At 67.6% G+C, this 55,789-nt stretch carries 53 protein-coding genes and 1 tRNA gene (1 of these 54 cut by a window edge); 25 read left to right on the forward strand and 29 right to left on the reverse strand.

All coding sequences use genetic code 11. The features are described from left to right. Nucleotides 1-551: 551 nt before the first annotated feature. The 5 genes from AUL33_RS18985 (at nt 552) to AUL33_RS19005 (ending at nt 3,874) form a co-directional block, all read left to right on the forward strand. Nucleotides 552-1,454 carry a zinc-binding alcohol dehydrogenase gene (locus AUL33_RS18985; RefSeq protein ID WP_244492351.1) on the forward strand — a complete coding sequence of 301 codons (903 nt, stop codon included), beginning with the start codon at nt 552-554 and terminating at the stop codon, nt 1,452-1,454. An 11-nt stretch (nt 1,455-1,465) separates the two neighbouring features. Next, nucleotides 1,466-1,864: a 6-carboxytetrahydropterin synthase gene (locus AUL33_RS18990; protein ID WP_062212097.1), complete on the forward strand. Its 399-nt coding sequence runs from the start codon at nt 1,466-1,468 to the stop codon at nt 1,862-1,864. Further along, nucleotides 1,861-2,907, forward strand: a complete 1,047-nt coding sequence (locus tag AUL33_RS18995) for a glycosyltransferase family 4 protein (protein ID WP_062212100.1) — start codon at nt 1,861-1,863, stop codon at nt 2,905-2,907. Before AUL33_RS18990 ends, AUL33_RS18995 begins: the two co-directional genes overlap by 4 nt. Continuing rightward, on the forward strand, nt 2,904-3,692 hold the full coding sequence (locus tag AUL33_RS19000; protein ID WP_062212104.1) for a hypothetical protein: 789 nt from the start codon (nt 2,904-2,906) through the stop codon (nt 3,690-3,692). Before AUL33_RS18995 ends, AUL33_RS19000 begins: the two co-directional genes overlap by 4 nt. A gap of 92 nt (nt 3,693-3,784) precedes the next feature. Then, nucleotides 3,785-3,874, forward strand: a tRNA-Ser gene (locus AUL33_RS19005). A 657-nt stretch (nt 3,875-4,531) separates the two neighbouring features. Here the strand turns inward: AUL33_RS19005 and AUL33_RS19010 are convergent. Continuing rightward, entirely contained in the window at nt 4,532-4,714 is a 183-nt protein-coding gene (locus AUL33_RS19010; RefSeq protein WP_062212106.1) for a DUF3606 domain-containing protein, read from the reverse strand. Between the two features lie 26 nt (nt 4,715-4,740). Next, nucleotides 4,741-4,905, reverse strand: coding sequence for a hypothetical protein (locus AUL33_RS22575; RefSeq protein WP_192843225.1), 165 nt, complete (start codon nt 4,903-4,905; stop codon nt 4,741-4,743). A 370-nt stretch (nt 4,906-5,275) separates the two neighbouring features. Between AUL33_RS22575 and AUL33_RS22955 the strand changes: the two genes are divergently transcribed. The 5 genes from AUL33_RS22955 to AUL33_RS19035 all read left to right on the forward strand — a co-directional run bounded on the left by AUL33_RS22955 (nt 5,276) and on the right by AUL33_RS19035 (nt 10,957). Then, the gene (locus tag AUL33_RS22955; RefSeq protein WP_062212110.1) at nt 5,276-6,694 is read left to right on the forward strand and encodes a LysM peptidoglycan-binding domain-containing protein; all 1,419 of its coding nucleotides are present in this window, start codon (nt 5,276-5,278) and stop codon (nt 6,692-6,694) included. 194 nt (nt 6,695-6,888) lie between these two features. Further along, nucleotides 6,889-8,739, forward strand: a complete 1,851-nt coding sequence (locus AUL33_RS19020) for an ABC transporter ATP-binding protein/permease (protein WP_062212355.1) — start codon at nt 6,889-6,891, stop codon at nt 8,737-8,739. A 97-nt stretch (nt 8,740-8,836) separates the two neighbouring features. After that, nucleotides 8,837-9,565, forward strand: coding sequence for a phosphatidylserine decarboxylase (locus AUL33_RS19025; RefSeq protein WP_280137837.1), 729 nt, complete (start codon nt 8,837-8,839; stop codon nt 9,563-9,565). Between the two features lie 5 nt (nt 9,566-9,570). Further along, nucleotides 9,571-10,383, forward strand: a complete 813-nt coding sequence (gene pssA / locus AUL33_RS19030) for a CDP-diacylglycerol--serine O-phosphatidyltransferase (RefSeq protein ID WP_062212117.1) — start codon at nt 9,571-9,573, stop codon at nt 10,381-10,383. A 19-nt stretch (nt 10,384-10,402) separates the two neighbouring features. Continuing rightward, nucleotides 10,403-10,957 carry a hypothetical protein gene (locus AUL33_RS19035; protein WP_062212121.1) on the forward strand — a complete coding sequence of 185 codons (555 nt, stop codon included), beginning with the start codon at nt 10,403-10,405 and terminating at the stop codon, nt 10,955-10,957. Nucleotides 10,958-10,978: 21 nt separating this feature from the next. Here the strand turns inward: AUL33_RS19035 and AUL33_RS19040 are convergent, their stop codons facing one another. The 11 genes from AUL33_RS19040 to AUL33_RS19090 form a co-directional block, all read right to left on the reverse strand. Continuing rightward, complete coding sequence (locus AUL33_RS19040; protein ID WP_062212124.1) at nt 10,979-11,719, reverse strand: SDR family NAD(P)-dependent oxidoreductase; 741 nt, start codon at nt 11,717-11,719, stop codon at nt 10,979-10,981. 70 nt (nt 11,720-11,789) lie between these two features. Next, entirely contained in the window at nt 11,790-13,283 is a 1,494-nt protein-coding gene (gene purF / locus AUL33_RS19045; protein WP_062212126.1) for an amidophosphoribosyltransferase, read from the reverse strand. 143 nt (nt 13,284-13,426) lie between these two features. After that, on the reverse strand, nt 13,427-14,056 hold the full coding sequence (locus AUL33_RS19050; RefSeq protein ID WP_062212128.1) for a CvpA family protein: 630 nt from the start codon (nt 14,054-14,056) through the stop codon (nt 13,427-13,429). A 79-nt stretch (nt 14,057-14,135) separates the two neighbouring features. Then, nucleotides 14,136-15,524 carry a DNA repair protein RadA gene (gene radA, locus AUL33_RS19055; protein ID WP_062212132.1) on the reverse strand — a complete coding sequence of 463 codons (1,389 nt, stop codon included), beginning with the start codon at nt 15,522-15,524 and terminating at the stop codon, nt 14,136-14,138. Between the two features lie 8 nt (nt 15,525-15,532). Continuing rightward, a complete protein-coding gene (gene alr / locus AUL33_RS19060; RefSeq protein ID WP_062212135.1) occupies nt 15,533-16,675 on the reverse strand; it encodes an alanine racemase in 1,143 nt (380 codons plus the stop codon). A gap of 17 nt (nt 16,676-16,692) precedes the next feature. Continuing rightward, on the reverse strand, nt 16,693-18,177 hold the full coding sequence (locus AUL33_RS19065; RefSeq protein ID WP_062212138.1) for a replicative DNA helicase: 1,485 nt from the start codon (nt 18,175-18,177) through the stop codon (nt 16,693-16,695). Between the two features lie 293 nt (nt 18,178-18,470). Continuing rightward, on the reverse strand, nt 18,471-19,046 hold the full coding sequence (gene rplI, locus AUL33_RS19070; RefSeq protein ID WP_062212141.1) for a 50S ribosomal protein L9: 576 nt from the start codon (nt 19,044-19,046) through the stop codon (nt 18,471-18,473). A gap of 35 nt (nt 19,047-19,081) precedes the next feature. Beyond that, on the reverse strand, nt 19,082-20,044 hold the full coding sequence (locus tag AUL33_RS19075) for a hypothetical protein (RefSeq protein ID WP_062212143.1): 963 nt from the start codon (nt 20,042-20,044) through the stop codon (nt 19,082-19,084). A gap of 162 nt (nt 20,045-20,206) precedes the next feature. Further along, the gene (gene rpsR / locus AUL33_RS19080; RefSeq protein WP_062212146.1) at nt 20,207-20,455 is read right to left on the reverse strand and encodes a 30S ribosomal protein S18; all 249 of its coding nucleotides are present in this window, start codon (nt 20,453-20,455) and stop codon (nt 20,207-20,209) included. Beyond that, the gene (gene rpsF / locus AUL33_RS19085) at nt 20,455-20,898 is read right to left on the reverse strand and encodes a 30S ribosomal protein S6 (protein ID WP_062212149.1); all 444 of its coding nucleotides are present in this window, start codon (nt 20,896-20,898) and stop codon (nt 20,455-20,457) included. Before rpsF ends, rpsR begins: the two co-directional genes overlap by 1 nt. 268 nt (nt 20,899-21,166) lie before the next feature. Beyond that, nucleotides 21,167-23,266: a bifunctional diguanylate cyclase/phosphodiesterase gene (locus tag AUL33_RS19090; protein ID WP_062212151.1), complete on the reverse strand. Its 2,100-nt coding sequence runs from the start codon at nt 23,264-23,266 to the stop codon at nt 21,167-21,169. 307 nt (nt 23,267-23,573) lie between these two features. On the opposite strand from AUL33_RS19090, the gene fabD reads away from it, so the two are divergent. From fabD to gmk, 7 genes are all read left to right on the forward strand, one after another. Next, entirely contained in the window at nt 23,574-24,515 is a 942-nt protein-coding gene (gene fabD, locus AUL33_RS19095; protein WP_062212155.1) for an ACP S-malonyltransferase, read from the forward strand. 65 nt (nt 24,516-24,580) lie between these two features. Further along, nucleotides 24,581-25,318, forward strand: a complete 738-nt coding sequence (fabG, locus tag AUL33_RS19100; protein WP_062212158.1) for a 3-oxoacyl-[acyl-carrier-protein] reductase — start codon at nt 24,581-24,583, stop codon at nt 25,316-25,318. Nucleotides 25,319-25,498: 180 nt separating this feature from the next. Beyond that, nucleotides 25,499-25,735 carry an acyl carrier protein gene (locus AUL33_RS19105; RefSeq protein ID WP_009209380.1) on the forward strand — a complete coding sequence of 79 codons (237 nt, stop codon included), beginning with the start codon at nt 25,499-25,501 and terminating at the stop codon, nt 25,733-25,735. 37 nt (nt 25,736-25,772) lie between these two features. Then, complete coding sequence (gene fabF, locus AUL33_RS19110) at nt 25,773-27,038, forward strand: beta-ketoacyl-ACP synthase II (RefSeq protein WP_062212161.1); 1,266 nt, start codon at nt 25,773-25,775, stop codon at nt 27,036-27,038. Between the two features lie 158 nt (nt 27,039-27,196). Then, on the forward strand, nt 27,197-28,333 hold the full coding sequence (gene mltG, locus AUL33_RS19115) for an endolytic transglycosylase MltG (RefSeq protein WP_374754450.1): 1,137 nt from the start codon (nt 27,197-27,199) through the stop codon (nt 28,331-28,333). A gap of 52 nt (nt 28,334-28,385) precedes the next feature. Beyond that, nucleotides 28,386-29,279, forward strand: coding sequence for a YicC/YloC family endoribonuclease (locus AUL33_RS19120; protein ID WP_062212164.1), 894 nt, complete (start codon nt 28,386-28,388; stop codon nt 29,277-29,279). 8 nt (nt 29,280-29,287) lie between these two features. After that, the gene (gene gmk, locus AUL33_RS19125; protein ID WP_156419499.1) at nt 29,288-29,953 is read left to right on the forward strand and encodes a guanylate kinase; all 666 of its coding nucleotides are present in this window, start codon (nt 29,288-29,290) and stop codon (nt 29,951-29,953) included. A gap of 3 nt (nt 29,954-29,956) precedes the next feature. Here gmk and rsmA read toward each other — a convergent pair whose 3' ends face one another. From rsmA to AUL33_RS19155, 6 genes are all read right to left on the reverse strand, one after another. Then, the gene (gene rsmA / locus AUL33_RS19130) at nt 29,957-30,784 is read right to left on the reverse strand and encodes a 16S rRNA (adenine(1518)-N(6)/adenine(1519)-N(6))-dimethyltransferase RsmA (RefSeq protein ID WP_062212171.1); all 828 of its coding nucleotides are present in this window, start codon (nt 30,782-30,784) and stop codon (nt 29,957-29,959) included. After that, the gene (gene pdxA / locus AUL33_RS19135) at nt 30,781-31,839 is read right to left on the reverse strand and encodes a 4-hydroxythreonine-4-phosphate dehydrogenase PdxA (RefSeq protein ID WP_244492352.1); all 1,059 of its coding nucleotides are present in this window, start codon (nt 31,837-31,839) and stop codon (nt 30,781-30,783) included. Before pdxA ends, rsmA begins: the two co-directional genes overlap by 4 nt. 4 nt (nt 31,840-31,843) lie before the next feature. Further along, nucleotides 31,844-32,782, reverse strand: coding sequence for a peptidylprolyl isomerase (locus AUL33_RS19140; RefSeq protein ID WP_062212174.1), 939 nt, complete (start codon nt 32,780-32,782; stop codon nt 31,844-31,846). 104 nt (nt 32,783-32,886) lie between these two features. Then, nucleotides 32,887-35,286, reverse strand: coding sequence for an LPS-assembly protein LptD (locus AUL33_RS19145; RefSeq protein ID WP_244492353.1), 2,400 nt, complete (start codon nt 35,284-35,286; stop codon nt 32,887-32,889). A gap of 55 nt (nt 35,287-35,341) precedes the next feature. Further along, nucleotides 35,342-36,424 (reverse strand): LPS export ABC transporter permease LptG, encoded by a 1,083-nt coding sequence (lptG, locus tag AUL33_RS19150; RefSeq protein WP_062212177.1) that lies wholly within the window; start codon nt 36,422-36,424, stop codon nt 35,342-35,344. After that, entirely contained in the window at nt 36,421-37,614 is a 1,194-nt protein-coding gene (locus AUL33_RS19155) for an LptF/LptG family permease (RefSeq protein ID WP_062212180.1), read from the reverse strand. The genes lptG and AUL33_RS19155 overlap by 4 nt, the downstream gene beginning before the upstream one ends. Before the next feature lie 269 nt (nt 37,615-37,883). Here AUL33_RS19155 and AUL33_RS19160 point away from each other — a divergent pair, with 269 nt between their 5' ends. After that, entirely contained in the window at nt 37,884-39,386 is a 1,503-nt protein-coding gene (locus tag AUL33_RS19160; RefSeq protein WP_062212183.1) for a leucyl aminopeptidase, read from the forward strand. Between the two features lie 14 nt (nt 39,387-39,400). Further along, nucleotides 39,401-39,853: a DNA polymerase III subunit chi gene (locus tag AUL33_RS19165; protein WP_062212186.1), complete on the forward strand. Its 453-nt coding sequence runs from the start codon at nt 39,401-39,403 to the stop codon at nt 39,851-39,853. Here the strand turns inward: AUL33_RS19165 and AUL33_RS19170 are convergent. Beyond that, nucleotides 39,804-40,547: an alpha/beta fold hydrolase gene (locus AUL33_RS19170; RefSeq protein ID WP_374754452.1), complete on the reverse strand. Its 744-nt coding sequence runs from the start codon at nt 40,545-40,547 to the stop codon at nt 39,804-39,806. The two genes, AUL33_RS19165 and AUL33_RS19170, sit on opposite strands and share 50 nt — an antisense overlap. Before the next feature lie 286 nt (nt 40,548-40,833). Next, nucleotides 40,834-42,738: an ABC-F family ATP-binding cassette domain-containing protein gene (locus tag AUL33_RS19175; protein ID WP_062212189.1), complete on the reverse strand. Its 1,905-nt coding sequence runs from the start codon at nt 42,736-42,738 to the stop codon at nt 40,834-40,836. Between the two features lie 205 nt (nt 42,739-42,943). Between AUL33_RS19175 and AUL33_RS19180 the strand changes: the two genes are divergently transcribed. The 3 genes from AUL33_RS19180 to AUL33_RS19190 all read left to right on the forward strand — a co-directional run bounded on the left by AUL33_RS19180 (nt 42,944) and on the right by AUL33_RS19190 (nt 45,187). Next, nucleotides 42,944-43,642 carry a glutathione S-transferase family protein gene (locus AUL33_RS19180; RefSeq protein ID WP_062212192.1) on the forward strand — a complete coding sequence of 233 codons (699 nt, stop codon included), beginning with the start codon at nt 42,944-42,946 and terminating at the stop codon, nt 43,640-43,642. 97 nt (nt 43,643-43,739) lie between these two features. Continuing rightward, a complete protein-coding gene (gene ndk, locus AUL33_RS19185) occupies nt 43,740-44,162 on the forward strand; it encodes a nucleoside-diphosphate kinase (protein WP_062212195.1) in 423 nt (140 codons plus the stop codon). A gap of 293 nt (nt 44,163-44,455) precedes the next feature. Continuing rightward, a complete protein-coding gene (locus AUL33_RS19190) occupies nt 44,456-45,187 on the forward strand; it encodes a ParA family protein (protein WP_062212198.1) in 732 nt (243 codons plus the stop codon). Between the two features lie 168 nt (nt 45,188-45,355). Here the strand turns inward: AUL33_RS19190 and AUL33_RS19195 are convergent, their stop codons facing one another. From AUL33_RS19195 to uvrC, 4 genes are all read right to left on the reverse strand, one after another. After that, nucleotides 45,356-45,814: a molybdenum cofactor biosynthesis protein MoaE gene (locus AUL33_RS19195; RefSeq protein ID WP_062212201.1), complete on the reverse strand. Its 459-nt coding sequence runs from the start codon at nt 45,812-45,814 to the stop codon at nt 45,356-45,358. 4 nt (nt 45,815-45,818) lie between these two features. After that, nucleotides 45,819-46,070: a molybdopterin converting factor subunit 1 gene (gene moaD / locus AUL33_RS19200; protein ID WP_062212204.1), complete on the reverse strand. Its 252-nt coding sequence runs from the start codon at nt 46,068-46,070 to the stop codon at nt 45,819-45,821. A 55-nt stretch (nt 46,071-46,125) separates the two neighbouring features. Further along, nucleotides 46,126-46,707 (reverse strand): CDP-diacylglycerol--glycerol-3-phosphate 3-phosphatidyltransferase, encoded by a 582-nt coding sequence (pgsA, locus tag AUL33_RS19205; RefSeq protein WP_062212207.1) that lies wholly within the window; start codon nt 46,705-46,707, stop codon nt 46,126-46,128. A gap of 146 nt (nt 46,708-46,853) precedes the next feature. Next, a complete protein-coding gene (uvrC, locus tag AUL33_RS19210) occupies nt 46,854-48,914 on the reverse strand; it encodes an excinuclease ABC subunit UvrC (RefSeq protein ID WP_082652744.1) in 2,061 nt (686 codons plus the stop codon). A gap of 415 nt (nt 48,915-49,329) precedes the next feature. On the opposite strand from uvrC, the gene AUL33_RS19215 reads away from it, so the two are divergent. Continuing rightward, nucleotides 49,330-49,977, forward strand: coding sequence for an outer membrane protein (locus tag AUL33_RS19215; protein WP_062212213.1), 648 nt, complete (start codon nt 49,330-49,332; stop codon nt 49,975-49,977). Nucleotides 49,978-50,170: 193 nt separating this feature from the next. Here the strand turns inward: AUL33_RS19215 and AUL33_RS19220 are convergent, their stop codons facing one another. The 3 genes from AUL33_RS19220 to AUL33_RS19230 form a co-directional block, all read right to left on the reverse strand. Next, on the reverse strand, nt 50,171-50,767 hold the full coding sequence (locus AUL33_RS19220; RefSeq protein ID WP_062212215.1) for a glutathione S-transferase: 597 nt from the start codon (nt 50,765-50,767) through the stop codon (nt 50,171-50,173). A gap of 44 nt (nt 50,768-50,811) precedes the next feature. Then, a complete protein-coding gene (locus tag AUL33_RS19225) occupies nt 50,812-51,267 on the reverse strand; it encodes a hypothetical protein (RefSeq protein WP_156419500.1) in 456 nt (151 codons plus the stop codon). Nucleotides 51,268-51,343: 76 nt separating this feature from the next. Further along, nucleotides 51,344-52,186 (reverse strand): 23S rRNA (adenine(2030)-N(6))-methyltransferase RlmJ, encoded by an 843-nt coding sequence (locus tag AUL33_RS19230; RefSeq protein WP_062212365.1) that lies wholly within the window; start codon nt 52,184-52,186, stop codon nt 51,344-51,346. 121 nt (nt 52,187-52,307) lie between these two features. On the opposite strand from AUL33_RS19230, the gene AUL33_RS19235 reads away from it, so the two are divergent. Continuing rightward, nucleotides 52,308-53,420 carry an alkene reductase gene (locus tag AUL33_RS19235; RefSeq protein WP_062212221.1) on the forward strand — a complete coding sequence of 371 codons (1,113 nt, stop codon included), beginning with the start codon at nt 52,308-52,310 and terminating at the stop codon, nt 53,418-53,420. Between the two features lie 118 nt (nt 53,421-53,538). Further along, entirely contained in the window at nt 53,539-55,644 is a 2,106-nt protein-coding gene (locus tag AUL33_RS19240; RefSeq protein ID WP_062212224.1) for a molybdopterin-dependent oxidoreductase, read from the forward strand. Between the two features lie 52 nt (nt 55,645-55,696). On the opposite strand, the gene purN is transcribed toward AUL33_RS19240, so the two are convergent. Then, on the reverse strand, nt 55,697-55,789 hold the final stretch of the coding sequence (gene purN / locus AUL33_RS19245) for a phosphoribosylglycinamide formyltransferase (protein WP_082652745.1). 615 nt of this gene lie beyond the right edge of the window; the window shows 93 of its 708 coding nt (coding positions 616-708); its start codon lies off the right edge, out of view; the stop codon is at nt 55,697-55,699.

Here is a 55,789-nt window from a genome sequence, read left to right on the forward strand (position 1 = left end):
GGTCTCGGGCGCCGCGGCATCGAGCGACAGGGCCGCCACCGCCGCGCCGTCGCCGCGCAGCAGGACGGGCCGCCCGAATCGCAACTCGGCGCTGGCGCGCTCGAACCGGGCGACGGACCGGTCGCCATCGCCCAAGAAGGGCGTCGGCTGCCGGTCGGCGGAAGAGGGGGAAGACATCGTGTCCATGACGTGACGCTACTCGCCGGTGCAGGAAGCGGCCGAACCGCTGGAAACAGAGATGGGGCGCAGGCTTAGCCAGCCAACGGTCTCGGGCCTGCGGCAAAAATGGGCGGTTTGCCCGTCTCCCACAAGGGCGGACCGCCGGGTCGTCGATGAGACGGACTGTCGCCTGACCGCGCATGCGCCGGCGCGTCGCGGATGCACCCCGCGCCATTTCGCACTAGTCTGGTCGCAACCATCCGCCGGAAGGAGCCGCCGTCATCGAATCGAATCCCGACCGGCGACCCTCGAAGGCCCGCGCGGCGAACGAGCCGGGCGCTGCCGCGCTGTGGCTGGAGGGGGCCGGGCGCACCGCCTTGCGCAGCGAAAGCTTGCGGCATCCCAGATCGGACGAGGTGCTCGTCCGCAGCCGGTTCGGCGCGGTCAGCCGCGGCACGGAGGCGCTCGTCTTCGCCGGTCGCGTGCCCGCTTCGGAGGGCGAGCGCATGCGCGCGCCGTTTCAGGGCGGCAGCTTCGCCTTCCCTCTCAAGTACGGCTACGCGGTGGTTGGCGAGGTGGCGGCCGGGCCGCCGCCGCTGCTCGGCCGCACCGTCTTCTGCCTGCACCCCCATCAAGACCGGTTCGTGGTACCGGCCGATGCTGTCCATCTCGTGCCGGACGGCGTGCCGGCGTCGCGCGCGGTGCTGGCCGCCAACATGGAGACCGCGCTCAACATCGTCTGGGATGCTGGCATCCTGCCGGGCGACCGCGTGGCGGTGGTCGGCGGGGGCACAGTGGGCCTTCTCGCCGCCTGGCTGGCCAGCGGCGTTCCCGGCACCGACACGGTGCTCGTCGACATCGACCCCGCCCGCCGCGCCGTCACCGAGCGGCTCGGCCTTGCCTTCGCGCTGCCCGGCGCGGCGGACGGCGAGCGCGACTGCTGCCTGCACGTGTCGGGCTCGCCGGACGGACTGGCGAGCGCGATCGAGCTCGCCGGCTTCGAGGCGCGGGTGGTGGAGGCGAGCTGGTACGGCACCGATCTCGTGCCACTGGCACTCGGCGCTGCGTTTCACGCTCGGCGGCTGACGATCGTCAGCTCGCAGGTCGGCCACGTGCCGGCCGGCCGCCGCGCGCGCTGGACGCCGTCGCGGCGCATGGCGAGCGCGCTCGCGCTGCTGGCCGATCCCCGCCTCGACGCCCTCGTCTTAGGCGAGACGGCGTTCGTCGACCTGCCGGGCGCCTATGCCGGGATCCTCGCCTCGCCGGCCACCCTTTGCCATCGCATCGTCTACTGAAAGGCTCGCCCATGTTCTGCGTCGAGGTCAGCGACCACATCATGATCGCCCATTCGCTGCCGCGCCCCGTGTTCGGTCCCGCGCAGGGGCTGCACGGCGCAACCTACGCGGTGGACGCCGCCTTCTTCGCGCGCGATCTCGACGCGGACGGACTGGCGGTGGATATCGGCCTGGCGCTGGAGATCCTGCGCGAGGTGCTGCAACCGCTGAACTATCAGAACCTCGACGAGCTCGAGGCCTTTCGTGGGGCGATCACCACCACCGAGTTCATCGCCCATCATCTTTTCGAGGCGATCCGCGCCGCGCTGCAGGCGGGACGGGCCGGCGAGGGCGGGCGCCGCATCGTCCGTCTGCGGGTGCGGCTGACCGAGACCCCGAATGCCAGCGCGGCCTACGAGGCCGATCTGTGAGCGACGTGCTCTACGTCGCCATTCCAGGCGACCCCGCGACCGTCACCGGCGGCTACGCCTACGATCGCCGGATGATCGAGGCGCTGCGCCGCGCCGGGCGGACCGTCGAACTGGTGTCGCTGCCGGGATCGTATCCCGTTCCGTCCGCCGCCGATCTCGACGCGACATGCGTCGCGTTCCGGGCCTTACCGGATGGTGCGCTCGTCCTCGTCGACGGCCTCGCCTTCGGCGCCATGCCCGAGATCGCGGCGGCGGAGCGCGACCGTCTGCGGCTCGTGGCGCTGGTGCACCATCCGCTGGCGCTGGAAACCGGCCTGTCTGCTGCGGATGCCGAGCGTCTGCGGGTGTCGGAAAGCGAAGCGCTGGCCCAGGCGCGGCTCGTCGTGACCACCAGCCCGGCGACGGCTCGCGCCCTTCGCGCCGGTTTCGGCGTACCGGCCGAACGGCTCGTCGCGGTTCTGCCCGGTGTCGATCGAGCCCGCCCGAGCGATCCACCGTCCGGCCCGCAGGTGATTCTCTGCGTCGCCACGATTACCCCGCGCAAGGGGCACGACGTGCTCGTGGAAGCCTTGGCCCTGCTGGCGGATCGCACTTGGACCTGCCGGCTCGTCGGCGATCCCACCCGCGCGCCGGAGACCGCGACGCGGCTGCGCCGGCAGATCGCATCCGTCGGGCTGGAGGCCCGTATCGCGCTGGCCGGCATCGTGCCCGACATCGCCGCCGAATATGCGGGCGCCTCGATCTTCGCGCTCGCCTCGCGGTTCGAGGGCTACGGCATGGTCTTCGCCGAAGCGCTGGCGCAGGGCCTGCCGATCGTCGCCTGCGCCGCCGGCGCGGTGCCGGACGTCGTGCCGCGGAACGCCGGCCTGCTCGTTCCGCCGGACGACCCCGTCGCCTTCGCCGCCGCGCTCGGACGCCTTCTCGACGATCCGCCACTGCGCCGCCGCTACGCCGAAGGCGCACGCATCGCGGGCGAAGCGCTGCCGGGCTGGGACGAGACCGCCGCCGCGTTGGCCCGCGCAATGGATGGGGTGGCGCCATGAGCGGCTTCGATACGAGCTGGCTCGACCTGCGAGAGCCCGCCGACAGGGCGGCGCGCGATGCCCGGCTACTGGCTGCCGCAGCGGCTGCGACGGGCAGCACCCCCGGCGCGCTGATCGTGGACCTCGGTTGCGGCACCGGATCCACCTTTCGCGCTCTCAACGGCAGTCTGCCCGCGCCAACGGCCTGGCGGTTCCTCGACAACGACCCGGCGCTCCTCGCGCAGGCCGGGGAGCGATGCGGAGCGGCGGTCGATCTGCGCCGGACGGATCTCGCCGCACTCGGCGCCGCCGATCTCGCGGGCGCACGTCTCGTGACGGCCTCGGCGCTGTTCGACCTCGTGTCGCGGCGCTTCGTCGAACACCTCGCCGGATTGCTGAGCCGGGACAAGCCCGCGCTCTACGCCGCCCTGAGCTATGACGGAACGGCCTCCTTCGACGAGCCGCATCCGCTGGACGGTGCGGTCGTCGAGGCCTTCAACCGGCACCAGCGAAGCGACAAGGGCTTCGGGCCCGCCCTCGGACCGGACGCCACCCAGACCCTCGCTGCCGTTCTGCAGGCCGAAGGCTACCGCGTCGAGACCGCAGACAGCCCCTGGGTGCTCGGCCCCGATCAGATGGCGCTGCAACAGGCGACGCTCGACGGGTTCGCGCAGGCCGTCGCCGAGACGCAGACGCTTGCCGCCGAAGAGGTCGCCCTCTGGCACGCGCATCGAAAGGCAGCGGCCGCGCGCGGTGTCGGCTGCCGCATCGGCCACAGCGACCTACTCGCCGTTCCCACACTCTGAGGGGCGGGCCTGCGCCAGACTTGCCGAACCGGCCGCAAATTGCCGCCAGCCCCTTGATCTAGCCGATCGCATCCGATACTCGCTGTCTTGTCGGAGAGGTGGCCGAGTGGTCGAAGGCGCTCCCCTGCTAAGGGAGTAAACGGGAAACCGTTTCGTGGGTTCGAATCCCATCTTCTCCGCCATCGCAGATGCTAGCGGCATCTCACGGGATCTGTTTCACAACGATCGGAGCTGCGAAGTTCACGGGAACACACGTGACAACGCGGGGCATCCTGGACGGTCAGTGCATGGCGCCGAGGTTCCAGCCTGACGCCAGCGTTCATCAAGCGGGATGAGGCGTTGTAAGCTTCGTGCAGAACGACCATTCCGCAGATTCCACGCATAGTAGTCTTCCAGCAGGCAAACGCCTTTCGTCCTCGTGCAGGATTGCGTATTTCGGAATGCCGGCAGATGTGCGGGATGCTCGCCGCAGGGCCGAGCTTTGCGGCTTCGACAGCCAGCACCAGCGCTTCGAATGGTGACCCGCCTTGAGCCGATCGGTCGGAAAATGCATTCGGTGACGATCGGAAGATAATGGGAAAAGCGGGCCCTCTCCATCCTCTCAGTTCCCGGATTGGGTGCGGCCCAAGACGGCGCGTGAGAAGTGGGATGAGGCTAAGGGCTTAAGGATGCGTGAGAGCCCCGACATAACGCATCGGTACGAATCCATGAGACCGACGTCCGTCACGAGCGGTTGAGTTTGACGCGCCGCGGCTGGGCTTTGCGTCGCGGCATATGCCGCAAGCGAACCGGGGGCCGAGGAGGCCCGCCGGGTCGATTCGTCGGTTGCGGTCCGGCCGTCAGGCCTGACGCGCGGCCATGTGCGAGTCGAGCTTCTTTCTCGACGGCCCGTAGCGCTTGATGATCGTCTTCGCCTCGCTCGGCGGAATACCGAACTTCTTGGCGAAGCTGTCCGCGTCGTAGGGCACTTCCGCCGCTGCACCGCGCTTGAGATCCGGCTTGGTCTTCGATGTCTCGGTCATGCCGGCGTGTCCTTTGGTTGTTCCGTTCAGCTCGTGGCGTCGCCCTGCGACGCCGGCCCTGCGTCCGTCATGTCGTCCGACTGGGTCTCGGCGTCGCGCTTGGCGGCCTTGGCATTGGCCTTCTCGGCCTTCTTGGCGGCCTTCGCCTTATCGCGTTCCTGACGCTCGAAATCGAAGTTCGGCTTTCTCATGTCGTTCCCTCTGAGTGACCCAGTCGTCTGCATATAGGCCTGGAACCGTTCAATGCGAAGCGGCGGAATGCCGGAAGTGCCGCACTTGGCGACGAAGGCGTCGCTTCATCCCCTCGGCGATCGCCTCTGCCGGTGTCTCCACGGTGGCTCCAGGTGGCCGAACCCGGCGGTCTACGGCGGTGCCATTGCATCCAGGCGGGACCTCCGTGATCTGCGCAACACTGCAGGCGGTCGTCTGAAAGCTGGACGCGTCCGCCGTTCATCCCGTTCAAAAGCTTGGCGATTTGGCGATTGTGGTGCGATCGCGCGACTTGTAGGATCGCCGGAGCCGCCACCGTGTCGCGGCGGTGTTGTCGAAAGTCTCTGCGTCATGGGTCGTCGGATCGCCCTTCCTCTCGTCGTGGTCGCGGCCGTGGCCCTCGTTCTGGCCTGGTGGGCGGGTCTGATGTCCGGGCCGGGCGCTTTCGATGGGAACCCGCGCACCGCCACCGCACCCGCGGCGCCGTTGGAAGCTTCTTCCTCGCTGGAGCCTGTCGCAAACCCTCCCGCAACCGCCACACCCGTGCCCGGAACCGCCGCACCGACCGCCGCCGCGCCGAGCTTCGCACCGGCAGAACCTTCGGATCAGGCCGTAATTCCCGCCGACTCCGACTCCGAACCCGATACGGCAACGGCCAAGCCGAGCTTCGACATCGTGCGCGTCGAGCCCGATGGATCGGCGGTGATCGCCGGGCGGGGTCGCCCGAATGCGACGATCGTTTTGCGCAACGGCGAGGCGGCGCTGACCGAGACCCGCAGCGACGCCAACGGCGACTTCGTTCTCGATTTCGCGCTGCCGGTCGGCGAACACCGCCTGCGGCTGGCCGAAGCCGGCGTGCCCGGCGAGGTCGCTTCGGACGACGCGGCGATCGTCAGCGTCCCGCCGCGCGGCCGGCCGGAGGATCTCCTCGTCATGATGCAGCGTCCGGGCGAGCCGTCCCGGATCCTCGTGAAGCCGCGCCCAAGCGAACCGGCGATGGCCGCACTCGCGCCGACGTCGCCTCCCGACGCCGCTGGGTCGCCGGCTGCCGTGCCGTCGACGCCCGAGCAGGCACCGGCTACGCCGTCAGCCGATGCCGCCGCCGTATCCGCTCCGACGACGCAGGCGCGAGTCAGCCCGCCATCCGCATCGGGCAAGCTAACGGTGGAGGCAGTCGAGATCGAGCGCGGCAGGCTCTTCGTCGCCGGCGCGGCTGATCCGCGCTCCACGATCCGCATCTATCTCGACGGACGCCTCGTCACCGAGACGCGCGGCGGGGAGGGCGACCGTTTCATCGGCTCGGCGCTCGCCGACGTCGCGGTGGGCGATCACGTCATCCGCGCCGACGAGATCGGGTCAGACGGCACGGTGATCGCGCGAGCCGAGGTCCCGTTCAACCGGCCCGATACCGGCGCCATGGCGGCCGTGGCCGCGGACGAACCGTCCGCGATTCCTGCGCTTGACGGTGCGGTGATCACCGCCGCGCCGGGCGCTGCCGACATCACACCGGCGACGGCGGACACGGCGACGGAGGCCGCCTCGTCTCGACCGACCTCGCTGCAGACCCGGCTCCAGCCGGTCGAGGCCCGCGTCATCATCCGCCGGGGCGATTCGCTCTGGCGGATCTCGCGCGGCACCTATGGGCGCGGCAACCGCTACAGCGAGATCTATCTCGCCAATGGCGACCAGATCCGCGATCCCAACCGGATCTATCCAGGCCAGGTGTTCCGCCTGCCTGAGGACAAGGAGAAGGCGGCCCCGAAGGGGTGAACGCGCCGTCGCTGCGACCCGATCGTCGCGGCGCACGACGGGGGATGGCCGAAGGCGGGCGGGAGGTCTAGAACCCTTCCAGTTTCGCGGTCCTCTTTGCCGCTCGCGCGCGTTGCCGGCCGGCCGCGCCCTTCACGGACAGTCTCAGCTTGCCCCCATCCGATACGACCACGGTGTCCGGCGACGGCAACGCCATGTGGAAGACGCTGAAGAACCTGTGGCCCTACATGTGGCCGCAGGACCGCCCGGACCTGCGCGCCCGCGTGCTCTGGGCGAGCTTCTACCTCGTTCTCGCCAAGCTCCTCACCGTCGGCATTCCCTATTTCTACAAATGGGCGACCGATGCGCTCGACGGCGCCAACTCGGCGCGCGAGGTCCTGCCGCTCGTCCTCACCGGCGCGATCACGCTCGTCGTCGCCTACAACGTGGCGCGGGTGGTCTCGGTGGCGCTCAACCAGCTCCGCGATGCGCTGTTCGCACGGGTCGGGCAGTATGCGGTTCGCGTGCTGGCCTACCGCACCTTCGTCCACATGCACGAACTGTCGTTGCGCTTCCATCTGGAGCGGCGCACCGGCGGCCTCAGCCGCATCATCGAGCGGGGCACCAAGGGCATCGAGACGATCGTGCGGTTCACGATCCTCAACACGCTGCCGACCATCCTCGAATTCGCGCTGACCGCGGCGATCTTCGGCTTCTCCTACGGCGTCTGGTATCTCGTCGTCATCGCCGCCACGGTGTTTCTCTATGGCTGGTTCACGATCAAGGCGAGCGACTGGCGCATCGCCATCCGCCGCGAGATGAACGACAGCGATGCCGACGCCAACACCAAGGCGATCGACTCGCTTCTGAACTTCGAGACCGTCAAGTATTTCGGCAACGAGACGATGGAGGCCGAGCGCTTCGACCGCTCGATGGCGCGCTACGAGAAGGCCGCGACGCAGACCTGGACCTCGCTCGGCTGGCTGAACTTCGGCCAGGGCGTCATCTTCTCGGTCGGCATGGGCACGGCGATGGTGATGTCGGCGCTGGAGGTCCGCGCAGGCACCCAGACGCTCGGCGACTTCGTGTTCATCAACGCGCTGCTGATGCAGCTGTCGATCCCGCTGAACTTCATCGGCTTCGTCTATCGCGAAATCCGGCAGGGCCTCACCGACATGGAGGAGATGTTCCGCCTTCTCGCCATCCGGCAGGAGGTGCGCGATCCCGTCGAGGCGCCCGATCTCGTGGTGCGCGAGGGCGCGATCCGCTTCGAGGACGTGCGCTTCTCCTACGATCCCGAGCGCCAGATCCTGAAGGGCGTGTCCTTCGAGGTGCCGGCCGGCAAGTCGGTGGCGATCGTCGGCCCCTCGGGCGCCGGCAAGTCGACGATCTCGCGGCTGATGTTCCGCTTCTACGACGTGGATTCGGGGCGCATCACCATCGACGGGCAGGATATCGCGTCTGTCCGGCAGGCCAGCGTCCGCGCGGCCATCGGCATCGTGCCGCAGGACACCGTGCTCTTCAACGATACGATCGCCTACAACATCCGCTACGGCCGGGTCGACGCCGCCGAGGACGAGGTGAAGCGCGCCGCCGATCTCGCGCAGATCTCCAGCTTCATCGAGATGCTGCCGGACGGGTTCGCGACCATGGTCGGCGAGCGCGGCCTGAAGCTCTCGGGCGGCGAGAAGCAACGCGTCGCGATCGCCCGCACGATCCTCAAGGCCCCGCCGATCCTCATCCTCGACGAGGCGACCTCGGCGCTCGATACGCACACCGAGCAGGAGATCCAGAGCGCGCTTCAACTCGTCTCGCGCCAGCGCACGACGCTGACGATCGCGCACCGGCTGTCCACCATCATCGACGCGGACGAGATCATCGTGCTGCGCGCCGGCGAGATCGTCGAGCGCGGCACGCATCGCGATCTTCTGGCCGCCGCCGGCCTCTATGCCGAAATGTGGACGATGCAGCGCGAGGAGAACGAGGCCGAGGAGGTGCTGCGCCGTGCCCGCGAGGCGGACGCGCTCGGCGTCCTCGAGCGCAAGCGGCAGCGCGAGACGATCTGAACCGATCGGCTCGCCGTGGGTTCATCGTTGAGCCCGGCCGCGAAGCCCCCTATGTGGTACACTTGGCGCGCGAAGCGGGCCCACGCCGGACTCCCGGCTGACGACACGTGAAAGGAACTCGCCCTCGATGGACATGATCGCATCGATCCGCAACGCTCTGGTGCCGATCCATCGTGCCGGCTATCCGTTCATCGCCGGTTTCTTCGTCGCATCCGTCCTGCTCGGACTGCTCTGGGAGCCGCTCTTCTGGGCCGGCCTCGTGCTGACGCTCTGGTGCGCCTACTTCTTCCGCGATCCCGCGCGCGTCACCCCGATCTCCGACCAACTCGTCGTCAGCCCGGCCGATGGCCGCGTCTCGCTCGTCGGCCACGTCGTGCCGCCCGCCGAGCTCGGCCTCGGTGACGAGCCGCTGCTGCGCATCTCGATCTTCATGAACGTCTTCGACTGCCACGTGAACCGCGCTCCGGTACGGGGCCGCATCGCGCGCATCGCCTACAAGGAAGGCCAGTTCAAGAATGCCGAGCTCGACAAGGCGAGCGAGGTGAACGAGCGATCCTCCTTGGTGATCGAAAGCCCGCGCGGCGAGGTCGGCGTCGTGCAGATCGCAGGCGCCATCGCGCGTCGCATCATCGTTTTCTCGCAGACCGGCGATCATCTGGAGGCGGGCGAGCGCTTCGGCCTCATCCGCTTCGGCTCGCGCCTGGACATCTACCTGCCCGATGGCGCCGTTTCGCGCGTCGCCGAAGGCCAGAAGGCCGTCGCGGGCGAGACCGTCATCGCCGATTTCTCGGAACGGCCGCACGGCTGGTCCTGGCGCAAGGATTGAGCGGGATGAACGAACCGATCCCACATTCGCCCGAAGCGTCCACCCGGCCGGTCGTGACGTCGTCGCGCATCCCGTTTCGGCAGGTCCTGCCGAACCTCGTCACCATCCTGTCGATCTGTGCGGGCGTCACGGGCATCCGCTTCGCCTTCGAGGGCCGGTTCGAGCTGGCGGTGGGGCTGGTTCTCGGCGCCGCCTTCCTCGACGGCATCGACGGGCGCATCGCACGTCTCGTCAACGGCCAGAGCCGCTTCGGCGCCGAGATGGACTCACTCGCCGACATCGTCAATTTCGGTGTCGCTCCGGCGCTTCTTCTCTACGCCTATACGCTGCACGACGTCGGCTCGATCGGCTGGATCGCGGCGCTGCTCTACATCAGCGGCTGCGCTTTACGCCTTGCCCGCTTCAACACGATGCTGGACGAACCGAATCGGCCGGCCTGGAAGAGTGCCTTCTTCGTCGGCGTTCCCGCGCCGGCCGGCGCGGGCCTGGCTCTGTTCCCGGTCTATCTCGGCTTCACCAGCAACGTGAACGTGCCCGATCTTACCGCCTTCTTCGCGGCGGTCTATCTCGTGGCGATCGGTCTCCTGATGGCAAGCCGCATCCCGACCTATTCGGGCAAGACGATCGGCATCCCCGTCCGCCGCGACCACGTGGTGCCGATGATCCTCTTCGTGGTTCTCTATATCGGCTTGCTCCTCAGCTTCTTCTGGGAGACGCTGACCGTCTCGGCACTGGCCTACTTCGCCTCGATCCCCTTCGCGGTGCGCTCCTACCGCAAGCAAGCGGCCAAGAACGCGGTGGCCGACACGCCGGTGTGATCGGAAGGACGCAAGACGCATGGCCAAGCAGTTCGCGGCGATCGACGAGAATCGGAGCGCCTTCATCTCGCGGCAGAAGATCTTCTTCGCGGGATCGGCGGCGAACGGAAGCCGCGTCAATATCTCGCCCCGCTCGACGGAGCATCTCCATGTGATCGGGCCGAACGAGGTCGCCTATCTCGACCTGACGGGAAGCGGCAGCGAGACGGCGGCGCATGCGCGCGCCGGCGGCACGATGACGATCATGCTCTGCGCCTTCGATGGCCCGCCGCTGATCCTGCGGCTCTACGGCAAGGCCGAAATCGCCTTCCGCGGCTCCCCGGCCTACCAGACGTTCCTCGATCGGCATTACCCCGACGGCGAGCCCCTCGGCGCGCGGCAGGTGGTCACGCTGACCGTCGACCTCGTGCAGACATCCTGCGGCTATGCCGTGCCGTTGTTCGACCACGCAGGCGAGCGCCCGATCCTCGACCGCTGGGCTGCGGCGAAGGGCGAGGACGGCTTGCGCGCCTATCGGCAGGAGAAGAACGTTGAGAGCATCGACGGGCTGCCGACCGGCTTCGTGGAAGCCTGACGAGAAGCCATTCGCCTCCGGCTATTCCGGATCGCGATAGCGCAGGAAGCGGTTCTTGCGCACGTCGAAGAGTTTGCCGGTCTCGGTCAGCGAGGGCAGGGCGAGCGGCAGGATCTTCGCTGCGACGTCGGCGGGCTTCGGCAGCGTGTCCGGGTCTTCACCAGGCATCGCGAGGGCGCGCATAGCGGTGCGCGTAGCGCCGGGGTTCACCGAGTTCACCCGCAGGGGCAGGTTGATGGTCTCGTTGGCCCAGGACCGCACCAGCGCCTCCTCGGCCGCCTTCGACGCGGCATAGAGGCTCCAGAACGCCTTACAGGAATGGGCGGCGCCCGACGACAGAACGATGGCGCGCCCTGCATCGGAGGCCCGCAGCAGCGGGTCTACCGAGCGGATCACCCGCCAGGTCGAGGTGACGTTGAGCGTCATCGTCTTGTCGAAGGTCTTGGCCTCGAGATGGCCGATGGGGCCGAGCACGCCGAGCGTCCCCGCATTGGCGACGAGAACGTCGAGCTTGCCCCAGCGCTCGTGGATGGCGCCGCCGAGCCGATCGATGCCGGCCATGTCGGTGAGGTCGAGCGGCACCAGCGTCGCCGAGCCCCCAGTGCCCTTGATCTCGTCGTCGAGTTCTTCGAGGCCGCCCACCGTGCGCGCCACGGCGACGACATGTGCCCCCTCGGCCGCCAGCAGCTTCGAGAGGTGGTAGCCGATGCCGCGCGAGGCGCCGGTGACGAGCGCCACGCGCCCTGCAAGGTGTCCGGTCATGCCCGCGACGTCTCCCGAAGTATCATCCTGCACGCGCGCCGTCGAGGCCGATGCCGCGCCCTCCTGGGTCTCAGCCGTTGCTTGCGATCACCGAGAACCGGCGGACATTGGTCGGCGGCGCTTCCTTGTCGAGAAGCCGGGTCGGATAGTCGCCCGTGAAATAGTGATCGGTGAACTGCGGCGCGGCCGGGTCGCGCGGTGCACCGCCGACCGCACGATAGAGGCCGTCGATCGACAGGAAGGCCAGCGAATCGACGCCGATGTGGCGGGCCATCTCTTCCAGCGAGGCGTGCTGGTTGGCGAGGAGGTTGTCGGCGTCGGGCGTATCGATGCCGTAGAAGTCGGGATAGTGGATCATCGGGCTGGCGACGCGAATGTGAACCTCGCGGGCGCCGGCGTCGCGGATCATCTGCACGATCTTCATCGACGTGGTACCGCGCACGATCGAATCGTCGACGAGGACGACGCGCTTGCCCTCGATGATCGCCCGGTTGGCCGAATGCTTCAGCTTCACGCCGAAGGCACGAATCTGTTGTGTCGGCTCGATGAAGGTGCGCCCGACATAGTGGTTGCGGATGATGCCGTATTCGAACGGGATACCGCTGGCCTGCGCGAAGCCCAGTGCCGCCGGCGTGCCGCCGTCCGGCACGGGCACGACGACGTCGGCCTCGACCGGCGATTCGGCTGCGAGGTTCACGCCCATGTTCTTGCGCGCGACGTAGACGCTGCGGCCGCCGACCACCGAGTCGGGACGGGCGAAATAGACGTATTCGAACAGGCAGAGGCGCTCGGGGGCGGGCCGATCGGCCTTTCGAGCGTCGATCGTGATCGAGCCGTCCGGCTGGATCTCGCAGATGACGACCTCGCCGTTTTCCACGTCGCGGATGTAGCGCGCACCGATGATGTCGAGGGCGCAGGTCTCCGAACAGAAGATCGGCTTGCCGTCGAGGTCGCCCATCACCAGGGGGCGGATGCCGATCGGGTCGCGCGCGGCGATCAGCTTGGTGCGCGTCATCGCCACCATCGAGTAGCCGCCTTCCATCTGGCGGATGGCGTCGATGAAGCGGTCGGAGGAGGAGGCCTGCTTCGACTTGGCGATGAGGTGCAGCACCACCTCGGTATCGGAGGTCGACTGGCAGATCGCGCCGTCCGCGATCAGCTGGCGCCGCAGCGTCAGGCCGTTGGTGAAGTTGCCGTTGTGGGCGATGGCGATGCCGCCGACTTCCAGCTCGGCGAAGAGCGGCTGGACGTTGCGCAGGATCGTCTCGCCGGTCGTCGAATAGCGGACGTGGCCGATCGCGCGGTCGCCGGGCAGGCGGGCGAGCGTAACCGGGTCGGTATAATGGTCTCCGACGAGGCCCATGCGACGTTCGGAGCGGAACTGGCTGCCGTCGAAGGAGACGATGCCGGCCGCCTCCTGACCGCGATGCTGCAGGGCGTGCAGCCCGAGCGCCGTCAGCGTCGCGGCATCGGGATGGCCCAGGATGCCGAAGACGCCGCACTCCTCGTGCAGCGTGTCGCCGTCCGCATCGTCGATCATAGGCTTGCCCGAAGATTGAGACATGGCTCTTGTCCGTTCCTACCCGTCGCTGTGCTGGTGCGCCCCAGATGGGGACACGGCGGACGCATTGCGAAACAAAAATGTCATCGGCGCGCCAGAGCGCGCCGATCTGGAATTCTTTTAACCCATCGCCCGCAAAAGAGCGATCAGTTCGCTGGCGCTTCCGCCGGCTGTTCGCCCTGCTGGATCGCGTCCTCGATCGACGAGGGCTGGTCCGCCGTCCCGTCGGGGGCGACGTTGCCGTCCGGCGCGGTGGGCGGTGCGCCGAAGCGCTCGCGGATCGTGGTTTCGGGATCGGACGGGAGAGCAGCGACGAGGCGCGTGCCGAGATCGTCGAGCATTGGCTTCGAGCGGGCCTGCGTCACCCATCCCGGCTGGTTGCCGGACTGAGGCGGCGTCAGCCAGTTGAAGAACACCATGGCGACGACGACGAGGAGCAGTCCGCGCGCGGCACCGAACAGGAAGCCGAGCGTCCTGTCGATCGCACCGATGCGGCTGTCGATGATGAAGTCGGCGATCTTCAGCGTGATGAAGGAGACGATCAGGAGCGTCAGAAAGAACAGGCCGGCGGCCGAGGCGGCCATCGCCACCTTCTCGTTCGAGATGTAGGTCGAGGCGAAGGGCGTCACGTCGGCGTAGAAGAGGAACGCCACCGCTGCGGCGGCGATCCAGGACAGGACGGAGAGAACCTCGCGCGAGAAGCCGCGCACCATGGCGAGCAGCGCCGACACGAGCATGATGCCCACGAGGATCGCGTCCAGAAGGGTGACTGTCATTCGGGGCCCCAGCCTCTCGCGGTCTCGGACATTTCCAGACGTGCGACCGTTGCTCTTACAATGCGTGCAACGCGAAAAATCAAGTGTCGGATTGCAGTTGCCGTCCCGCGACCCGCGCCACGAGATGCGGAAGCGTGTCGATCTCATGGGCCGCGACGTCGCGGCCGCGCGGCAGCTCGGCGCTGGCGGCGGGCAGCACGGCCTGCTTGAAGCCGAGCTTCTCGGCTTCCTTCACCCGCTGCCCGGCATGCGAGACCGGGCGCACCGAGCCCGACAGGCTGATCTCGCCGAAGTAGACGCAGTCCGACGGCAGCGGCTGGCCCGACAGCGACGAGACGAGCGCGGCGGCGACGGCGAGGTCGGCCGCCGGCTCCTTGATGCGGTAGCCGCCCGCGACGTTGAGATAGACGTCGTGCGTGCCGAGCCGGACGCCGCAATGGGCCTCCAGCACAGCCAGCACCATGGCAAGACGTGGCGCGTCCCAGCCGAGCACCGAGCGGCGCGGGGTGCCGAGCGTCGAGGGCGCCACCAGCGCCTGGATCTCGACGAGCACCGGCCGCGTGCCCTCCATGCCGGCGAAGACGGCGGCGCCCGGCGCCTTGCCGTTGCGCTCGCCGAGGAAGAGCTCGGACGGGTTCTGCACCTGACGCAGGCCGATATCGCTCATCTCGAACACGCCGATCTCGTCGGTCGGGCCGAAGCGGTTCTTCACGGTGCGCAGGATGCGGTAGTGGTGCCCGCCTTCGCCCTCGAAATAGAGCACGGCATCGACCATGTGCTCGATGACGCGCGGGCCTGCGATCTGGCCTTCCTTCGTGACGTGACCGACGAGGATCACCGCCGCGCCGCTCGACTTGGCGTAGCGGATGAGCGCCTGGCAGCCGGCGCGAACCTGCGTCACCGTTCCTGGCGCCGAGTCGGCCATGTCGGTCCAGACGGTCTGGATCGAATCGATGATCACGAGATCGGGGCGCTTGTCCTGCGTCAGCGTCGCCAGGATGTCCTCGATGTTGGTCTCGGCCATGAGCTGCACGCTCGTGTCCTCGACCTTCAGCCGCTGGGCGCGCAGGCGCACCTGCGCCACCGCCTCTTCGCCCGAGACGTAGATCACCTTGTGGCCACCGCGCGCCAGCGCGGCAGCCGCCTGCATCAGCAGGGTCGACTTGCCGATGCCGGGATCGCCGCCCACCAGCAGCGCCGAGCCGCGCACGAACCCGCCGCCCGTCACCCGGTCGAGCTCGTCGATCCCGGAGATGATGCGCGGGGCCTCTTCGAGTTCCCCGGATAGCGGCAGCAGCGCGGCGGGCCGCCCCTTTCGCTTGGAGCGCAGCGGGCCGCCGCCGATGCCGTTGGTGTCGCTCTCCTCGACGATCGTGTTCCACTCGCCGCAGGATTCGCACTTGCCCATCCAGCGCGCGAAGACCGCGCCGCAGTTCTGGCAGATGAAGCTCGCCTTGGACTTCGCCATCCGCCCGCTCAGACCGGAAACCGCGAGACGCGGGGTCCGAGCGAGGTCAGGAACTCGTAGGCGATGGTGCCGGCGCGGCGCGCCGTCTCGTCGAGCGAGATCGTCGGGCCGAAGATCTCGGCGACCTCGCCGGGCACGACGCTGTCGTCCGGCAGGTCGGTGACGTCGATCAGCGTCAGGTCCATCGAGACGCGGCCGAGCACCGGCGCCCGGCGTCCGCCGATCGCGACCTCGGGGGCGGGCTCGACGGCGCGGATCGGCGTCACGCCGGAGGAGGAGCGCAGGAACCCGTCGGCGTAGCCGATGCCGATCGTGGCGATCCGGGTGGCGCGCTCCAGCCGAGCCGAAGCGCCGTAGCCCGCAGCCTCACCGCGCGCGGCGGTGCGCACCTGCAGGATCTGCGCATGGAGGGTCGCGACGGGCCGCAGCGCCTCCTGCGGGTCGAGCGTCCGCTCGCCGCCGTAGAGCGCAATGCCCGGCCGGGTAAGATCGAAGTGAAAGGGCTTGCCGAGAAAGACGCCGGCCGAATTGGCGAGAGAGCGCGCCACGTGCGGAAAGAGCGCGGCGATCCGCTCGAAGCTGGCGCGCTGCCCTTCGCTCTGGCCCGACGTCGGATCGTCCGCCGAGGCGAGGTGGCTCATGACGAGCGTGATGTCGAAGCCGCCGCCGCGTGCGATCGCGAGCGCGCGGCGCGCATCGGCCTCGTCCATGCCGAGCCGGTTCATGCCGGTCTCGAACTGGAGCGCGGCGGGTGCCGGCAGCTTGCCGATGCCGGCCTCCTGCCAGATCCGCACGTCGTCGAGCGTCGAGAGAACGGGGATGAGCTTCTGCTCGCGGCAGATCGCGGCCGCGGCAGCATCGAGGCCCTGCAGCACGAAGATCCGGTAGTTCATGCCGGGCAGGGCGGCGCGCACCTCCGCGCCCTCCTCGGCCCAGGCGACGAAGAAGTCGCGGCAGCCGGCGGCGAACAGCGCCTTGGCGACGTAGGGCGCGCCGAGCCCGTAGCCGTTGGCCTTCACCGCTGCGCCGGTGCGGGCGCCCGGTGCTAGGTTGGCCATGTGGCGCCAGTTGGATTTCAGCGCCCAGCCGTCGATCGTCACGAAGGGACGGCGGCCGCTATGGGGAACGGCTGAGAGAACGGGGTGTGTCATGGAGCGGTTCTATAGAGCTATTCGTAGCGTTCCGGCAGGTGGCTTTCCTCGGCGAGATCGGTGAATCGCGTGAACTCGGCCTGGAAGGCGAGGGGCGCGCTGCCGGTGGGCCCGTGCCGCTGCTTGGCGATGATCACCTCGGCCTTGCCGCGCGCGTCGTTCATCTCCTGCTGCCACTTCATGTGCTCGTCGGTGCCGGGCTTGGGCTCCTTGTTCTGCAGGTAGTACTCGTCGCGGTATACGAACATCACGACGTCGGCGTCCTGCTCGATCGAGCCCGATTCTCTGAGGTCGGAGAGCTGAGGACGCTTGTCCTCCCGGTTTTCCACCTGTCGCGAGAGCTGCGACAGCGCCACGATCGGGACGGCCAGCTCCTTGGCCAGCGCCTTCAGGCCGGTGGTGATCTCGGTGATCTCCTGCACGCGGTTGCCGGCGTTCTTCGACGAACCCTGCATCAGCTGCACGTAGTCGATCACCATGACGTCGAGGCCGCGCTGGCGCTTCAGTCGCCGCGCGCGGGCGGCGAGCTGCGCGATTGAGATGCCGCCGGTCTGGTCGATGTAGAGCGGCGCCTTCTGCATCATCTCGGTGCAGGCGACGAGCTTGGAATATTCGGCGTCGGTGATGTTGCCGCGCCGGATCTTCGAGGAGGAGACCTCCGACTGCTCGGAGATGATGCGCGTCGCCAATTGCTCGGCCGACATTTCCAGCGAAAAGAAGGCGACGACGCCGCCGTTCTTGGCCTTGAACGTGCCGTCGGCCTGCTCGGCCGGCTCGTAGGCGGCGGCGATGTTGAAGGCGATGTTGGTGGCGAGCGAGGTCTTGCCCATGGCCGGGCGGCCGGCAAGGATGATGAGATCGGAGGCCTGCAGGCCGCCGAGCCGCCGGTCGAGCTCGCGGATGCCGGTGGAGGTGCCCGACAGGCCCCCGTCGCGGTCCTTGGCGGCGCCCGCCATCTCGATGGCCAGCGCCATCGCGTCCTCGAAGGACTGGAAGCCGCCGTCGTAGCGCCCGGTCTCGGCCAGCTCGAACAGCGAGCGCTCGGCCTCCTCGATCTGGCGCTTGGGCTCGGCATCCACCGGTGCGTCGAAGGCGATGTTCACCATGTCCTCGCCGATGCGGATCAGCGAGCGTCGGATGGCCAGATCGTAGATCGCGCGGCCGTAGTCGGCGGCGTTGATGATCGTGGTGGCTTCTGTGGCGAGGCGCGCGATGTACTGCGCCAGCGTCATGTCGCCGATGCGGTCGTTGGCGGCAAGGAAGGTCTTGATCGTAACGGGGTTGGCGATCTTGCCCATCTTGATCATCGTCGAGGCCTTCGCGAAGATCTCGCGGTGGATGCCCTCGAAGAAATGGTCCGGCTTCAGAAAGTCGTGGACGATGTAATAGGCGTCGTTGTTGACGAGGATGGCGCCCAGAAGCGCCTGCTCCGCCTCGATGTTCGCCGGGGCCTCGCGGTAGAGCGGCGACTCCTCCTCGAACTTGCGCGCGGCGTCCGCCATCTCGTGCCATCTCCATGCTCTGGGTGAGCGGTCACCCTACAGGAGATCACGGGCCGAGACCAAACGATGCGCGGTCGCGGGTTCTAAAAAGCGACGTCGGATCGGCGACGACCCTCGTCGCGGTGGACAAGCTGTGGGTTCGCCTATCGATCGCTTGACGCACGACGCCTGCCGGCGGTGGCGCTGATAGGCCGAACCATCCACACGAAAAAGGGGAGCCCCGGCTTGGCCGGAACTCCCCTTCGCGATCGTCTCATTCCGGTCGCGAACGACTGCTCGCGAGCGCCGTCGGCTCAGGCCTGCTCTTCGCCGGCCTCGTCCTCGGAAACCTCGGTCTCCTCGTCGAGGATCTCGTCCTCGTCCTGGCCGTAGATGGCGTCGGCCGAGGTGAGGGTCTCGCCGCGCGCCTGACGCTCGGCCTCTTCGTGCGAACGGGCGATGTTGATCTCGATGTTGACCGAGACTTCCGAGTGCAGCGCGATCGACACCTTGTGCAGGCCGATCGTCTTGATCGGCAGGTTCAGCTCGACCGAGTTGCGATTGACGTTGAAGCCCTCGGCCTTGACGAGATCCGCGATGTCGCGCGCCGACACCGACCCGTAGAGCTGGCCGGTCTCGCCGGCCGAGCGGATGGTGGTGAAGCGCTTGCCCTCGAGCGACTGGCCGACCGTCTGGGCCTCGCTCTTGCGCTCTTCGTTGCGCGCGATGATCTGCGTCTTCTGGGCTTCGAACTTGGTGCGGTTCGCCTCGTTGGCGCGCAGCGCCTTGCCGGACGGCAGGAGGAAGTTGCGGGCGAAGCCGTCGCGCACGCGCACGGTGTCGCCGATGTGGCCGAGACGGTTGACGCGCTCGAGAAGAATGACGTCCATGACGAAGGTCCTTTGGGTCGGAGTTGAAGGTCGGTTCAGGCGTTGGCTGCCGGCGAGGCCGGCGGCTTCGCGGTCTCGAACAGGCCGAGAACCATGAAGGCGAGAAGCGGGAACGACAGGAGCAGGATCGCCGCGTAGGTCGTGAAGAGAAGCAGGCCGCGCGCCGCCCGGCCGCGGGTGCGCCGGTGCACCGAGGCGAGGCCGACGAAGGTGAAGGCGCAAGAGAAGCTGCCCACCGCCACGGCGCCGAGCAGCCCGATCGTGCCCGGCAGGAAGCAGGCCGCCAGCGCCACGGCGAAGATCGGCAGCGCCAGGCGCGGCAGCGTCGTCGTGGCCGGCAGGTCGTCCTTCGGCCGCGGCAGCCTGCCGCTGAGGCGCGTGATCGCCGCCGACAGATAGAGGCAGATCACCAGCGTGAGCACGAGGAAGGCCGGCTGCACGAAGGGAACGGCGGCCACGACGAACCGGCCGAGCTCGGCCGCCTGCTCCGGCGACACGCCGGAGGCGTCGCTCTGCGCCTGCAAGGCGGCGGCAACGGCCGGGCCGACCTCGGACGGGTCGTAGCCGATGAGCCAGCCGAGCCCGATGCAGGCGGCGGTCGCGAGAAGCGCGATGGCGAAGAGGATGCCGCTGACCGGATACCAGTCCATCGCCGGCGCGGCCGGCGCCTTGCCGAACGGCGTCGGGGCGGGTTCGGGCCCATCGATCGGGCGGGCGAGACCCGCGACATGGCCGAGGATCGCCGAGGGCAGGCCGGCCGACAGAAGAACGGTCAGGCCTGCGTTCAGGGATCCGAGAAACGCGGCGATGGCGATGAAGGCGGTGGCGGCGGCGAGGAAGCCCGCCTTGGAACCCCAGCCGAGACTCGCCAGCAAAACGGGCACCGGGGCGATCAGCGCCAGACCCAACGCGCCGGGCGACTGGACGACCAGTCCGGCGAACAGAAGGGCGGTCGCGGCGCCGGCCGCAAGTCCCGTGAGGAGGGCATCGAATTTCATCGTCGGTATCGCTGTCCTGCACTGTGGCAGTTAGGGGCAAAGAGAACCCCAACTCGGCTGTGTCTCGACTCCTGGCGGCGCCGAACGGGCCGGGATCGAAGGACGAGGGCGGCGAGCCTCAAGTGCTCGCCGCCCTCGAAATCCAAAGAAGCGTCGCGAAGACTACTTCAGGACGTAGGGCAGCAGGCCCAGGAAGCGGGCGCGCTTGATCGCCTGGGCGAGGGCGCGCTGGTTCTTCTGCGACACCGCGGTGATGCGCGAGGGAACGATCTTGCCACGCTCGGAAATGTAGCGCTGCAGGAGACGGACGTCCTTGTAGTCGATCTTCGGCGAATCGCTCGCCGCGAACGGGTCGGACTTGCGCCGGCGATGGAACGGGCGACGCGTGGGCATCTGGGCGACGTCGACCATTATGCAGCCTCCTCGTTACGCGGGCGACGGGGACGATCGTCGTCCTCACGGCGCGGGCGGTCTTCGCGGTCACGACGCGGACGGTCGCCGCCGTCGCGGTCGCCGCGACGCGGACGGTCGTCGCGCTTCTGCATCATCGCCGACTGGCCGTCGTCATGCTGCTCGACGCGGATGGTGATGTAACGCAGGATGTCCTCGTTGAAGCGCATCTGGCGCTCCATCTCCTCGACGGCCGCCGACGGGGCGTCGATGTTCATCAGCGTGTAGTAAGCCTTCCGGTTCTTCTTGATCCGGTAGGTGAGGGTCTTCAGACCCCAATTCTCGACCTTGCCGACCTTGCCGCCATTGGCCTCGAGCACACCGCGGTACTGTTCCACGAGTGCTTCGACCTGCTGGCCGCTGATATCCTGTCGGGCAAGAAATACGTGCTCGTAGAGCGACATATGTTCGCCTTTTCCATTCGTGTTGCGTTTGCCCGGATCCGGCGGCTAAGCCTCTGCGACTCTCCTGCTGGCCGGTGAAGGCCGTGAGTGGAAAGGCGCGTCATTAGAGACGGTCGAGAGCGGGAACACGGGAAGAAAGAGACGCCGTCTTCGGCGATTCCCAATCCCTTTCGGGAATGGACTTCCGTTCAGCCCCCGGCCAGACGTCGGGCAATGACGGTGTGCGCATAACCCATGGCCGAAGAATTGGCAAGGGTGCCCGGCGGGTTCAGGCCTGACGCTGGATGTCGGTTCCCGCCAGCCGCGACAGGATTTGGTCGGCGGTTTCCGGTTTGCCGAGGAAGAAGCCCTGGCCCTGGATCGGGCCGATGGCGCGAAGCGCCGACCATTGCTCGGCGGTCTCGACGCCTTCGGCCGTCAGCGCCAGATCGAGGCGGCGGCAGAATTCCCAGATCGCCGCAACCACCGGAGCCGAGCCGTCGTCCCGGCCGAGGTGGCGGATCAACGAGGGGTCGAGCTTGATGCGCTCCACGCAGAGCGATTGGAGGTAGCCGAAACTCGTCTGGCCCGAGCCGAAGTCGTCGATCGCGACGCGAACGCCCATCTCGCGAAGCCGGCGTAGCGAGATCGCGAGCGATCCGGTCTCCGTGACGGCGACGATCTCGGCGATGTCGATCTCGAGCGCGCTCGGCATGAGCGAATGCTCGGCGAGAATCGCCGCGAGGATCGTGCAGGCGTCCTCGCGCGCCAGCGTCAGCGCCGACAGGTTGACCGCCAGCGCCACGGCTTCACAACCCGCTTCCTTCAGGCGCGCGAAGTCGGCGACCGCGCGGCGCGCGACCCAGAGGTCGATGAGGCTGACGAGGCCCGCCTGCTCGGCGAGGGGAATGAATTCGTCGGGCGGCACCAGCCGGTCGAGGCGCCGGTTGTGCCATCGAACGAGCGCTTCCAGCCCCGTCACGCGGCCCGCGACGGGATCGACCTGCCGCTGGAAGACGAGGTGGAACTCCTCGTTGGCGATGGCGAGCGCCAGATCGCTCTGCAGCAGGCGGCGGTCGAGCATCGCCTGTTCCTGGACGGGATCGAAGCAGGCGACCCCGTTGCGCCCGCTGCGCTTCACCACATACAGGGCGAGGTCCGCGGCGCGGTGGATCTGGTCGCGCGACACGCCGTCGAGCGGGGCCGACGCGATGCCGACCGAACAGCCGATCTGCACCTTATGCCCCGCCACGTCGGCGGGGAGGCCAAGGCAAGCGACGATCCGCTCGGCGGTCTCGATCGCCTCGCGGCGCGAGGCGCCGTCGAGCAGCACGAGGAACTCGTCGCCGCCGAAGCGGAAGACTTGGCATTGCGCGCCAACGCAGCGGTGCAGCCGGTCGGCGACCTCCTTCAGGAGCAGGTCGCCCACGCCATGCCCATGCTCGTCGTTGACCCGCTTGAAATGGTCGAGGTCGAGAGCCAGCAAATGAACGCAGCGGCCGCCTTGCGCGATCTGCGGCTCGATCCTGTCCCAGGCGGCGTTAAGCTGTGCGCGGTTGCCGAGGCCCGTCAGATGGTCGTGCCGCGCCAGGAACTCGATGCGGCTGCGCGCTTCCTTCAGTGGCGTGATGTCGGTGAGGCTCAGCACCTGCGTGGAGACACCCTCGACGGTGACGCGGGGCGAGATCGAGATCATCACATGCCGGGTCATGGCTGGAAGGGCGATCTCGGCTTCGAACCGGTGCCCCTCGAAGAGGCGCGCTGCGAGCGACGAGCCGTCCGCGGGAACCAGCCGCCGGACGACGTCGATGGCGCCGAGCGCCTCCGCTTCGCTCAACCGGACGTCCTCGACGTCGAAGAGCGCCAGCGCCGCCGGATTGGCGTAGCTCGCATGGCCGAGCGGATCCACTCGCACGATGCCGGTCGGCGTGCTGGCGAGCACCGCCTCGCACCGGGCTTCGAGTTCGCGCATGCGCGACCGGTCCCGGACCTGTGTGCTCACATCGGTGCACAGGACGAGCGAGCCGCCGCCCGCGCGTCGGCGCGACAGGCACCGCACCACGCGCCCGGACGGCATCCGGGCCAGCGTCGAGGTCTCGGCGTTGTTCAGGACGTCGTCGATATGGGCGTCGGCGCTGAAGTCGTCGTCGAGATCGCCGCGCGCGACGAAGAAATCGGTGAGGCTCGCGCGATCGGCACCGGGCGTGAAGAGATCGTCGCCGACCTCGAAACACTGGCGCGCCGCGGCGTTGGCACCGATCAGCACCTCGCGCCCCGCGCCGTTGAGATCGAAGGTCAGCAATCCGAGATCGAGCGTGTCGAGCATGTCGAGGACATCGGCGGCGTCGCCGGATCGCAGACCGAACGTGGCTTTGCGGGACTTGGCCATGCTCGCGGCTCCGACGCTGTCGTTGGTGGGTTTCAGCTGACGACCCGAAGCCGGCGGCGAGCCGTAACCTCGCCATCGGATCATGGTTGCATCGCCCGATCACGACGAGGCGTCATGCCCTTCGCGACTGTGGTTGACCCAACGTAATCAGCGATCCTTGAACTTGTCTTAAAACCACAACCGCCGGAAGCGGGCGTCGCGCGGCCGGTCCGTCGCGGTTGTATCGATGCTGCACCGCGCCTTGACACGTCGCCGGGTGCTCCCCATTCACCCCCGCAACGAAACGCATGCAACGGAACTCCCGCCCATGGCGCTAGCGCTTATCTTTCCCGGCCAGGGAAGCCAGTCCGTCGGCATGGGCCGCGAACTCGCCGACACGTTTCCCGAGAGCCGCCGGGTCTTTGACGAGGTCGACGAGGCGCTCGGCGAAAAACTCTCCGCAACGATCTTCGAGGGTCCGACCGACCAGCTGACGCTGACCGCGAACGCCCAGCCGGCGCTCATGGCCGTCTCGCTTGCGGCGATGCGGGCGCTGGAAGCGAGGGGCTTCGATCTCGGCGCTTCCGCGGTCTTCGTCGCCGGCCATTCGCTCGGCGAGTATTCGGCGTTGGCGGCGGCGGGGTCCCTGACGATCGCGGATGCCGCGCGGCTGCTGCGCATTCGCGGGCAAGCGATGCAGGCCGCCGTGGCACCGGAAGAGGGCGCGATGGCCGCGATCATCGGGCTCGACGAGGGTGTGCTGGGCGAAATCTGCGCCCGCGCCGCGGAGGGCGGCGTCTGCCAGATCGCCAACGACAATGGCGGCGGCCAGATCGTCATTTCCGGCACGAAGGCTTCGGTCGACCGCGCGATGACGATGGCGAGCGAGACCGGCGCGAAGCGGGCCATCGCGCTGTCGGTCTCCGCGCCGTTCCATTCGATGCTGATGCAGCCCGCCGCCGAACGCATGCGCGAGGCCCTGGCCGCCGCGCGCATCGAGGCGCCGCGCGTGCCCCTCGTCGCCAACGTCCTGGCCTCTCCGATCTCCGATCCCGCCGAGATCCGCGACCGGCTCGTGGAGCAGGTGACCGGTCAGGTGCGCTGGCGTGAGAGCATGGCCTATCTCGCCGACGCCGAGGTCGATCTCCTGTTCGAGGTCGGGTCCGGCAAGGTCCTGTCGGGCCTCGCCAAGCGCATCGACAAGCGCCTCGCGGCGCAGGCTGTCGGCACGCCCGCCGAGGTCGACGCGGCGCTCGCCCGGCTCGCCTGACCACGCCGCACCGCTCTTCGGCCGGCCGGCTGACGGCACGGCCATCAGACACAAGGATTGTCCCCATGTTCGATCTCACCGGCCGCAAGGCCCTCGTCACGGGCGCCAGCGGCGGCATCGGCGAAGCCATCGCGCGCACGCTCCATGCCGCCGGCGCGGTCGTCGGCCTGCATGGCACGCGGCGCGAGAAGCTCGACGAGGTCGCGGCCTTGCTGGGTGAGCGCGCCCATGTCTTCGCCGCCGATCTCGGCAGCCGCGAGGACCAGAAGTCGCTGGCCGAGACCGCCGACGCGACGCTCGGCGGCGTCGACATCCTCGTCAACAATGCCGGCATCACCAAGGACGGGCTCTTCGTGCGCATGTCGGACGAGGACTGGGATCGGGTTATCGAGGTCGACCTGACCGCCGCCTTCCGGCTGACGCGGGGCCTGACGCACCAGATGATGCGCCGGCGCTACGGGCGCATCATCAACATCACCTCGATCGTCGGCGTCACCGGCAATCCCGGTCAGGCCAACTATTGTGCCGCGAAGGCAGGCATGATCGGCTTCTCCAAGTCGCTGGCGCAGGAGATCGCCTCGCGCAACGTCACGGTGAACTGCATCGCCCCCGGTTTCATCGCAAGTGCGATGACGCAGAAGCTGAACGACAAGCAGAAGGACGCCATCATGGGCGCCATTCCGATGAAGCGGATGGGCGATGCATCCGAAATCGCTTCCGCCGCGTTGTTCCTCGCGTCCGAGGAGGCGGGCTACGTGACCGGCCAGACGATCCACGTCAACGGCGGTATGGCGATGATCTAAAGCCCGCGCTCGGCGGTTGGCCCCGTCGGGCCCGCGTGCTAAGCCGCGCTTCTCTCGCGGGAGAGGCCGGTGGCCTCGGCCGACTGGCGGTCTCGATGCCGGTGGAGCCGGGCATAGCTTGATTAACCGGACTCCGGCCGTTAACGAAACGGCGGAAGCCATCTCAACGAAGGAATGACCATGAGCGATACCGCTGAACGGGTGAAGAAGATCGTCGTCGAACACCTGGGCGTCGAGCAGGAGAAGGTGACCGACAACGCTTCCTTCATCGACGATCTCGGCGCAGACAGCCTCGACACGGTCGAGCTGGTCATGGCGTTCGAGGAAGAGTTCGGCGTCGAGATCCCGGACGATGCGGCCGAGACGATTCTCACGGTCGGCGATGCGGTGAAGTTCATCGAGAAGAACCAGGCCTAAAACCCTGGAGCCCCCCGCCGCTGCGAACGAGTACCGAATGAGACGAGTCGTCATCACCGGCGTCGGCATGGTCAGCCCCCTCGGGGCTGGCGTCGACGTCACCTGGAAGCGCCTTCTGGAAGGCCGCAGTGCGGCCGGCCGGATCGAGAGCTTCGAGGTATCCGACCTGCCTTGCCAGATCGCCTGCCAGATCCCCCGCGGAGACGGTACGGACGGGACCTTCAATCCGGATCTCTGGATGGAGCCCAAGGAACAGCGCAAGGTCGACGACTTCATCATCTTCGCGGTCGCTGCGGCGGCGGAGGCGCTGGACGATGCCGACTGGCATCCCGAGAGCTACGAAGACCAGTGCGCCACCGGCGTTCTGATCGGCTCTGGGATCGGCGGCCTTCAGGGGATCGAGCGCAACGCGCTGATTCTCGCCGAGAAGGGACCGCGGCGCATCAGCCCGTTCTTTATTCCCGGCAGCCTGATCAATCTCGCGTCGGGTCACGTCTCGATCCGCAACAAGCTGCGCGGCCCCAACCACTCCGTGGTCACGGCCTGTTCGACCGGCGCGCATGCCATCGGCGACGCGTCGCGGCTCATCATGCTCGGCGATGCCGACGTGATGGTGGCCGGCGGTGCCGAATCGCCGGTGTGCCGCATTTCCATGGCGGGCTTTGCCGCCTGTCGCGCCCTGTCCACAAGCTATAACGACAATCCGACGGCGGCCTCCCGGCCCTACGATCGCGGTCGTGACGGTTTCGTGATGGGCGAGGGCGCCGGCGTCGTCGTCCTCGAAGAGTACGAACACGCCAAGGCGCGCGGCGCGCGCATCTATGCCGAAGTGATCGGCTACGGCCTGTCGGGCGATGCTCACCACATCACGGCTCCCGCCGAAGACGGCGATGGCGCCTATCGTTGCATGACGATGGCGCTGAAACGCGCCGGCGTGACGCCCGACCAGATCGACTACATCAACGCGCATGGAACCTCGACGCCGTTGGGCGACGAGATCGAGCTGCGCGCCATCGAACGGGTGCTCGGCGATGCCGCGCAGGGCGCCACCATGTCCTCCACCAAGTCCGCGATCGGCCATCTTCTCGGCGCCGCCGGTTCGGTCGAGGCGATCTTCTCGGCGCTGGCGATCCGCGACAACGTCGCGCCACCGACGCTCAATCTCGACGACCCTTCCGTCGAGACCGCGATCAATCTCGTGCCCAAGCGCAAGATCGAGAAGCGGATCGATGTCGCGCTGTCGAATTCGTTCGGCTTCGGCGGCACGAACGCCTCGCTCGTCCTGCGCCGCGTCGAGGACTGACTCGGTCTTTCGCCACATTCGGATGATGCATCCAAGGGCATCGAGGGCGCTGCCGCCGGGATGACGACGCGTCGCCCGGATCGGTCCGCCCGCCCCAACACTGGCCGGCAGGACGAACGGCACCCCGTCGGTCCTGCCGATCCTGCGGAGAATTGGCCGTGACGATCGGACCGGACGACCGAGCCCAGCCCCCCCTGATCACGCATGCCGAACTCGTGGCCGACCGCAAGCGGGCGCGTCGACGCTCGCGCCGCGCCCGCAGCGGGTTCGTCACCTTCCTCAGCTTCATGATCAGCGCCGCCCTCGTGGCCGTCATCGCGGCTGCGCTGACCGTCTACTGGGGCAAGCGTCAGTTCGAGGGCGCCGGCCCCCTGCAGCAGGAGGCGACCTACCTCGTGCCGAAGGGCGGCGGGCTGGAGAGCATCGCGTCGGGTCTCTCCCGAAAAGGCATCGTCAGCGACGCTCGGATCTTCGAGTACGGCGTGCGCATCGAGGGTGCCGGCGGCGAGCTGAAGGCTGGCGAATACGCGTTCGCGCCTGGCGCCAGCATGCGCAGCGTGATGGATACGCTGCGCAGCGGCAATTCGATCCTCCACAGCGTGACGATCCCCGAGGGCTGGACGGTCCAGCAGATCTTCTCGCGTCTGCAGTCCGACGTGACGCTCGTTGGCGATCTGCCGGCGGTGGCGCCGGAAGGGACGCTCCTGCCCGAGACCTACAAGTTCACACGCGGACTGAGCCGCGCCGAGTTGGTATCGCAGATGTCGGCGGCCCAGACGAAGCTCGTCGCCGAGCTCTGGGCCGAGCGTGATCCCGACCTGCCGGTGAAGGATATCGGCCAGTTCGTGACGCTCGCCTCGATCGTCGAGAAGGAGACGGGGATCGACGCCGAACGCCCGCATGTCGCCTCGGTCTTCGTCAACCGCCTGCGCGACGGGATGCGCCTCCAGTCGGATCCGACCATCATCTACGGCATCTGGGGCGGAGCCGGGAAGCCGGCCGACGAGCCGATCCGGCAGTCGCACATTGCTTCACAGACGCCCTACAACACTTACGTCATTCGAGGCCTGCCGCCCGGCCCGATCGCCAATCCAGGACGTGCCGCGCTCGAAGCCGTCGCGCATCCGCTCGCGACCGACGATCTCTATTTCGTCGCCGATGGCACCGGCGGCCACGCCTTCGCCAGCACGTTGAACGCCCACAACGCCAACGTTCGCAAGTTCCGCGAAATCGAACGCCAGACGGCCGCTGATCGCACCATGGATAGCACGGGCACCGGAGCCAGCCTCGAATGAGGCCGGGATCGCTTTTGAGCCGGACACCTCGACATCGTCAGCGGAGACCGCGATGCCCGTCATGAGCATGACGGGCTTCGCCCGTTTCGAGGGGGAGACGCTCGAGGCGAGCTTTGTCTGGGAGCTGCGATCGGTCAACGGCAAGGGGCTGGAAGTTCGCATCCGCCTGCCGCAGGGTCTGGAGTCGATCGAGGCCGATGTCCGGCGGACCGTCTCGGCGCGGCTGGCGCGCGGCAACGTCCAGGTCTCGCTAGCCATGCGCCGCACTGAGGAGGGCACCGGCAGCTTCTCGATCAACGCCGCGATGCTGACCGAGATCCTGCGCCTGTCGAACCAACTGGTGAGCGAGGGCCATGCGACGCCGCCCTCGGCCGATGGGATCCTCGGTCTGAAGGGTGTGATCGAGCTCGCGGAGAATGAGACGCTTCCTGAGCTCGCGGCGCAGCGCGCGCGCGACGCCCTGAACGGCCTCGGTCCGGCGCTCGATCGCCTGCTGCAGAGCCGCGCCGACGAAGGCGCGCTGCTGCGCACCATTCTCGTTGAGCGGCTGGACGAAATCGCGGCCCTGTCGGCTCGTGCCGAGGACGATCCCGCCCGAAGGCCGGAGGCGATCCGTGCCAAGCTGGCGCGTCAGGTTGGCGAGTTGATGGGTGCGGCGGTCGCACCGCTGGACGAGGCCCGTCTGCATCAGGAGGCGGCGATCCTCGCCACCAAGGCCGATATCCGCGAGGAACTCGACCGGCTGGCGGCGCATGTCAGCGCCGCGCGCGAGCTTTTGGCCACGGGCGGCGCGATCGGGCGCAGGCTCGATTTTCTGTCGCAGGAATTTAACCGCGAATCGAATACCCTGTGCTCCAAGTCAAATGCGACCTCGCTCACGGCGGTCGGTGTCGAGTTGAAGGTCGTGGTCGACCAGTTTCGCGAACAGGTGCAGAATATCGAATGAAGCCGCTCATGGACATCGAATCGAGCCCGCCGATCGCCCGGCGTGGGCTGATGCTCGTCATCTCCTCGCCGTCCGGCGCCGGCAAGTCGACGATCGCCCGCAACCTTCTCGACCTCGACCACCGCTTCTCGCTGTCGATCAGCGTGACGACCCGCAAGCGCCGTCCGAGCGAGATCGACGGCGTCCACTATCATTTCATCACGGTCGACGAGTTCGAGCGGCTGCGTTCGGGCGACGCGCTGCTGGAATGGGCCGAGGTGCACGGCAATCTCTACGGGACCCCGCGTGACGCCGCGGAAAAGGCGATGCGCGAGGGCCGCGACATGCTCTTCGACATCGACTGGCAGGGCGCTCGCCAGCTGCAGGAGCAGGCGAAGTCCGACATCGTCTCGATCTTCATCCTGCCGCCCTCGATGGCCGAACTGAAGTCGCGGCTGATGCGCCGGGCCGAGGATTCCGGCGAAACGATCGCCATGCGTCTGCGCAATGCCAGCGTCGAGATCGAGCGTTGGCGGGACTACGAATACGTGGTGCTGAACGACGATCTCGACCGCGCGTTCACGGCGGTCCTGTCGATCGTCAATGCCGAGCGCCTGCGCCGCGACCGGCGGCCCGGCCTCTTCGATTTCACGACGCAGCTTCTCGACGAAGCGGCCGCGGCCGCGAAGGAGTAATCGTCAGGAGAGTTCGTTCGCGAGGCGGACGAATTCCTCGACGCTCAGGGTCTCGGCCCGTCGCTGCGGGTCGATCCCGGCGCGCGCCAGAAGCGCCTCGCCGCCGACGGGCTTCAAGCTCTGGCGCAGCATCTTGCGGCGTTGTCCGAAGGCCGCGGCCGTGACGCGCTCCAGATCCGCCAGGCAAGCTGGCAGCGGCTCGGCGCGCGGGCGCAGATGCACGATCGCCGACGTCACCTTGGGCGGCGGCGTGAAGGCTTCGCGCGAGACGTCGAACAGGATCTCCGCCTGCGTGCGCCAGCCGCAGAGGACGCCGAGGCGTCCGTAATGGTCGTCGTCCCCGCCCGCGACGATGCGCTGGGCGACTTCCTTCTGGAACATCAGCGTCAGGTCGGTCCAGCGCGGCGGCCAGTCGGCAACGGTGATCCAGTCGAGGAGGAGTTGCGTGCCGACATTGTAGGGCAGGTTGGCGACGATCTTGTAGGGGCCCTCGCAGAGCGTGCCGGGATCGATCCGCAACGCGTCGCCCTCCACCACCGTCAGGCGGCCGGGATAATGCGCCGCGATCGCCTCCAGCGCCGGCATGCAGCGTGGGTCCTTTTCGATGGCGATCACATGCCCTGCGCCATGCGAGAGGAGCGCCCGCGTTAGCCCGCCCGGGCCGGGTCCGACCTCGATGACCGTCTGCCCTTCGAGCGGCAGCGCCTGCCGGGCGATACGGCCGGTGAGGTTGAGGTCGAGGAGGAAGTTCTGGCCGAGCGCGCGCTTGGGGTCGAGCCCATGCGCTTCGAGAACCTGCCGCAGCGGCGGCAACCCGTCGAAGGCGTTCACGCGCCAGAGCCATGGCCAGAGCCGGCACTGCGCGCGATCACGGCCATGCGCGCGGCCAGCCGCAGCGCCGCGATAAAGCTGTTCGGCCGTGCCAGGCCGCTGCCGGCGATGTCGGACGCCGTGCCGTGATCGGGCGAGGTGCGGATGATCGGCAGGCCGAGCGTAACGTTCACCGTCTCGTCGAAGGCCAGCGTCTTGGCGGGGATCAGCGCCTGGTCGTGATACATGCAGAGCGCCACGTCGTAGCGCCGACGCGCCTCCGGATGGAACATCGTGTCGCCGGGGAGGGGGCCGACGACGTCATAGCCCTCTGAGCGCAGGATCTGGATGGCCGGGCGGATGACCTCCTCGTCCTCGCGCCCGATGGCGCCGCGTTCCCCTGCATGCGGATTGAGACCGGAGACGGCGAGGCGAGGCGCTTCCAGACCGAAGCGCTCGCGAAGGTCCGCAGAGACGATGCGGGCGGTCGTCAGGATCAGGTCGGTCGTGAGCGTTGCCGGCACGTCGGCGAGTGGAATGTGAATGGTGACGGGGACGCAGGAGAGTTCGGGCCCGGTGAGGAGCATCACCGGCTGGAGCGGGCGCCCGATCAGGGTTCCACAGAGCTCGGCCAGATACTCGGTGTGGCCGGGATGGGCGAAGCCGGCGTCGTAGAGCGCCTTCTTGTCGATCGGGTTGGTGACGAGCGCCGCCGCCTCGCCGGCGAGCACGAGGCGCGTCGCGCGGTCGATCGCCTCGATCGTGCCCGCGGCGTTGGCCGGGTCCGGCTGGCCGGGCGTCTCGCTGTGGCGGTTGATGAGCGGCAGCACGGCGAGCGTATCGGCGCCCACAGATTCGCCGGGGCGGCCGACCGTCTGGATCGCGATATCGAGCTTCAGGCGCTCGGCTCGCAGCGCGATCATTTCGGGGTCGGCCAGAAGCACGAAGCGCGGCAGATCGAGATCGCGGCGTGCAGCGAATGCCATCAACGTCACGTCGGGGCCGACGCCGGACGGTTCGCCGACGCTGACGAGGATGACGCCGGCGTCGGGCTCTTCAGTGGGAATGTCGCTCACGAGATCAGCGTCGAACGATCGTCGCCTTGTCGCGCAGCTTCTTCAGGTACGCCTTGTCCGGCTCCTGCTTGCCCATCGCCTCGAGATCGTTGGCCTGGAAGACCATGGCCGCGGTCTGGTCGTCGGACACCGAGCGCGTGTCACAGACGGCGATGAACTCGATCCCGCGTTCCGTCTCCTGCGCCTTCGTTACCGAACCGCGGCTGCTCGAGGACAGCTCGTCCTTCCAGCGCGGGGGCAGTTCGGGCTGGGCGACGCGGCCGAGATCGCGCACCGTCACGTCGCGCAGACCCTTGGCGACGTCGTAAGTCGCCTGGCAGTTGGTGAAGCGCTGGCGTAGGTTGTTCGCTTCCGCCATGCGGCGGCTCATCTGGGCGCCGCGCTTGTCCTGCGGGATGACGAAGATCACCTGCTGCAGCGTGTACTCGGTGGTGCTCGGCTTCTTGCCGCCCTCCTTCAGCATCCGCTGAACGACGTCCTGCTCCGACAGGCGCTCGGTCTGCCGCACGTTGGCGACGACGGCCTGGCCCCATCCCATCTGAACGCGAATGTAATCCTTGAAGCCCTTGGCCGAGAAGCCGGAGCGGCCGAGCACCTCGGTCAGCTGCGCCTCGGTCAGCTTGTTGTCCTTGGCGAAGCGTCCGAAGGCCTCGTCCACCATCGGGTCGGGAATGGCGATGCCGCGACGCCGGATCTCCTGCGACTTGAGGGCCTCGTCGATGAGTTCGTTGGTCACCGCCTCGTTGCCGCCCGGCGCCCGGCGCAGTTTCATGAACGCGGCACGCTGGCTGATCTGGTAGGAGGTGATCGGCACCTTGTTGACGATCACCTTCACCTCGGATGCGGCCTGCGCGACGGCGGCCGGCACCGACACCGTCGACACGCAAGCGAGCGCGAGTGCGGAACAGAGCGCCCAGCGCCCGACAGTCAAACGTGCGGACATGATCTCGGTGTCTCCCGACCGGCGGCTCCCGCGAGCCGAATGCCAAATTCCATCCATCGCTCCTAGCGACAGGCTTTGGCAAAACAATGATGCTTTATCCGACTTCAGTCCGAAGATCCAAGCCCATAGCCGACGCCGAGTTCGCCGAGCGTGCGCAGGCCGAACTTGAACATCACCTTCGTCTCGGACGAGGCGAGATTGTAGCGATCGCTCGTGTTCTGGTATTGCGCGATCAGGCTGAAGCACTCGTCGGCGTAGCCGACGCCGAGCGTGCGATCGATCACGGCGCTGTTCTCGATGTCGTAGGAGAGCGAACCGAAGGTCTTGATCGTGTCGGTGACGCGCACGGTGGCCGAACCCGTCACCTGGTTGCGATCCTCGGCAAACCCATAGATCGGCTGCGCCGCGATGCTCGAATAGGTCAGCGCCGTGTCGACGCGCTTGTAGGAGAAGCCGCCCATCAGGTCGGTCCGCTTCACGTCGAGGGACTTCTCGTCGAAGCGACCCTGCGCTCCGAAATTGAGGCCGAACGGCGTCGTCAGGGCGATGGCGGAAACATAGTCGGAGCGATCGGTCTCAAGGCCGGAATCGAAGCCGACGAGCGCGAGGTCGACCTGCGAATAAGGGTTCTCGCCCGCCAGATGATAGGACTGGCCGGCGACCGCATCGATCGTGTAGCCAGCGCCGAAGACGCCTGAATACTGGACGCCGACATTGGCGCGGGTGCCGCCCTCGATCCGGTCGTAGCCGGAGAACTTGTCCTCGTCGAAAAGGTTCAGCGCGTTGAAGACGAGGCTCTGCGCGTCTTCGTTGGGAAACCGGCCGGCGTCCATTTCGTCGGGACGCACGAGGATCTGGCCGATCGGCGTGATGACGTGCGACGCGTTCGCGGTCTCGATCAGGTAGGGATAACGGGCTTCGAGGCCGGCCGTGACCATGCCGCGACCGCCGGCCTCGTCCACGTCGATGCCGCCGAGACCCAGGGGATCGGCGACGTAGGGCAGCCCCTGCGCGCTCATGTCGGCGCGGTAGAGGTCGCCGCGCAGCGACGCCGATGGCGTGATCTGCAAGCCGCCATCGGTGGTCAGCGTCCGGCGCCAGCGTGCGTCGAAGCTGGCACGCGAATAGTCGCCCTCCAGCGCGTTGCGGCGGAAATGGTCGGTGCGGAACGGGAAGCCCGACGACGTGTTGCAGAGACCGTCGACGAGGAACTGCGACTGGCAGAGAAGAAGGAAGCCGGGGCTCGTCTCGTCGCGGCGCAGATGCGTGATGTTGGCGTCGAACTGGAGCTGGCCGCCGAGAACCGGGTTCTCCTCGATCCGCTGATAGTCCAGCGTCGGGAAGACGTAGGGCTGAACGTCCGCCGTCAGCGTGTTCTCGGTCTGGACGTCGAATTTCTGCGCCCTCAGGTCGAAGAAGGTCTGGTCGCCGAGACCCGTCAGATAGATCTCGGACGTGTGGTAGAGCTGCGAGAAATTCTCGATGTCGTAGACGTTCGAGAAGTTGGAGTCGCTCTGCGCCAGGACGTCCCAGCCGAAGGTCCATTGCTCGTTGATCGCGAAGCGGCCGGTGGTCCCGATCATCGCGCGATCGGTGTCTGCGGGATCGAAGGCCGCGAGGACGCCGTCGGAGCGGTTGTCGCTGAACGCGCCGGGATCCATCTGCGCGATGCCGGCGGTCTGCAGCGTGAAGTAGCCGTTCTCCGTCGCCTTGCGGTACTCGGCCTCTGCCAGGAAGCCCTGCTTGGTGAAGACCGTGCCGGCCACCGTTGCGTCCGACGTCTCGTCGATCGCAAAATAATAGGGGATGCGGACGCCGAAGCCGGTATCAGACGACGACTTGAAGCTCGGCGGAAGCAGGCCGGACTGGCGCTTCACGGTCGGATCGGGCGAGGCGAAGTAGGGCAGGTAGGCCAGCGGCTTGCCGAACAGTTCGAAGCGCGCGCCGTAGTAGCGGATGACCTTGGCGTTCTGGTCCCAGACGATGCGCCGCGCCTTCACCTGCCAGAGCGGCGGGCGATCCGGATTTTTCTCGCAGGCTTCGCAGGCCGTGTAGATGCCCTGCTCGAATGTCGTGACGCTGCCGTCCTGACGCACGGCCTGGCCGGCCGCGAAGCGGGTGTTGTCGGGCGTCTCGATGCGCAGCGCCCGCACGAATCCGTTGGCGAAATCGTCGGTCAGGTCGATCGAGTCGGCATAGATCCGATTGCCGGTCGGCTCCACGAGCTCGACGTCGCCCGACGCCACGAGGCGCCGCGACTTCTGGTCGTAGACGATGTTGCGCGACACCAGCTTGTAGGCACCGTAGTCGATCTGGATGCCGCCCGCCGCCGTCACGACGCCCTTCTCGCTGTCATAGGTGACGGTGTCGGCTTCGAGGAAGAGCTGCGTCCCCTCGGGCACCGAGACGTTGGCGCCGAGTTCGCCCAAGCCTGCCTGCGCCCGCGCGGGCGAAGCGGCGACCACGATCGCCACCAGCGCCGTGCCGGCCAGGAGCGCGCTCATTGCCACGGACCGTCCCCCGGTCCGGGCGAGGCGCGAGTTCCCCCTCGCTGTCATTCTAACCATCCTCTTGATGGAGCAGGATCGTCACCCCGAACAAACCTGCCGCCACGACCGGAAACCACGCCGCAACGATGGGCGGAATCACGGAATTGCTTCCCAGCGCCTGAGCCAGGAACGTGATGACGTAAAGCACGAAGCCGGCGGCGACGCCACCGACGATCATTCGGCCGGATTGGCCGATACGGGTGTAGCGAACCGCCACGGTTGCGGCCACGAGCGACATGGCGACGAAGAGCGCGGGACGCGCCAGAAGCGCGTGGAAGCGCATGGCGAAGGCCTCGGCGTTGTAGCCCAGGCTGCGCGCGATCTCGATCTTGCCGCCGAGCTCCCAGATGGAAATCGCCTCCGGGTCGGCCAGACGCTGCTCGACATACTCGGGAAGCAGCGTCGTCGGCAGGCGGATCTGCGTCTCCTTCACCGGTGGAAAACCGATCCGCGTGACGGTCGGATCCTCGATGATCCAGGCGCCGTCGCCCAGTCGGGCCCGCGCCGCGTCGATGCGCTCCTCGACGATTCCCTCGCCGCTGAGAATGAAAGCGGTGACGCCGCCAAGCTCTGCGCCGCCCGCCGAGACGGCCTTGGCGCCGATGATCGATTCGGTGCCGTCGCCGTTCTGGCGCAGCCAGGGCGCGCGGTCGCCGTTGCCCGACGAGGTGACGCCGCCGGTCATCGTCTCCAGCCGGGCCGACTGGCCCTGCGCATAGGCTGCGAGAGGGTTGTAGAGGGCCACCGAGCCGACGCCAAGCAGCAGCGAGCCGACGATGAACGGCGCCAGCATCTGCCAGACCGAGACACCCGAGGCGCGCGCCACCACCAGCTCCATCTTTCGGTTCAGGGAGACGAGCGTGAAGATGGACGAGAAGAGGATGATGAAGGGGAAGGCCTGCTCGATGAAGGCGGGCACTCGCAGCGCCGAGATGGTGGCGATCGTGGCGAAGGAGACGTCGGACCCCGATCCCCGGCGGCTCACCTCGATCATGTCGATCAGGTAGGTCAGCGCAAAGACGGCGACCAGCGTCGAGCCGAAGCTGACGAGGAAGCGGCGCAGGAAATAAAGATTGAGAGTGCGCCTGCTCATGCGCCGGGCGTCCTGCCTTCGAAGGCCGCGGTGGGCAGCATGCGCATGATCCGCACCGACAGAGTGTAAAGGCCGGCCGAGATCATCCGGACCAGCTTCAACTCGGTGACGTTGACGTTGCGCCAGACCAGCCAGAGATCGAAGAGGATCGCGGCGACCGGCAGGGAATAGACCACCCAGACGTAGCGCACGTCGCCGCTGACGAGCGACAGCGAGACGAAGCCGAGGGCCTTGAGCGCCAGCGCGCCGGCCAGGCCGACGCCCATGGCGGGGCCGGGGCCCTGCCGGTTGGTGCGGGGATGCCCGGCAATGATCAGCGCCCAGAGCGTGAAGGCGAGCGTGTAGAGCCAGTCGGTGCGGCGCTGCGCCAGCTCTTCGGCAAACTGGTTGGGATGAAGCTGGAACACCCGGTCGTTGGGATCGGGGTTCAGGAGGTCGCGCGTCGAGCGCTCCGACATGCGGATCCAGTCGCCGGTTTCGACCGGGCGCAGGTTGGCGAGGTCGAAGGCGTAGGTCTGGAACTCGATGATCGACACCGCCCCGTCGGCGACCGTCTTGCGATGGAGCTGGCCGTCGTCGAGCACGAGATAGGATTGGCCCTCGCGTTCGATGATGGTCGCCTCGCGCGCGAAATAGGTGAGGTCGAGGGCGGGATCGCGCGTATCCGACAGGAAGAGGCCGCGCACGTTGGGACCGCGCGCCTCGTCGATGCTCATCACCAGACCGTCCTGCACCCGCTCGAAACGGCCGGGACGCAGGAAGAGGCTGATGGCGTCGGCATTGATGGCGCGAATGCCGTTCTGGAAGGCGCTCGAGGCGGCGGGACCGACGACGTTGGAATTGAACAGGACGATGGCCGCGCCGATGAAGCCGAGAATGAGGATCGGCTTGGCGATGACCTTGCGCGAGCCGCCGGCCGCCGCGATCACCGCGCGCTCCGAATCGGCATTGAGCGAGTTCAGCGCCTGGATCGAGCCGATGAGGATCGCGAAGGGCAGGACGCCGGCCGCGAGATCGGGCATCAGCATCAGCGCGATCCACAGGATGTTGCCGGCGGCCGTCGCGCTGGTGCGCACGATGTCCAGCCGCTGCAGGACCTGAACGATCCAGACGATCAGGACGAGCGCCGCAAGCGAGCCGGCGCTGAACGCCAAGGCCCGTTTGAAGATGTAGCGTTCGATGAGTTTCATCCGATGGTCGTCTCGGCAATCCTGTTCCGGCCGCCGGCATCCGGCGCAGCGTGGCATACGCCGGGGCGCAACACGTCTGGCCCGACTAGGGTGACCCAGCTTGGCTAAAGAAGGGCGAACAGGGATGGTTAACTGTTTCTAAACGGCGAGGCCACCCTTGCATTGGGCGCGCCGACACACAGTATGAGCACCGTGGCCGCGCTGCCGCGCACCTTCGCGTGACGCAACGCAAACGGCCTTTCGCATTCGCTGACCGCACCGGAGACGACATGTCCGCCAAGCCGACCATTCAGTTTTCGTCGCTCGACATGCCGGGCTCGGGTGTCCTCGTCTTGCTTGCCGGCGACGGCGGAGCGCTGCCCGCATCGGTGCCCGCCGACGCGGCAGGCCCGCTGCAGAAGGTGCTCACGGTGGCCAAGTTCAAGGGACGCAGCCTGTCCGTCGTGGAAAGCATGGCGCCGGCGGGCTCGCCCTTCGACCGCATCGTCGTGGTCGGCACCAAGGGGGAGGGCGCCTTCGGGGAGGAGGACTGGCTGAAGCTCGGCGGAACGATCTTCTCCAAGCTCAAGGGCGCCGAGACGGTCTGCGTCTGGACCGAAGGGGCGGCGGCGTCCGCCTCCGCCACCGATGTCGCGACGATCGGTCTCGGCCTGCTGCTGCGCGCCTACAAGTTCGATCGCTACAAGACGAAGAAGGCCAAGCCCGGCGAGGAGGAGGAGCAGAGCGAAACGGCGATGACCGTGACGCTGGCGACCGCCGATCCCGATGCGGCGCGAGCCGCTTTCGCCGCGTCCGAGGCCGTGGCCGAGGGTGTCGCGATGGCGCGCGATCTCGTCAACGAGCCGACGAACGTCCTGACCACCACTGACTATGCCGACCGCATCGCGGCGCTCGCAGACCTCGGGCTCGAGATCGAGATCCTCGACGAGGCGAAGATGCGAGAGTTGAAGATGCTGGCGCTGCTCGGCGTCGCGCAAGGCTCGCCGATGCCGCCGCGTCTCTGCATCATGCGCTGGAACGGCGGCACCGAGGGTGACGCGCCGATCGCCTTCGTCGGCAAGGGCGTCGTCTTCGACACCGGCGGCGTCTCGATCAAGCCGGCCGCCGGCATGGAGGACATGAAGGGCGACATGGGCGGCTCGGCCGCCGTGGTTGGCCTGATGGCGACGCTCGCCCGCCGGTCTGCCAAGGTGAACGCGATCGGCGTCGTCGGACTCGTCGAAAATTCCGTGGACGGGCTGGCCCAGCGCCCCGGCGACATCGTCACCGCCATGTCGGGCACGACGATCGAGGTGCTGAACACCGACGCGGAAGGGCGCCTCGTCCTCGCCGACGCGCTCTGGTACACGCAGGAGCGCTTCAAGCCGCAGTTCATGGTCAATCTCGCGACGCTGACCGGCGCCATCATCGTGGCGCTCGGGAGCGAGCACGCGGGCCTCTTCTCCAACAACGACGAACTCTCGGCACGCCTGCACGCGGCGGGTCTCGCCACCGGCGAGAAGGTCTGGCGGATGCCGCTCGGGGCTGCCTACGACAAGATGATCGAGGGCAAGTTCGCCGACATCAAGAATGTCGGCAACGGTCGCGCGGCCGGCTCCATCACCGCCGCGCAGTTCCTGCAGCGCTTCGTCAACGACGTGCCTTGGGCGCATCTCGACGTGGCGGGAACGGCGATGGGATCGCCCGCCAACGAGTACAACCAGTCCTGGGCCTCGGGCTACGGCGTGCGCCTGCTCAACCGGCTCGTCGCCGATCACTACGAAGCCGGCTGATCGCCGCCGTCGGGATGGCCGAGGTTCTGTTCTACCACCTGACGGAAAGCCGGCTCGAGGAGGCGCTGCCCGACCTCCTCGAGCGCTCGCTCGCGCGCGGCTGGCGCGTCGTCGTCCAGGCGCGCACGGAAGAGCGCCGCGACGCGCTCGACCAGCATCTCTGGGTCTATCGCGACGATGCCTTCCTGCCGCATGGATCCGACGGCGACGGGACCGGCGCGATGCAGCCGATCCTCCTGACCGTCGATCCCGAGCAGCGGGCGAACGATCCGCAGGTCCGTTTTCTCGTGGAGGGGGCGGTGCCCGCAACGCTGGAGGGTTACGTGCGCGGGGTCTACCTCTTCGACGGACACGACGGCGAACAGCTCGCGTCGGCGCGCAAGCGTTGGACGGTCGAGAAGGCCGCCGGCCACGAGGTCACCTATTGGCAGCAGACGGAAGACCGGCGCTGGCAGAAGAAGGCTTGAGCCCGGCCTCGTCCGGCTCGACGGAGGCCATGGCGCTGCCGTCGCCGTCGCCGAGGAAGGCCAGGACCGCCGCCGCATAGCCTTCCGGGTCTTCGACGGGCGCGGAATGGCCGACGTCGGGCAGGATCACGAGCTTCGCGCTCGGGATCGTCGCCGCCATGTATTCGGTGTGGCGACGGCTGATCGCCTCATCGTGCTCGCCGATCACGATCTCCGTGGGCACGCCGATCGAAGCAAGATCCTCGGCCGAGAAGTTCGGCTCGTTGGCCCAGAGCGCGTGGATCTCGTCGGCCACATCGTCGTAGTGGCGCATCTCCGGCACGATCGCCGTCGCCGCATCGTAGTGCTTCACCCCGTCCGGCGAAGCGTTCGCCGCCTGCACGAACAAACGCGACAGGCGTTCGGGATGGTGGATCGCGATATCGAGACCGATGATCCCGCCGTCGCTCCAACCCACGAGCGCCGTCTGCTCGATCCCCAGCGTATCCAGGAGTTTCAAGTAGTCGTCAGCCATCAGGTCGTAGGTGATGGGCACTTCGCTGCGGGTGGACCGGCCTTGGCCACGGCTGTCGGCGAGGATCACCTGATGATCGGCCGACAGAGCATCGAGCTGCGCGCGCCAGACCCGCGAGTCCGACAGGCCGCCGTGGATCATCAGGACCGGCGAGCCGTGCCCGTAGACCCGGAAGAACATGCGGATGTCGTTGACGTCGGCAAAACCGACCTGGGTCGGCTCGGGGGCGGACGCGAAAGCGGAGACGTCACGGTTCGTCGATCCGACGAGGACGAAGGCGGCAAGGGCCAGTCGTGCGGCAGGGCGAAACATCACGACCTCCTGTTCGGCCGTTCCATCACGAGAACGCGAGGGATGAACAGCCGACGGCCAAGACTAGTTCCGCGCCCCGCTGCCCGCAATCAGGCCAACGGCGCTTCTCCCTTAAACTTTCAGCAACCTCACATGCAGCAAGAGGCGGACAGCCTCACTCGGCCGCCATCGCCTCGTCGTGCTCGGTTGTGAAGTCGAGCCATTCGCCTTCGGCCTTGGCTAGGGTCTTCTCGGCATTGGCCTTCTGCTTGGCGAAGTCCGCGGCCTTGGCCGGCTCCTTGGTGTAAAGCGCGGGATCGTTCAGCTTCTCGTCGAAATCGGCGATGGTCTTCTGCAGCCGCGTGATCTGGATCTCCAGCCCGGAGATCTTCTTCTTCAGCGGCTTGAGCGCCTCGCGCCGCTCGGCCGCGACGCGGCGCTGATCGACCTTCGAGAGCACCGGCGCCATCTCGACCACCGACACGGACTCGCCCTGGTTGCCGCCGCCGGCGCGCGCGCCGGAGAGGATCAGCTTCTTGTAGTCCTCGAGATCGCCGTCGTAGCGTGAAACCGTGCCGTCGCCGACGATCCACAGCCGGTCCATCGTCGCCTCGACCATGTGGCGATCGTGGCTGATCAGGATGACGGCGCCGGGATAGTCGTTCAGCGCGCGCACGAGGCTTTCGCGCGCTTCGATGTCCAGATGGTTCGTCGGCTCGTCGAGGATCAGGACGTTCGGCGCGTCGATCGTCGCGAGGCCCATCAGAAGGCGCGCCTTCTCGCCGCCCGACAGGCTATCGGCGACCGTGTCCATCTTCTGCGTCGGCAGGCCCATCTGCGCGACGCGCGAGCGCACGCGAGACTCCGGCGCATCCGGCATGAAGCGGCGCACATGCTGCACGGACGTCTCATTGGGGCGCAGGTCGTCGATCTGGTGCTGCGCGAACATCGCGATCTTCAGGCCGGGGGCACGGGTGATCGTGCCCGCCTGCTCCTTCAGACGCTCGGCGAGAAGCTTGGCGAAGGTCGACTTGCCGTTGCCGTTGGCGCCGAGCAGCGCAATGCGGTCGTCGGCGTCGATGCGCAGGTTCAGCCCGCGCAGGATCGAGCGCTCGGCCGAATAGCCGACCGAGACGTTTTCCATGCGGATGATCGGCGAGGCCAGCACCTTCTCGGGCGTCGGGAAAACGAAGGGCGTGACATTCTCCTCGACGATCGACTGGATCGGCTGCATCCGCTCCAGCGCCTTGAGGCGCGACTGGGCCTGCCGGGCCTTCGAGGCCTTGGCGCGGAAGCGCTCGACGAAGGCCTCCATGTGCTTGCGCTCGGCGGTCTGCTTGACGATCGACTTCTGCAGCAGCTCCATCTTCTCGGCACGCTGGCGCTCGAAGCTGTCATAGGAGCCGCGATAGAAGACGAGCTTCTTCTGGTCGAGATGGATGATGGCATTGACCGCGTTGTTCAGGACGTCGCGGTCGTGGCTGATGATGAGCACGGTATAGGGGTAGCGGGAGACGAAATTCTCCAGCCAGAGCGTGCCTTCGAGATCGAGATAGTTGGTGGGCTCGTCGAGGAGGAGGAGGTCCGGCCGCGAGAAGAGCACGGCCGCGAGCGCCACGCGCATGCGCCAGCCGCCCGAAAACGAGGCGACCGAACGCGCCTGCGCGGCTGCGTCGAAGCCGAGGCCATCGAGGATGGCGGCGGCGCGCGCCTCCGCCGAATGGCTCTCGATGTCGGCGAGCCGCATGTGGATATCGGAGATGCGCGCCGGATCCTTGGCCGTCTCGGCTTCGGCCAGCAGCGCCACGCGCTCCTCGTCGGCCTGCAGCACGATCTCGAGCAGCGAATGCTCGGTACCCGGCGCCTCCTGCGCCACCTGTCCGATCCGGGTGGTCTTCGGATAGGAAACGTTGCCCGTCTCGGAGGCGAGGTCGCCGGTGATCACCCGGAACAGCGTCGACTTGCCCGCCCCGTTGCGACCCACGAGCCCAGCCTTCGTCCCCGTGGGGATCGACAGCGTCGCATGGTCGATGAGGAGGCGTCCCGCGACGCGTGCGGACAAGTCGTTGATCTGAAGCATGGCGGCCTTTTCGCACGTGCGAGCGCGCAACGAAAGTGGTCTTGGAAATCAAGTGGTGCCGTCGTTATAAATCGGCATCGCAAGAGAGCGAAGCGTCCGTCCGCATCATCTGCGAGCCGCGGGACGAATGGATGGACGGCGCGCACGAGACGGCGGGCGCGGGTACGGCGTCACGACCCCAGAACCACCCCCGAGGACCATCCCGATGACCATAGCGCTTTACGATCTCGTCGGCCGCGATGCGAGCCGGCCGTTCTCGCCGCATTGCTGGAAGGTGCGCATGGCGCTGGCCCACAAGGGGCTGGAGGCCGAGGTGCTGCCGGTGCGTTTCACGCAGGTGCGCAATGTGGAAAACGGCACCGATCGGACGGTGCCGGTGATCCGCGATGGCGAGACGGTGGTGCAGGACAGTTTCGCCATCGCCGAATATCTCGACGAACGCTACCCCGAGCGTCCCGCTCTGTTCGGCGAGCCGGGCGGGCGGGGGCTGGCCCGCTTCGTCGAGAGCTGGTCGCAGCGCACGATCCACCCGTACATCGTCTCGGTCGCCATCCTCGACATCCATGCCCTGCTCGACGAGGAGAACCAGCGCTTCTTTCGGGAGAGCCGCGAAAGCCGGTTCGGTCGGCCGATCGAGACGGTGCAGGACGGGCGCTCGCCCGAAGCGCTGGCCGCCTTCTCGAAGACGCTCGAGCCGCTGCGAGCGACGCTCGCACGCCAGCCTTTCCTGGCCGGCGACGCGCCGATGTTCGCCGACTACATCGTGTTCGGCGCGTTCCAATGGCATCGCGTCGTGTCGGATTTCGCGCTTCTCGACACGGGCGATCCCATCCACGAATGGTTCGAGCGGTGTCTCGACCTGCACGACGGCCTCGGGCGTTCTGTTCGCGCCGCCGCCGGTTGATCGCCCGCGCGGGCCGGCTTGCTGCCGGGGAAGGGCGCCGCTATAGAGCGCCCACCTCCTTTCAACCCGATCTCGATTCATTCAAGGAACAGAGCCTATGGCGATCGAACGCACCTTCTCTATGATCAAGCCCGATGCGACCCGTCGCAACCTGACCGGCGCGATCATCAAGATGCTGGAAGAGGGTGGCCTGCGCGTCGTCGCTTCCAAGCGCGTCTGGATGAGCCGCCGCGATGCGGAAGGCTTCTATGCCGTGCACAAGGATCGCCCGTTCTTCGGCGAGCTGGTCGAGGGCATGTCGGCCGGCCCAACCGTGGTGCAGGTGCTCGAAGGCGAGAACGCCATCGCCCGCAACCGCGAGCTGATGGGCGCCACCAACCCGACGCAGGCCGCCGACGGCACGATCCGCAAGGTCCATGCCCTTTCGATCGGCGAGAACTCGGTCCACGGCTCCGACGCCACGGAAACCGCAGCCGAAGAGATCGCCTACTGGTTCTCGCAGACCGAGATCGTCGGCTGACATCCTGCATCATCGCCGACCACGATGCGGCGGCCTTCGGGCCGCCGTTTTCGTTTGTGGGGGAGCCGTTGGCGGGGGCGGGGCAGAGCCGCCTTTCGCGAAGCCGACGCGGCGGGCGCCGTGCCGCCGACAAGGCTTGCCGCGATATATGACACCTGTATGAATGCTGGGGTCTCGATCACCCGAACGTCGTCGACGAAGGCCACCGATCTCTCGCCGGCACCTCGCCGCGCGGCGGTGGGTCGGTTGCTCATGACCTGTCGCCGGCCTGCCAGGATAGGAACCGCATCGATATGCCTGTGATCTCCATCGGATCGTTGAAGAGCGGCGGAACCACCACGCTGGCTCTGACGATCGCGAGCGCCCTGGCTTATGCGGGTTGCCCGGTGCTGCTGGTGGATGCCGCCCGCGCCCCGGATCTCACGCGATGGTCGCGTCGCGAGGGGTGTCCGGCCGAGATCGAGGTGGCTCGCCTCCAGACGTCGGATCAACTCGAGGACGTCGTTCGCGAGGGTGCCCGGCGGCGGCGTCTGGTGATCATCGATGCCGGGTTCAAGCGCGATCGCCTGCGCCGTGCGGCGGCGCTTGCCAGCCTCGTCGTCATCCCCGTCCGATTCTCGCCGCTGTCGGTGGCCGCCGCCGTCGACACCGATCGGCTGCTCGACGCCGAGGCTTCGCGCCGGGTCTTCGTGGCCTCGGCCGTCACGCCCATTCCGAGCCGGATCGCCCGAACCGTCGAACGCGAATTGACGGCGCGCCGTACCTATCGCCTGCCGGCCGGGCTGGGTCTTCGCGCTGCCTTCGAGGCGCCCTTCCTGCTCGGTGGCACCGTCCACACGCTGTCGCCGGACGCGGTTCCCGGGCTCGACAAGGCGCGCCGGGATGCCGAGCATCTTCTCCTCGAACTCGAGATGTTCGGGCTCAGACGCCCGGTGCGCAACGCCGAGCCTCCGCTCGCCGATGCCCTCGTCGCCGTCTCGCGGCATCTTTCGGTGCCGGCAGGCGACATGCTGCAGACCGCCTGAGTTCGGGATCTGTCGCTGGTCTCGTTGAACGAGAGACGGCCGGTTCGGTGCTGGCGACCCGCTGCGTCGGCAAGCTGACCACTCTCGCGCCTGCAGCCGTCCCGCCCTGAATGTCTCGGGAAGGAAGGATGCCGCCACCCGCGGCCGGTTCGCATTGGAACCGACGTTCTAGACCTTGTGCCAGCGGTCGGCGGCGTGGTCGTCCGTGTCCTTGGCCTCGACCCAGGCGCCGACCGTTCCGTCCACCAGATGTTCGCGCTTCCAGAAGGGCGCCTTCGTCTTCATGAAGTCCATGACGAAAGCCGCGGCCTCGAAGGCTGCGGTGCGGTGGGCCGAGGCGCAGGCGACGAAGACGATCTCCTCGCCTGGGCGCACCTTGCCGAACCGGTGGATGCAGCGCAGCGCCATCAACGGCCAGCGCGCGGCGGCCTCGAAGGCGATCCGTTCGATCTCGCGCTCGGCCATGCCCGGATAGTGTTCGAGTTCGAGCGCGGCGAGGCGTCCGCCCTCGTCGCGGCAGTAGCCGGCGAAGGTGACGACGGCGCCGGCCGATCCGTCCGGGGCGGCGTTCGCGGTCTCGGCGGCGATGTCGATGCGCTCGGCCTGAACGGAAATCGAGGGAACCACGCCCTCAGCCGCCGGTCATCGGCGGGAAGATCGCCACCTCGCGGCAGTCGCCGAGCGGCTCGGAATGTTCGGTATGCTCCTGGTCGAGCGCGACGCGGACGATCTCGGGCGCCTGGAGCGCCGCCGCGTAGTTCTCGCCCCGGCCCTTCAGCCAGAGCAGCAGATCGGTGACGGTGACGACGCCGGCGGGGAGGGCGACCTCTTCGGAATCGAACCCGACGCGTTCGCGCACCCAGGCGAAATAGACGATCTTCATTGCCCGATCCTCCTTCGAGACCGGCCGGCGGCCACGCGGGATCGTGGTGCGGCGCTCAGACGTCGATATGGCGCAGTCCGGCGCGGAAGTAATCGTAGCCGGTGTAAAGCGTGATGAGCGCGGCGATCCACAGAAGGGTGATGCCGGTCTTCGTCACGAAGGGCACGACCAGATCGCCGGCAGGGCCCGCGAGCAGAAAGCCGATCGCCACCATCTGCGTCGCGGTCTTCCATTTGGCGAGCCGGGTGACGGGGACGGAGACCTTGAGTTCGGCCAGATACTCGCGAAGGCCGGAGACGAGGATTTCGCGGCAGAGAATCACGATCGCCGCCCAGGTCGACCAGCCGGCGATCGTGCCGTCGGCCGCAAGCAGCAGCAAGGCGGCGGCGACGAGGAGCTTGTCGGCGATGGGATCGAGCATGCGTCCGATCGTCGATGTCTGCTGCCAGGCGCGGGCGAGATAGCCGTCGAGCCAGTCGGTGAGCGAGGCCACCACGAAGATGCCGAGCGCCCACCAGCGGGCGGTTTCCGACCCGTGCAGCCGGCCTTCGACGAAGAAGCACACCACCACGAGGGGCACGGCGGCGATCCGCGCATAGGTCAGGAGGTTGGGAAGGTTCAGCGCCTTGGAGGCCATCAGGTCAGTCCGGTTCGGGGAGCGTCGGCGGGGTCGGCGGCGGTCGGTGTGCTGATCGCCTGTTCAATCCTGCGGTCGCCGCCGCGTCAACATCGCGCGGGCGATTCCCGTCGGGAACAAGCCGAGATCGCACCGCGACGCGGCGTTCACTGGCGCTCGTGGAAATGATCGTAGACGATCTTGGCGATCGCGGCCGAGATGCCCTCGACTTTGAGGAGGTCGTCGAAGGCGGCGCGCGACACCGCCTTGGCGGTACCGAAATGGTGGAGCAGCGCCCGCTTGCGGGTCGGGCCGATGCCGCCGATCTCGTCGAGCGGGTTCTTCGTCAGCTCCTTCTTGCGCTTGGCGCGGTGGGTGCCGATGGCGAAGCGATGGGCTTCGTCGCGCAGGCGCTGGACGAAATAGAGGACGGGGTCGCGCGGCGGCAGCGTGAACGGCTCGCGGCCCTCGACGATGAAGCGCTCGCGGCCGGCATCGCGGTCGACACCCTTGGCGACACCGATCGTGGTTACCTTGTCGGCGATGCCGAGCTCCTCGAGGATCTTGCGCACCGCCGAGATCTGTCCCTTGCCGCCGTCGACGAGGACGAGATCGGGCCAGGCCGGCATATCCGCGGAATCATTGGTCTCGGGCGTCTCCGGGTCGGGCGCGGGCGCGGCCGGCGCGGGGCCGTCCTCGCCGTGCTCCTTCATCAGGCGCGAGAAGCGGCGCGTCATCACCTCGCGCATCATGCCGAAATCGTCGCCCGGCGTGATGTCGGTGCCGCGAATATTGAACTTGCGATACTGGTTCTTGGCGAAACCCTGCGGTCCCGCGACGATCATCGCGCCGACCGCGTTGGTGCCCATGATGTGGGAGTTGTCGTAGACTTCGATGCGGCGCGGCACCTGATCCAGTGCGAAGGTCTCCTTGAGGCCGGCCAGAAGCCGCGCCTGCGACGAGGTTTCCGCCAGCCGTCGGCCGAGCGCCTCGCGGGCGTTGGAGGAGGCGTGGTCGACGAGATCCTTCTTTTCGCCGCGCTTGGGCACGGCGATCTCCACCCGGCGGCCGGCGCGGGTGCTCAAGGCGTCGGCGAGCAGCGCGGCATCCTCGACCTCGACGGGCAGAAGCACGAGCGAGGCGGTCGGCTTGTCGTCGTAGAACTGCGCGATGAAGGCGCCCAGCACCTCGCCGGGCTCCAGCGAGGGGTCGGCCTTCGGGAAGTAGGCGCGGTTGCCCCAGTTCTGGCCGGTGCGGAAGAAGAACACCTGGATGCAGGTGAGACCGCCTTCCTGATGGATGGCGAAGACGTCGGCCTCCTCCACCCCGTGCGGATTGATGCCCTGGTGGCTCTGGATATGGGACAGCGCCGACAGGCGGTCGCGGTAGACGGCCGCCCGCTCGAAGTCGAGCTCCTCCGACGCCTCCTGCATCGCGCCGGCGATCGAGCGCTTCACCTCGCCCGAGCGGCCCGACAGGAAGCCCTTCGCCTCGTTCACGAGCTCCCGGTAGTCGTCGGTCGAGATCTCGCCGGTGCAGGGGCCGGAGCAGCGCTTGATCTGGAAGAGCAGGCAGGGCCGGGACCGGGTCTCGTAGACGCTGTCAGTGCAGGTGCGCAGCAGGAAGGCGCGCTGCAGCGAGTTGACGGTGCGCCCCACCGCGCCGCCCGAGGCGAAGGGGCCGAAATAGCTGCCCTTTCGCGAGCGCGCGCCGCGATGCTTGAAGATCGCTGGCGCGGCATGATCCTCGGAGACGAGGATGTACGGAAAGGACTTGTCGTCGCGCATCAGGACGTTGAAGCGCGGCCGCAGCCGCTTGATCAGGTTGGCCTCGAGGAGAAGCGCCTCGGTCTCGGTGCGGGTGGTGACGAACTCCATGTGCCGCGTCGCGCGGATCATGCGGGCGATGCGGTTGGTGTGGCCGACGAGCCGGGTGTAGCTGGCGACGCGCTTCTTCAGCGACTTCGCCTTGCCGACGTAGAGAACCTCGTTGGCCTCGTCGAACATGCGGTAGACGCCGGGGCTGTTCGGCAGGCGCCGCACGAAGGCCGCGATGAGTTCGGCGCCGATCAGCGTCTGGTCGACGTCGCGCCCGCCGTCGTCCCAGACGATGGCGGCGACGAGCGACGCCACGCTCGATGGCAGGGGCGCGGCTTCGCTCTCCGCCCCGTCGTCCAGGTCGAGATCCTCGTCGTCTTCGTCAATGTCGGGCGTCAGGTCGTCGGTCATGTCGTCTTCGCTGGGGAGGCGAGGCTGGAGGCCGCGCGCCCGATATCGTCGCAAACGCGGGCGCCGGTTGCGCCGTTTCTCGCCGGGCGCTCGAAACAGGCTGGGCACCCGCGCTCCCCTTATATGATTCTCGGTCGCCGCAATTGCAGGGGCAAACGCGGCGGGAGGAGGGCGCTTCACCGCATCCAAGGCGCTGGGCGTCGTTCACGATGGCGCAAGAATTCGGGAGGTGTCACCGCGCTGCAATTGGCGGAACGCTCGCGGCACGCCATATTGTGGCTGTAGCAAGGCTTGCAAATGTCAACCGCACTGCGGTGAATTTCGTAAGCGCTCCTGCTGGAACGAGCGGTATCAGGCCGTCGTTCGCCCGAAGTCGAGTTTGGAAAAGCCGTACGCTTTTCAACGGAGTTGGATCATGAAGGTGTTTCGCACCTTGATCTTGAGTGGATCGATCGCGCTGCTGACGGGCTCCGCCTTCGCGGCCGATGCCGTGCTGCCGGAAGCCCCGATCGCGGCTCCGCAATCCACCTATACATGGTCCGGTCCCTATGCCGGCGGCTTCGTCGGCTACAATTTCGCCCATCTCGACCAGAGCGGCGGTGCCTCGTTCAGCGGCGAGGGCGTCGTGGGCGGCGTCTATTCCGGCTACAATCTCCAGACCGAGCGTTTCGTCTACGGCGTCGAGGCCGATATCGGTGCCTCCGACGTGGATGCGGGCGGCTTCAACGTGGCGACGGGCGTTCCGATCTCGGCCGACTCAACCGCCTTCGGTTCGCTGCGGGCACGCGTCGGCATCGAATACGACCCGATCCTGCTCTTCGCCACCGGCGGCGTCGCGGTCTCGAACCAGACGCTGCATCTCGGCGGTCTCGAGGACGACAACACCCATGTCGGCTACACGGTCGGCGCCGGCGTCGAGGCGAAGGTCGCGCCGGGCGTCACCTCGCGCGTCGAGTATCGCTATTCGGACTTCGACGCCAAGGACTACGATCTCGGCAACGTCACGGTGTCGTCGGGCTTCGACGAACACTCGATCCGGGCCGGTCTTGCCCTAAAGTTCTAAGCTACCCGTTATCCCGTCGATGAAACCAGAACGGCGCCTTGAGGCGCCGTTTGTCGTTGTGCGGTCCGGCATGTAGATGGCGCCGTGCGATCGTCGTTATCGGCACGGCGACTATCGAGACGACGAACGTCGTGGTCGGTGTGGTGTCGGTTCCCTGCGCCCCGACTGGCAGCGCGAGGGCGCGGACGCTGCCTCAGGCCTGCGGGATCATCTCGGCATAGTCGGGATGCTCGCTGGCGAAACGCTCCAGCCAGGCTGCGAGACCGGGATTGCGCGTCTCGAAGGATCCGGGGAAGCGCAGCTGTACCCAGCCGAGATCCGAGGCAACGGCGAAATGCGCGAGGTTCAGTGCGGCGGGAAGCGCGGCGACCTCGTGTTCCAGCGCGTCCAGCGCCCGGTGCGCCCGGCGCCACTGCTTGTCGACCCAAGGCTGGTGCCGCTTCTCTTCCGGCCGGTAGCGCACCTCGTAGAGCGTCGCCATTACCGCCTCGGTCATCCCGTCGGCCAAAGCCTCGACGCGCTTCGTCCGGGTCCAGGCCTCCAGCGTCTGCGGGATGAGAAGATTGCCGCTGGCACGGTCGAGATACTCGCAGATCACCCGGCTGTCGTAGAGCGCGCTGCCGTCGTCGAGGATCAGAGCGGGGATCTTGCCGACCGGATTGACGTCGACGAGATCGGCCCCTTCCGCCGCGGTGTCGGTCGGCACGCAGTCAAGCTCGAAGCCGCAGAGATGCGCGGACATGCGCACCTTGGAGGAGTAGGGCGAGGGCCGGGAATAGAGAAGTTTCATGCGGGCGCGAAATCCGTCGGACGGTTGCGGGCGATGCGGAGCGCTCAAAAGCGGCGCAGCGACTCGCAGTTGGCGCCGTAGACCTTCCAGTCGTCCAGCCCGAGAACGCAGCCTTCGGCACGCCAGCTGACGCCGGCAAAGCCCATCGGGTATTCGACGACATAGTAGACGGTGCGACGCTCGCCCGTCGAGATCAGCGCGGTGCCCTGGCAGTAGCGGCGCTCGATTTCCTTATACCCGCCGAGCGGCTGGTAGGACTTCTCGTACAGTTCGGAAAACTCGACGATCGCGAGATCGGCGGGGATCATCCGCGGCGCACCGTATTCGAACTGGTCCTCGACCTGCGCGATCACGCGGGGATCCTCGCAGCTCGGCACGAGCGCGCTGATGCCGACCGCGGCCGGCTGGCGCGAAGCCTCGTAATAGTCCGCTGCCGTCGCCGGCAGGATCGCGGCAAGGCTGAGGGACGAGGCGAGAAGGGCGGCGAGGCTGCAGCGCATGGCGGGTTTCCCACGTCGGAAGGTCTGGCTCCGCCGTGCGGATCCATAGGTCATGACCGCTTATATTGCACTCGGATCACTCCGCGGCCAGCGCAATGATGCCACAATCGCCGCGCGATCCCCGGCCCAACACCGGGACGAGCGCCCGCATGATCGCCGCTGCGTCGCTTCGAAAGGTGAAAGGCGGGTTCACGACGACGAGGCCGCTGCCGATCAGCCGCTCCTCCGGGCTGAAGGGCTCGCGGGTGAAATCGGCCGCGACGATGTCGGGAATGCCGCTCTCGCGCAGAAGCTCGTGGAACCGCCGATACTGCGACTCCCGTTTGATCGGATACCAGACCGCATAAACGCCGCCCGGCCAGCGATCGTGGGCCCGGCGCAGGGCCTCGACGATCCGCTCGATCTCGTCGGTCAATTCGAAGGGCGGGTCGATGAGCACGAGGCCGCGCTTTTCCTTCGGCGGCACATGGGCCCCGAGCGCCAGCCAGCCATCGAGCTCGATCGTCTTGACGTGCGGGTCTCCCGCGAAGGTCTCGGCCAGCGCTTCGGCATCATCGGGATGCAACTCGTAGGCCGAGAGCCGGTCCTGCCGCCGCAGCAGGCGCCGGGCGATGAGCGGCGAGCCGGGATAGGCGGCCGCCCCGAAGTCGGCGCGCACGTCCTCGACGGCGAAGCGATAGCTGGCGAAGAGCGGGTCGTTCCAGACGGGCGAGGCGACGAGCTTGGTGATGCCGTCGATGGGTTCGCCGGTGCGCGACGCCTCGTCGGCGCCGAGATCGTAGAGCCCACGTCCGGCATGGGTGTCGTAGACCCGGAACGGCTTCTCCTTGCGCTTCAGGTAGTCGAGGAGGTTGCACAGGAGCGCGTGCTTGACGACGTCGGCGAAGTTTCCCGCGTGGAAGGCATGGCGATAGTTCACGAAATCGGCCCCGAAGACGCAGCGTTCAACGCCTGCATGCTGCAACGCGGAGCCGAAGCCCCATCTGAGCGTTTCCTATCGCGAAAACCGCCTTTCGCGAACCGAATTCAAAGGGGCATCCATGGTGCATTCCAAGCTGTTCGAACCGTTCGACCTCGGACCGATCCATCTGGCCAACCGCGCCGTCATGGCGCCGCTGACCCGCTCGCGCGCCACGTCGGACGGCGTTCCGAAGGACATGCATGTCGAGTACTACCGCCAGCGTGCAGGTGCCGGCCTCATCATCAGCGAAGCCACGAACATCAGCGTCGAGGGGCGCGGTTATGCCTGGACGCCCGGCATCTATTCCGACGAGCAGGTGACGGCCTGGAAGAAGGTCACGGACGCCGTGCACCAGGAGGGCGGCAAGATCGTGCTGCAGCTCTGGCATGTCGGCCGCATCTCGCATCCCGACCTGCAGCCCGGCGGCGCCGCGCCCGTCGCGCCGTCGGCCGTCAAGCCCGAAGGCAAGGCCTTCACCGAGGAGGGCTTCAAGGATCACGAGACGCCCCGCGCGCTCGAAGAGTCCGAGCTGCCGCGCGTCGTCGCCGACTACGTGAAGGCCACGCGCAACGCCCGCGCCGCCGGCTTCGACGGCGTTGAGGTTCACTCGGCCAATGGCTACCTGCTCGACCAGTTCCTGCGCGACGGTACGAACACGCGCACCGACCGCTACGGCGGCTCGGTTGAAAACCGCATGCGCTTCCCGCTCGAAGTCGTCGATGCCGTGGTCGCGGCCTGGGACAAGGAGCATGTCGGCATTCGCATCTCGCCGGTGACGGTGATGGGCGGTTCCTCGGAGAGCGACCAGCAGGGCCTCTTCAACGCCTATGTCGAAGAGCTCGCCAAGCGCGACCTTCTCTACATGCACGTGATCGAGGGTCAGACCGGCGGCGATCGCGGCAAGGACGGGTTCGACTACGAGGCGATCCGCCAGCGCTTCGGCGGCGTCTACATGGGCAACAACGACTACGATCTCGACCTCGCGCTGGAGCGCCTCGGCGAGGACAAGGTCGATCTCGTCTGCTATGGCAAGCTCTTCATTTCCAACCCCGACCTCGTCGCCCGCCTCGAACTCGGCGCGCCGTTGAACGAGTGGGACAAGGACACGTTCTACGGCGGCGACGAGAAGGGCTACACCGACTACCCCGCGCTTTCGCAGGAAGAGCGCGCGCGCTACGCACAGGCCGCCTGACGCCGAAGGCGACGACGGACGGGAAGGGTCGGCATCGCATGCCGGCCCTTTTTCACCTGATGCCTTCCATCGCGAAAATGAATGATGCGCGGCTCGCCGGCTCGGCTAGACTGGTTCCATGAACCAGCACGCGACCGTCACGAAGGGCTTCACGGCCTGTCCCCATGATTGCCCCTCGACCTGCGCGCTGGAGGTCGAGATCCTCGACAGTCGCACGATCGGCCGCGTGCGCGGCGCCGAGGACAACAGCTACACGGCCGGCGTCATCTGCGCCAAGGTGGCGCGCTACGCCGAGCGCGTCCACCATCCCGATCGCCTCCTCAAGCCGCTGCAGCGCGTCGGGGCGAAGGGCGAGGGCGGCTGGCGCGAGATCTCCTGGGACGACGCGCTCGACCTCGTGGCCGAGCGGTTCGTCCAGGCCGAGGCGCGCCATGGGTCGCAGGCTGTCTGGCCCTATTACTATGCTGGCACGATGGGCCTCGTGCAGCGCGACGGCATCCACCGGCTGCGCCACGCCAAGCGCTATTCCAACCAGTTCGATTCGATCTGCACGAACCTTGCCTGGACCGGCTTCGTCGCCGGCACGGGCAAGCTCGCCGGCGTCGATCCGCGCGAGATGGCCAAGGCCGACGTCGTTGTGATCTGGGGCACCAACGCGGTGGCGACGCAGGTCAACGTGATGACCCACGCCATCCGCGCCCGAAAGGAGCGCAGCGCCAGGATCGTCGTCATCGATATCTACGACAACGCCACGATGAAGCAGGCCGACCATGCGCTGAAGCTGAGGCCGGGCACCGACGGCGCGCTGGCCTGCGCCCTCATGCACATCGCCTTCCGCGACGGCACAGCCGACCGCGCCTATCTGGCCGCGCATACCGACGACGCCGCCGGACTGGAGGCGCATCTCGCCACACGGACGCCGCAATGGGCCGCTGACATCACCGGTCTCGGCGTCGAGGAGATCGAGGCCTTCGCGGCTCTGATCGGGCGCACGTCCCGAACCTTCTTCCGCCTCGGCTACGGCTTTTCGCGCCAGCGCAACGGCGCCGTGGCGATGCACGCGGCCCTCAGCGTTCCCACCGTCTTCGGGCACTGGAAGAGCGAGGGCGGCGGTGCCTTCCACAACAACGGTGCGATCTGGCATTTCGACAAGCGGCTGATCGAGGGGCGCGGCTACGAGGATCCCTCGATCCGCCATCTCGACCAGTCGCGCATCGGCGCCGTCCTCACCGGAGACCGCGACGCGCTGGCGGGCGGGCCGCCGGTGACGGCGATGATCGTCCAGAACACCAACCCGGCCAATGTCTGCCCCGAGCAGCGCGACGTGGTGCGCGGGCTGATGCGCGACGATCTCTTCGTGGCCGTCCACGAGCAGTTCATGACCGACACCGCCAAGCTCGCCGACCTCGTGCTGCCGGCCGCGACCTCGATGGAATACGACGACATCTATCGCGGCGGCGGCCAGAGCCACATCCTCTTCGGTCCCAAGCTCATCGAGCATCCCGATACGGTGCGCACCAACCATTTCGTGGTGGAGGAACTCGCCAAGCGCCTCGGCGTCGCCGACCGGCCGGGCTTCGGCCTCACCGAGCGCGAGCTGATCGACCAGCTGCTGACGGCCAGCGGCTACGAGGGGCTGGCGCAGCTCGAGAAGGATCGCTGGATCGACGTACAGCCGCCCTTCGAGGCCGCGCATTACACGAACGGCTTCGCCTGGCCGGACGGCAAGTTCCGCTTCCGGCCGGACTGGGCGGGCATGCCCGCGCCGAACCGCCCGCCGGCCTCGATGGGGCTGCTCGGACCGGTCGGCGAACTGCCGGTCTTCCCGGATCAGGCCGCGCTCATCGAGGAGACGGACGAGGCCCATCCGTTCCGGCTGGCGACGCCGCCGGCGCGCCAGTTCCTCAATTCGTCATTTGCCGAGACGAAGGGCTCGCGTCAGCGCGAGGGACGCCCGGAATTGCGGATGTATCCGGACGACGCGGCGCGGCTCGGGCTGGAGGACGGGGTGCGCGTCGAGGTCGGAAACAAGCGGGGCGACATCGTCATGCCGCTGAAGATCGACGCCGCCGCGCGGCCCGGCGTTCTCATCCACGAGGGCATCTGGCCGAACGCCGCCTTCGAGCGCGGCGAGGGCATCAACGTGCTGACGGGCGCCGACCCCGCCGCGCCCTTCGGCGGCGCGGCCTTCCACGACAACCGGGTCTGGGTGCGCCTGGCGTGAGGGGGCGGGCGACCGCGTCGGGTCCGCCCGCCTGAAACGCGATCGGACGCCTTCAGGCGTCGCGGGCGTCAGGCGAGACGAGCATGGCGATGCCGTCCTTCACGAGGCGGTTGTGACCGGCCTCGGCGCTCGGAATGTCGTCGGT

The sequence above is a fragment of the Aureimonas sp. AU12 genome (assembly GCF_001463705.1).
GTDB lineage: Bacteria > Pseudomonadota > Alphaproteobacteria > Rhizobiales > Rhizobiaceae > Aureimonas.

What these genes read in the sequence shown, in the direction of transcription:
- AUL33_RS18990 (WP_062212097.1), top strand. Translation starts at nt 1,466, where the DNA reads ATGTTCTGCGTCGAGGTCAGCGACCACATCATGATCGCCCATTCGCTG.
- AUL33_RS19000 (WP_062212104.1), top strand. Translation starts at nt 2,904, where the DNA reads ATGAGCGGCTTCGATACGAGCTGGCTCGACCTGCGAGAGCCCGCCGAC.
- AUL33_RS19010 (WP_062212106.1), bottom strand. Translation starts at nt 4,714, where the DNA reads ATGACCGAGACATCGAAGACCAAGCCGGATCTCAAGCGCGGTGCAGCG.
- AUL33_RS22575 (WP_192843225.1), bottom strand. Translation starts at nt 4,905, where the DNA reads ATGAGAAAGCCGAACTTCGATTTCGAGCGTCAGGAACGCGATAAGGCG.
- AUL33_RS22955 (WP_062212110.1), top strand. Translation starts at nt 5,276, where the DNA reads ATGGGTCGTCGGATCGCCCTTCCTCTCGTCGTGGTCGCGGCCGTGGCC.
- AUL33_RS19020 (WP_062212355.1), top strand. Translation starts at nt 6,889, where the DNA reads ATGTGGAAGACGCTGAAGAACCTGTGGCCCTACATGTGGCCGCAGGAC.
- pssA (WP_062212117.1), top strand. Translation starts at nt 9,571, where the DNA reads ATGAACGAACCGATCCCACATTCGCCCGAAGCGTCCACCCGGCCGGTC.
- AUL33_RS19035 (WP_062212121.1), top strand. Translation starts at nt 10,403, where the DNA reads ATGGCCAAGCAGTTCGCGGCGATCGACGAGAATCGGAGCGCCTTCATC.
- AUL33_RS19040 (WP_062212124.1), bottom strand. Translation starts at nt 11,719, where the DNA reads ATGACCGGACACCTTGCAGGGCGCGTGGCGCTCGTCACCGGCGCCTCG.
- purF (WP_062212126.1), bottom strand. Translation starts at nt 13,283, where the DNA reads ATGTCTCAATCTTCGGGCAAGCCTATGATCGACGATGCGGACGGCGAC.
- AUL33_RS19050 (WP_062212128.1), bottom strand. Translation starts at nt 14,056, where the DNA reads ATGACAGTCACCCTTCTGGACGCGATCCTCGTGGGCATCATGCTCGTG.
- radA (WP_062212132.1), bottom strand. Translation starts at nt 15,524, where the DNA reads ATGGCGAAGTCCAAGGCGAGCTTCATCTGCCAGAACTGCGGCGCGGTC.
- alr (WP_062212135.1), bottom strand. Translation starts at nt 16,675, where the DNA reads ATGACACACCCCGTTCTCTCAGCCGTTCCCCATAGCGGCCGCCGTCCC.
- AUL33_RS19065 (WP_062212138.1), bottom strand. Translation starts at nt 18,177, where the DNA reads ATGGCGGACGCCGCGCGCAAGTTCGAGGAGGAGTCGCCGCTCTACCGC.
- rplI (WP_062212141.1), bottom strand. Translation starts at nt 19,046, where the DNA reads ATGGACGTCATTCTTCTCGAGCGCGTCAACCGTCTCGGCCACATCGGC.
- AUL33_RS19075 (WP_062212143.1), bottom strand. Translation starts at nt 20,044, where the DNA reads ATGAAATTCGATGCCCTCCTCACGGGACTTGCGGCCGGCGCCGCGACC.
- rpsR (WP_062212146.1), bottom strand. Translation starts at nt 20,455, where the DNA reads ATGGTCGACGTCGCCCAGATGCCCACGCGTCGCCCGTTCCATCGCCGG.
- rpsF (WP_062212149.1), bottom strand. Translation starts at nt 20,898, where the DNA reads ATGTCGCTCTACGAGCACGTATTTCTTGCCCGACAGGATATCAGCGGC.
- AUL33_RS19090 (WP_062212151.1), bottom strand. Translation starts at nt 23,266, where the DNA reads ATGGCCAAGTCCCGCAAAGCCACGTTCGGTCTGCGATCCGGCGACGCC.
- fabD (WP_062212155.1), top strand. Translation starts at nt 23,574, where the DNA reads ATGGCGCTAGCGCTTATCTTTCCCGGCCAGGGAAGCCAGTCCGTCGGC.
- fabG (WP_062212158.1), top strand. Translation starts at nt 24,581, where the DNA reads ATGTTCGATCTCACCGGCCGCAAGGCCCTCGTCACGGGCGCCAGCGGC.
- AUL33_RS19105 (WP_009209380.1), top strand. Translation starts at nt 25,499, where the DNA reads ATGAGCGATACCGCTGAACGGGTGAAGAAGATCGTCGTCGAACACCTG.
- fabF (WP_062212161.1), top strand. Translation starts at nt 25,773, where the DNA reads ATGAGACGAGTCGTCATCACCGGCGTCGGCATGGTCAGCCCCCTCGGG.
- AUL33_RS19120 (WP_062212164.1), top strand. Translation starts at nt 28,386, where the DNA reads ATGCCCGTCATGAGCATGACGGGCTTCGCCCGTTTCGAGGGGGAGACG.
- gmk (WP_156419499.1), top strand. Translation starts at nt 29,288, where the DNA reads ATGGACATCGAATCGAGCCCGCCGATCGCCCGGCGTGGGCTGATGCTC.
- AUL33_RS19140 (WP_062212174.1), bottom strand. Translation starts at nt 32,782, where the DNA reads ATGTCCGCACGTTTGACTGTCGGGCGCTGGGCGCTCTGTTCCGCACTC.
- AUL33_RS19145 (WP_244492353.1), bottom strand. Translation starts at nt 35,286, where the DNA reads ATGAGCGCGCTCCTGGCCGGCACGGCGCTGGTGGCGATCGTGGTCGCC.
- lptG (WP_062212177.1), bottom strand. Translation starts at nt 36,424, where the DNA reads ATGAGCAGGCGCACTCTCAATCTTTATTTCCTGCGCCGCTTCCTCGTC.
- AUL33_RS19155 (WP_062212180.1), bottom strand. Translation starts at nt 37,614, where the DNA reads ATGAAACTCATCGAACGCTACATCTTCAAACGGGCCTTGGCGTTCAGC.
- AUL33_RS19160 (WP_062212183.1), top strand. Translation starts at nt 37,884, where the DNA reads ATGTCCGCCAAGCCGACCATTCAGTTTTCGTCGCTCGACATGCCGGGC.
- AUL33_RS19165 (WP_062212186.1), top strand. Translation starts at nt 39,401, where the DNA reads ATGGCCGAGGTTCTGTTCTACCACCTGACGGAAAGCCGGCTCGAGGAG.
- AUL33_RS19170 (WP_374754452.1), bottom strand. Translation starts at nt 40,547, where the DNA reads ATGTTCTTCCGGGTCTACGGGCACGGCTCGCCGGTCCTGATGATCCAC.
- AUL33_RS19175 (WP_062212189.1), bottom strand. Translation starts at nt 42,738, where the DNA reads ATGCTTCAGATCAACGACTTGTCCGCACGCGTCGCGGGACGCCTCCTC.
- AUL33_RS19180 (WP_062212192.1), top strand. Translation starts at nt 42,944, where the DNA reads ATGACCATAGCGCTTTACGATCTCGTCGGCCGCGATGCGAGCCGGCCG.
- ndk (WP_062212195.1), top strand. Translation starts at nt 43,740, where the DNA reads ATGGCGATCGAACGCACCTTCTCTATGATCAAGCCCGATGCGACCCGT.
- AUL33_RS19190 (WP_062212198.1), top strand. Translation starts at nt 44,456, where the DNA reads ATGCCTGTGATCTCCATCGGATCGTTGAAGAGCGGCGGAACCACCACG.
- moaD (WP_062212204.1), bottom strand. Translation starts at nt 46,070, where the DNA reads ATGAAGATCGTCTATTTCGCCTGGGTGCGCGAACGCGTCGGGTTCGAT.
- pgsA (WP_062212207.1), bottom strand. Translation starts at nt 46,707, where the DNA reads ATGGCCTCCAAGGCGCTGAACCTTCCCAACCTCCTGACCTATGCGCGG.
- uvrC (WP_082652744.1), bottom strand. Translation starts at nt 48,914, where the DNA reads ATGACCGACGACCTGACGCCCGACATTGACGAAGACGACGAGGATCTC.
- AUL33_RS19215 (WP_062212213.1), top strand. Translation starts at nt 49,330, where the DNA reads ATGAAGGTGTTTCGCACCTTGATCTTGAGTGGATCGATCGCGCTGCTG.
- AUL33_RS19220 (WP_062212215.1), bottom strand. Translation starts at nt 50,767, where the DNA reads ATGAAACTTCTCTATTCCCGGCCCTCGCCCTACTCCTCCAAGGTGCGC.
- AUL33_RS19225 (WP_156419500.1), bottom strand. Translation starts at nt 51,267, where the DNA reads ATGCGCTGCAGCCTCGCCGCCCTTCTCGCCTCGTCCCTCAGCCTTGCC.
- AUL33_RS19235 (WP_062212221.1), top strand. Translation starts at nt 52,308, where the DNA reads ATGGTGCATTCCAAGCTGTTCGAACCGTTCGACCTCGGACCGATCCAT.
- AUL33_RS19240 (WP_062212224.1), top strand. Translation starts at nt 53,539, where the DNA reads ATGAACCAGCACGCGACCGTCACGAAGGGCTTCACGGCCTGTCCCCAT.